Raw genomic sequence first — 56979 nt, forward strand, 5'->3', positions numbered from 1 at the left:
CTGACCGGCGCCCGCGGGGGGGGCGGGGCGGGGGGGCGCCCCCCCGCCCCCGCCGGCATGAACCGGCATGAACCGGCATGAAGCGGTGTGCCGGCGCGGTCTTCGCACTGCCGGGCACGGTGGTGGCCGCACCCGGCGCGCCGCGCGCCGCCGAGCGCGCGCGGACGACCGCCACCCCGCGCCACCCACTCGGGTGGCGAACCTGTCGCCGCCCGCCCACGGGCCTTACGGTGGACGGGTGCTGCTGAGCTTCCGGGTCTCGAATCACCGCTCGATCAGGGAGGAGCAGCAACTGCTCCTGGCCCGGGTCGGCGACGCGGACGACGTCGATGCGGGTGTTGCCGGTGCGGGCGTTTCCGATGAGAGCGATGCCGGTGCGGGCGGCTCCGAAGAGGGCCGCGATGCCGGTGGCAAGCCCGTCCCCGTCGCGGTCCTCTTCGGCGCGAACGCGGCCGGCAAGTCCAACGTCGTCGACGCCCTGCACTTCATGGCGAACCTGGTGCGCACCTCCCACCGCGACGCCGAGCCGGGCGCCGGCCTCGTACGGTCCCCGTTCCTGCTCGACCAGGAGAGCGCCGCGGCCGCGTCCTGGTACGTGGTGGACCTCGTCCTCGACGGCGTGCGCCACACCTACGGCTTCGGCCTCGACGACGAGCGGATCCGCGACGAGTGGCTGTACCGCTACCACGGCGGCGAGCGGCGGACGGTGTTCCAGCGCTCGGGCGACGACATCCGCTTCGGCGACGGGGAGCCCCGGCCCGAACTCGACCTCGTCCGCAGCATCACCGAGCCGAACGCCCTGTTCCTGACCGTCGCGGCGCGGTCCCGGCAGGCCGGCGTCCAGCCGGTCTACGCCTGGTTCATGAACGTCCGCTTCCGGGCGGGCGGGGCGCACGGTTCACCCGATCCGGGAAGCCTGCTGCGGCTGCAGGATCCGCAGCGGGCCGCGTCCATCGTCGCCCTGCTGCGCGCCGCCGACCTCGGCATCGAGGACATGGGCGTCGAGGACTTCGACGCGGCCGACGCGAGCGAACGGCTCTCCCTACGCGGCTTCGCCGACCGGCTCATGCGCGAGCTGCGCCGCACCGAGCTCTCCACCTGCCTGTTCACGACCACGACCGCCCGTGTCTGGGTCCAGCAGAAGGGCCGCGGCGGTAGCAGCACCCGCCTCGGCCTGGAGGACCAGTCCCAGGGCACCCGCATGCTCTTCGACTACGCGGGCCCCGTCCTCGACACCCTGGAACAGGGCGGCATCCTCATCGTCGACGAGGTCGACGCGAGCCTGCACCCGCGCATCACGGCACACCTGATCAGACTCTTCCAGGAACCCGCGACGAACCCGCACGCCGCCCAACTCCTCCTGACCACCCACGACGTGAGCCTGCTGGGACGCTGCGGCGGCGAGGAGGTCCTGCGGCGCGACCAGATCTGGTTCGTGGAGAAGGACCGGCACGGCGAGAGCGCACTGTACCCCCTCTCCGACTTCGAACCGCGCGACGGCGAGAACCGCGAGCGGCGCTACCTCGGCGGCAGCTATGGTGCCGTCCCGGTCCTCAGTGACGAGCGGTTCGAGGCCGCCCTGGCGGCCAGGGGGAGGGCAGCGGCGGATGGCGAGGACGCCGAAGAGTAACGGGCGCTGTGCGCCCGGCCCGTCCTTCGAGTCGAACGTCCTCCGCTTACCGGGCGGCCGTCGTGCCCGGGACCGCCTGCTCGTCGTCTGCGGCGCGAAGGCCACCGAGAAGGACTACCTCCTCGGGCTCGTCGACCACGTCGCCAACCCCGCCGTCACCGTCCGCATCAGGACGAAGCCCTGCGCCCCCGAGCAGCTCATCACCTACGCGGCGCGTGAGCGCGAGCGCATCGGCGACGACTTCGACCAGGTGTGGTGCGTCTTCGACGTCGACCACTTCAAGGTGGGCTGCGCGGTCGACGCCGCCCGCCGCATGGGCATCCGGGTCGCGGTCTCGAACCCGTGCTTCGAACTCTGGCTGATCCTCCACTTCAGCGGGCACACGGCCCCGGTGCGCACGTACCGCGAGCTGCTGCCGTACCTCAAGCGCCACGTCCCGGCGTACGAGAAGGCCCGCCTCGACTTCCGCGACTTCGAGGACGGCTGGCCGGAAGCGGGCCGCCGCGCGCGCCGCCTCGCGACGGAGGGCCGCGAGCACGTGACGAACCCGTCGACGGGGGTGTGGGCGCTGGTGTCGCGCATCGCGACGCGGTAGGAACGGGCCCGCGGGCCCACCCCGCGGTAGGAGCGGGCCCGCGGGTCCACCGGTGCTACTCCGCGCCCTCGTCGCGCGCAGTACGGCTGCTTCATGTTCGAGGTGCGGCGCCCGTAGCCGGCGACCGGGCGGCGGTCAGGGCTTGTCCTCGCCCTTGTCCGCGGCCAGCCGTTGGGCGAGCGCTTCGCCGAGGGTCTGCCAGTCGTGCCGGCTGTGCTTCTCCGCCGTGGACTCCATGAGGCCTCCGACGCCGAAGACCTTGCACTCGACGGTGGTCTCGGCGATGAGCCGGCTGCCGCCGTCCGGAACCTCCTCGACCCGTACCCGCCCCTCCTCCTTGATCTTGTCGGCCATGGTCGACGGGATCCGGCGCCAGGTCCAGGAGAGCTGCTTCTCGTCGAACCGGCTCTCCTCGGTCTGCCGGAAGCCGGAACCGAGGAGCTTCTGCACGGGCGCGGGCGCGTTCATGGGCGGGATCAGGGCGACCTCGCGTATGAGGTCGCCCTCCGGGGCGGTGCGGCGGGCGGTGACCGACCACTGCACGTACTGCAGCCGGTTCCGGTACAGGTCTTCGAGGAAGGCGTCGTCCGTGAGCAGTGCCCAGACGTCGGACGCGGGGCCGTTGATGTTCAACTGCACAGTGAACTGGGGCATGTTGACACGGTATGCGCGTTCCGCGGGCGGCGTGGGAAGTTGCCGCAATGCTTAGGAGAACATGTCGAAGACGGAGCCGCCGGCTTCGGCGAGGCCGTCCGACAGCGGCTTCGCGCCCGTGCCGAACGCGGCGGTCAGGACGTAGCCGATGGCCGCGTCGCGGGGGAGCACCTTCGCCCGCGGCTTCCACGTGGCCCGCCCGGGGTGACCGTGGCCCGGGGACGTGAAGTCGCCGAGGACCGTGCCGTCCAGGCTGAGGCGGCTGAAGGTTTCACCGCGGGGCACGAGCCGGTACGCACGGCCTTCGTACGCCGCCTCCACCGCGTACGACCGGCGCGTGAACCGGCCCTTCCCCAGGGACAGCCCGGCGGGGGCGCCGCCGACCGTGAGCGCGAGGGCGGCGGCGTCCCGGGTGCCGATGGGGACGGAGGTTCTGGGCGCGGTCTTGAGCACACGGCGCAGGACCGCCTGCGGAAGGCCGGGGCCGGCGACCTCGGCGACCCCTTCGTCGCCGTCCACGCGGATGCGGACCGCGCCGAAGGCCGGATCCTCGACCGTGGTGGCGATGACGATGCTGAGCGCCATGCGGGTCAGACCAGCCCGAGGGCCTTCGTGACCGTGATCTCGACGAGGACCCGGTCGGGGTTGGGGGCGGGCATCCGGCCGTAGCGCTCGGCGTAACGGTTGACCGCGTCGGCGATGGCCTCGGCCTCCGTACGCACGACCGCCCGGCCCTCCAGCGTGGCCCACTTCCGCTCGCCCACCTGGCAGACGGCGACGCGCGCACCGTCCGGGCCGGCGGCCAGGATGTTGGCGATCTTGCGGCTGTTCTTGTTGGTGATGACGCGCGCGATCCCGGCCTCGGGATCGAAGGTCACCCCCACGGGCACGAGGTGCGGGCTGCCGTCGGGGCGGGTGGTGGTGAGGGTGCAGATGTGCCGCTCCCGCCAGAACTCGACGTAGGCGGGGTCCAGGTTGCGCAGATCGTGGGCCATGCGGGAAGCGTAACCGTGGCGCCCTCAGTCGAGTTCGGTGCGAAATGCCCAGTGCCGCCCGCCGCCCCGTCGCGGAGGCGCCGCGCCCCCGGAAGCCCGACGATGGACTCGGTCCCGCCGGCCGGTGCGGTGATCACGTTCGGCCTGCGGGGTGGCCAATCCAAGGTTGAGTGGAATAGGCTCAACTTATCGCACGTTGCTCTAGGCAGGATGGGTCCGCCGGGACGAGGGTCCGGCGGGGACAAGGAGGAGAACGCCGTCGTGGATGCCGAGCTGACCAACAGGAGCCGGGAGGCGCTGAGCGGGGCCAGTGAGCGGGCCGTGTCGGCCGGGCATGCCGATATGACGCCCGCGCACCTGCTGCTGTCGCTGCTCGCCGGGCAGGACAACGAGAACATCATGGATCTGCTGGCCGCCGTGGAGGCCGACGCCGCCGCGCTGCGGTCCGGCGCCGAGCGGCAGCTGGCGGGCGAGCCCAGCGTGCAGGGGTCGACGGTCGCGCCGCCGCAGCCCAGCCGCGAGCTGCTCGCCGTGATCGCCGACGCGTCGCAGCGGGCCCGCGAGCTCGGCGACACCTACATTTCCACCGAGCACCTGCTGATCGGCCTCGCCGCGAAGGGCGGCCGCACGGGTGAGCTGCTGCAGCAGCAGGGCGCTTCCGCGCCCCGGCTGCTGGAGGCGTTCGAGACCGCGAGGGGCGGGCAGCGAGTGACCACTGCCGATCCGGAGGGCACGTACAAGGCCCTGGAGAAGTTCGGCGCGGACCTGACCGCGGCCGCCCGCGAGGGCCGGCTCGACCCCGTCATCGGGCGGGACACCGAGATCCGGCGCGTCGTGCAGGTCCTGTCGCGGCGGACCAAGAACAACCCGGTCCTCATCGGCGAGCCGGGCGTCGGCAAGACCGCCGTCGTGGAGGGGCTCGCGCAGCGGATAGTGAAGGGCGACGTCCCCGAGTCGCTGCGCAACAAGCGCCTCGTCTCGCTCGACCTGGGTGCGATGGTCGCCGGCGCGAAGTACCGCGGTGAGTTCGAGGAGCGGCTGAAGACCGTCCTGGCCGAGATCAAGGCCAGCGAGGGCCAGATCATCACCTTCATCGACGAGCTGCACACCGTCGTGGGCGCGGGCGCCGGCGGCGACTCCGCCATGGACGCGGGCAACATGCTCAAGCCCATGCTCGCGCGCGGCGAGCTGCGCATGGTCGGCGCCACCACCCTCGACGAGTACCGCGAGCGGATCGAGAAGGACCCCGCCCTGGAGCGCCGCTTCCAGCAGGTCGTGGTCGCCGAGCCGACCGTCGAGGACACGATCGCGATCCTCCGCGGCCTCAAGGGCCGCTACGAGGCCCACCACAAGGTCCAGATCGCCGACAGCGCCCTCGTCGCCGCGGCCACCCTCTCCGACCGCTACATCACCTCCCGCTTCCTCCCCGACAAGGCCATCGACCTCGTCGACGAGTCCGCGTCCCGGCTGCGCATGGAGATCGACTCCTCGCCCGTCGAGATCGACGAGCTGCAGCGCGCCGTCGACCGGCTGAAGATGGAGGAGCTCGCCCTGTCCCGGGAGTCGGACGAGGCCAGCAAGCAGCGCCTGGAGAAGCTGCGCCGCGACCTCGCCGACAAGGAGGAGGAGCTGCGCGGCCTGACCGCCCGCTGGGAGCGCGAGAAGCAGTCCCTCAACCGGGTGGGTGAGCTCAAGGAGCGCCTCGACGAGCTGCGCGGGCAGGCCGAGCGCGCCCAGCGCGACGGCGACTTCGACACCGCGTCCAAGCTGCTCTACGGGGAGATCCCCGGCCTGGAGCGCGAGCTGGAGGCGGCGGCCGAGGCCGAGGCGGAGGCCGAGCAGGACGCCGCGGCGAAGGACCTCATGGTCAAGGAGGAGGTCGGCCCGGACGACATCGCCGACGTCGTCGCCTCCTGGACCGGCATCCCGGCCGGCCGCCTGCTGGAGGGCGAGACGCGCAAGCTGCTGCGCATGGAGGACGAGATCGGCAAGCGGCTGATCGGCCAGACGGAGGCCGTGCGGGCCGTCTCCGACGCCGTGCGCCGCTCGCGGGCCGGCATCGCCGACCCCGACCGGCCGACCGGCTCGTTCCTCTTCCTCGGCCCGACCGGCGTCGGCAAGACCGAGCTGGCCAAGGCCCTCGCCGACTTCCTCTTCGACGACGAGCGGGCCATGGTCCGCATCGACATGAGCGAGTACAGCGAGAAGCACGCCGTGGCCCGCCTGGTCGGCGCGCCGCCCGGCTACGTCGGCTACGAGGAGGGCGGCCAGCTGACGGAGGCCGTGCGCCGGCGCCCGTACAGCGTCGTCCTGCTGGACGAGGTCGAGAAGGCGCACCACGAGGCCTTCGACATCCTGCTGCAGGTGCTCGACGACGGCCGCCTCACCGACGGCCAGGGCCGGACCGTGGACTTCCGCAACACCATCCTGATCCTCACCTCCAACCTGGGATCCACCTATCTGGTGGACCCGCTCCTCAAGGAGGAGCAGAAGAAGGAGAAGGTCCTGGAGACGGTGCGGGCCTCCTTCCGTCCCGAGTTCCTCAACCGGCTCGACGACATCGTCGTCTTCCACCCCCTCGGCACGGAGCAGCTGGAAGAGATCGCCCGCATCCAGCTCGGCCACCTGCAGCGCCGCCTCTCCGACCGCCGGCTCACGCTCGACGTGTCCGCGGCGGCGCTCCACTGGCTGGCCACGCTCGGCCAGGAGCCGGCGGAGTCCGTGGACGGCGCCGCGCCCGACCTGGCCTACGGTGCCCGCCCGCTGCGCCGGCTGGTCCAGACGGCCATCGGCGACCAGCTCGCGAAGGCGATCATCGGCGGTGAGATCCGCGACGGCGACACCATCCGCGTGGACCGCGCGCCCGGGCAGGGCGCGGGGCTTTCGGTGACGAGGGGCGAGCCCGCGGCGGCGGTCTGACCTCCCCCGGCTACCGCCGGGTATCCCCGGTCGCCGCGGGCGCGGCCGGGGAGGGGTTGCGGCACGGGGGCGGGTGTGAGGGAGGATGGCGGGAGACCGTACGAAGGGAATTAAACGGTGAGCATCGACCCGTCCTCGATCCCGAACTTCGGGGGACAGCCCGAACCGCAGCCTGGGGCGGGCCCGACCGGCCCCGTCATCCCCGACCAGGACCTGGTCAAGCAGCTCCTGGAGCAGATGGAGCTGAAGTACGTCGTGGACGACGAGGGTGACCTCGCCGCCCCGTGGGAGCAGTTCCGCACGTACTTCATGTTCCGCGGCGAGGAGGAGCAGCAGGTCTTCTCCGTGCGGACGTTCTACGACCGCCCGCACGCCATCGACGAGAAGGCCCGCCTGCTGGAGGCCATCGACGACTGGAACCGCCGCACGCTGTGGCCGAAGGTCTACACCCACACGAATGACGACGGCACGGTCCGCCTGATCGGCGAGGCCCAGATGCTGATCGGCGTCGGGGTGTCCCTGGAGCACTTCGTCTCCAGCACGGTCAGCTGGGTGCGGGCCTCGATCGAGTTCGACAAGTGGCTCGTCGAGCAGCTGGGCCTGGAGGCGGACGCGGAGTCGGGCGACGACGAAAAGCCGGACGAGGAGGCGTAGCCGCCTCCCGCTTTCCGGGTGCGCCCTGCCGGCCGTTGCCGGCTGGGCAACGCCGGGCAGCGCCGCTGTGGCCGGTCGCCGTTGCGGCGGGAGGGAGAGGCGCGGCCTCTCCGCACCGCTCTGCCGCCGGGCAGAACACTCCCGCCGCCGCGGCGCGCCACCCCCCACCGGGGCATCCGGCAGTGCCGGCCCGGGCCGGCACCCACGACGCGCCGCCCTCACATCGGCATGCGCGCCACCGTCAGCAAATACGTGCCGTAGAAGAACGACATCCCGGCCATCGCCGCGACCGTCGTCAGGACGGTGCGCGGCCGCGCCCGGGCCAGCGCCAGCGCCGCCGGCACCAGCAGCGGGAACGCCGGCAGCAGGAACCGCGGCTTCGAGGCGAAGTAGCTCGATCCGCCGACCGCGATGACGACGAGCACGACCGCGTACACCAGCAGCGGAAGCGGCGGCCGCGGCCGCTCCAGGGCCAGCAGGGCCAGCGAGACGAACGCGACGGCGATGATCGCGACCGTCACGTAGTACGCCATCGCGTCCCGTCCGACGATCAGGTGCCGTACGAACCGCAGCGCGTCCTTGCCGAAGTCGAAGCGCGAGCCCCACAGCCGCTGCACCTCGAAGTAGCCGAACAGGCCGCCGCCGGAGCGGAACCCGGCCCAGACGACGTAGCCGGCCCAGCCCAGCGGGGCGAGGGCGGCGCCCGCCCACACCCGCCAGTTCGTACGGGCCCGGCGGTCGCGCCACAGCAGGAGCGCGCAGGAGCAGACGACGGCCGCGGCGACGGCGATCGCGTTCGGCCGAGAGAGCCCGGCGAGCAGGGAGAGCGCTCCGGCCCACAGCGGGCGGCCGGTGAGCAGCGCGTACAGGGCCCACACCGCGAGGGCGGTCATCAGCGGCTCGGTGTAGGCCATGGACTCCACGATCGCGTGCGGCAGCAGCCCCCACAGCACGACGAGCAGCGTCGCGGCCCTGCGCCCGTACAGCTGCCCGTACAGCCGCTCCCCGAGCGCGTAGATGCCCCACGCGGCGGCACCGGCGGACAGCCAGGCGACGACGAGGCCGGAGCTGACGACGGTCAGCGGCGTGACGGTGGCGACGGCGCGCACCAGGCCGGGGAAGAGCGGGAAGAACGCCAGGTCGTTGAAGACGACGCCGCGCGTGGTCGGCGAGGGCAGCACCAGCCCGTAGCCGTGGCGGGCGACCCCGGCGTACCAGATGCCGTCCCAGGAGTGGCCGAGCAGCGTGCGCGGGTGGCGGCCGATCCACCAGGCCCAGGCGGCCATCGTCGCCATGCCGGTCAGCCGGGCCGCCGCGTAGAACGCGAGGGCGGGGGCCGCCCGGCGCAGGGCTTCCCGCGCGCGCTCGACGCGGCGCACGCGGGCGTTGCCGGACGCGGGGCGCGGCTCGGGCGCCCGGACGGGCACGGCGGTGTCGGCTGACACGGGGGGACCTCCGGCTTCCTCGGCCTCTCGGCCTCGGCCTCCGGGCCTGTCCGGCGGCGGTGACGGCGCCGTCGACTGCACCTTCGGCCTTGCGGCACCTCCGACCTTGCGGCGCCCGCCTCGCGCGCGCGAGCGGGAGCGCCCGTAAGCGGTGCGCCTTCCACCCGCTCGGCGGGCACCGCGGAGTGTCGGCGCGGCGGGCGGCCGGCCGTGTGCTGTGCCTGCGCGCACCTGGCTGCCTAGGGTGAGGCAGCCTCAGAAACCGACACGGAAGTGGGATCGCATGAACAAGGAGTGGAGCCCCGCCGCGCGCGTGCGGGGCCTCGGCACCTCGGTCTTCACGGAGATGACGGAGCTCGCCCGCCGCACGGGCGCGGTCAACCTCGGCCAGGGCGTGCCGGAACTGGCCGCTCCGCCCGGGCTGCTGAAGGAGGTCTCGGCGGCGGTCCTCGCGGGCAGCAACCAGTACCCGCCCGCCGTCGGCTTCCCCGCGCTGCGCGAGGCGGTCGCCGCGCACCAGTCCCGGCGCTACGGGCTGGAGTACGACCCGCAGGACGAGGTGCTGGTGACGACGGGCGCGACCGAGGCCCTCGCCTCCGCGCTGCTCGCGCTGTGCGACCCGGGCGACGAGGTGCTGGCCTTCGACCCCTGCTACGACGCCTATCCGGCCGGCGCCCGCTTCGCCGGTGCGCGCGTGGTCGGCGTGCCGCTCGCCGAGGACGGCGACGCCTTCGTGCTGGACGCGGACGCGCTGCGGGCCGCGGTCACCCCGCGCACCCGGGTGCTGATGCTCAACACCCCGCACAACCCGACGGGCAAGGTCTTCACGGCGCGGGAGCTCGCCGAGATCGCCGCGGTGTGCGGGGAGCACGGCCTGACGGTGGTGACGGACGAGGTGTACGAGCACCTCGTCTACGACGGCGGGCACCACGCGACGATCGCGGCGCTGGAGGGCATGCGGGACCGTACGCTGACCATCTCGTCGGCCGGCAAGACGTTCAACGTGACCGGCTGGAAGGTCGGCTGGGTGTGCGGGCCCGCGGAGCTCGTGCGGGCCGTCGGCGCCGCGAAGCAGTTCCTCACGTACGCCTCGGGCACGCCGTACCAGGAGGCGCTCGCGCGGATGCTGGACGGCGTGGAGGAGTGGGCGGCGGAGCTGCGGAGCACGCTGCAGCGCAATCGCGACCTGCTGAGCCGGGGGCTCGCGAGCGCCGGGCTGCGCCCCTATCGCGCGGAGGCGGGGTATTTCCTCCAGGCGGACGTCCGCGCGTGGGGGTACACGGACGGCGTGCGATTCTGCCGTGAACTCCCTTCGCGCGCCGGGGTGGTGGCCATTCCGACATCCGCCTTCAATCTGCGCCCCGATGCGCCGCCCTATCTCGTGCGTTTCTCGTTCTGCAAGCGTGAAGAGTCCGTGATTTCGGCGGTGGAGAAGCTGCTGAACGCCGCCTGACGGGGATTTGCGGCCGTCCCGCGCTTGATCGCATATGCATCCGGCGGGTTCCCCGGCCCGCCGGCCGCTCAATCGGCCGCCCGTCGGGCCCGCCGCCGGTCCGCAAAGATTCTGAACAGTTGAACTGTTCGGCCCTCGCGTGGATGGAAAGCACGATGAGATGGGTAAAAACGCTGTGGGCGCTGCTCATTCATGATTTCCTCTCATTAAGGCTCCGGGGAATCCCGTAATCGCTGTCCTCGATCGCTGTCCTCGGACGTCCTCGGACCCACGGAAACAGCTCATATGTGGGCATGAGCCGGCGCACTCGAAGACCTCTGTTCCTCACCCGAAGACTCTGGTCCTCCCCGGCGGGCCGGCCCACCCTCCACTGCGTGCTTGCGGAGCCGACCCATGCTCACCACCCTCAAGACCACCTACACCGACACCCGCGCCGCGGACCTCGCCTGGTGCCTGGGCAAGGACCCGCTGCCGGCGCTTGCCGTCCTCGACCTCCAGCTCGCCGGCTCCCAGGTCCAGCTGCGCCTCCTCGGCGCCTCCCACCAGGTGCTGCTGGAGGAGGGCGACGGCGTCTGTTCGGAGACCGTCGCCTGCCTGCCGGGCAGCGCCACCCCGCTGCCGCTGGGCGTCGCCAAGCGCATCGGCGCCTGGGAGTACGAGTTCGCGGCCCGGATAGAAACGCTCTCGCACGGCTCCTTCGCGGGCCGCGCGCAGGAGCTCCTCGCCCTGGTCGCCGAGCACCCCTACGGCCTGGCGGGCACCTTCCCGGGCAGCCCGCACGCCTTCACCGCACTCCTCGCCCAGCGCTGCGACGGCCAGATCAGCTGGCGCACCTGGCACGCCTATCCCCAGGAGGGGCGGCTGGTCGCCACCCGCACGAGAGTGGGGGCACGGACGGCGGCCGCCCTCTCGTAATAAACCCTTGTGGGTGACAAAGGGTTGCCGTTTCGTAACGTAGCGTTCCCAACATGATCTACCGCCCGGTACCGGCGCGGCTGCCCGTACCGGCCGGGCTCGGCCGCCTCGTGGTGCTGACCACCGTCTTCATCTGCGCCGCCTGCGGGCTGGTGTACGAGCTGGAGCTGGTCGCCCTGGCCTCCTACCTCATCGGGGACTCCGTCACCCAGGCGTCCGTGGTGCTGTCCGTCATGGTCTTCGCGATGGGCATCGGCTCGCTGCTCGCCAAGCAGCTGCGCGGGCGCGCCGCCCTGGGGTTCGCCGCGGTCGAGGCCTTACTCGCGCTCATAGGCGGCTCGTCGGCCATGGCGCTCTACGCCTGCTTCGCCTGGTTCGGCCAGGCGCGGCCGGCCCTGGTCGGCTTCTCCCTGGCCATCGGCGTGCTGATCGGCGCCGAAGTGCCCCTGCTGATGACGCTCATCCAGCGCATCCGCCGCCAGGACGCGGGCGGCGCCGTCGCCGACCTCTTCGCCGCCGACTACGTCGGCGCCCTCGTCGGCGGCCTCGCCTTCCCCTTCCTCCTCCTGCCCGTGCTCGGCCAGCTGACGGGCGCCCTGCTGACCGGCGCGGTCAACGCGGTCGCCGGCGGCGCGCTCGTCCTGTGGCTCTTCCGCGGCGACCTCTCCGTCCGCACCCGCCGGCTCCTCATAGCCGCCAACGGCCTCGTCCTCGCCCTCCTCGCCACCTGCTCCGCCCTCAGCGGGCCCTTCGAACGGGCCGCGCGCCACGCCGTCTACGGCGACGACGTCCGTGTGGCCGTCCAGTCCGACGTCCAGGAGGTCGTCCTCACGGGCGGCGGCGGGAGCGGCAAGCCCCTCTCCCTCTTCCTCGACGGCCGGCTGCGCGTCAACGGCGACGACGAGTACCGGTACCACGAAGCCCTGGTCCACCCCGCGATGGACGGCCCGCACCGCCGGGTCCTCGTCCTCGGCGGCGGCGACGGCCTCGCCGTCCGCGAACTGCTGCGCTACGGCGACGTCTCCTCGGTGACCGTCGTCGAAGTCGACGCGGCCGTCCTGCGCCTGGCCCGCACGGACCCCGATCTGGCCGCCCTCAACCACGGGGCCTTCCGCGATCCGCGCGTGCGGCTGGTGACGGCCGACCCCTTCGAGTGGCTGCGCTCCCGCTCCTCCGCCGAGGCCCCGTTCGACGTGGTGATCTCCGACCTCCCCGACCCCGGCATCACCACGAGCACCAAGCTCTATTCGCAGGAGTTCTACGGGCTGGTGGAGCGGCGGCTGGCCCCGGGCGGGCGGCTGGCCGTCCACGCGGGCACGCTCGGCGCCCGCCCGCACGTGTTCTGGACGGTCGACGCCACCGTCCGCTCGCTCGGCCTCTACTCCATGCCGTACCGCGTGGACGGCGGCGGCTTCTCCGGCGGCCCGGACCGGGTCCCCGTGCACAGCGGCCGCGGCGACGACTGGAGCTTCCTGCTCGTCTCCCGGGAACGGCTGCCGCTGGGGCTGCCCCGGGCGCGGCCCTGTCTGCTGTCCCTGACCGGCGGCCGGCTCGCGGCGGCCGGGCGGGAGGCCGAGGACAGCCGGGAGCCGGGACTGTTGCCGTCGACGCTGATGCATCCGCGCTATGCGGAGTAGCCGCTGTGCGGAGTGACGGCTATGCGGAGTGACCGCTCTTGTCCGTGGTGTTCCCCTCGTGCATGCGCGCGCGGAAAGCGCCCGGTGAGCACCCCTCCCGGTGCTGGAAGAACTTGGAGAAGTTCGCCGCGTCGTCGAAGCCGACCCGGCCCGCGATCCGGGCCGCGGACAGCCCGCTGTGCGCGAGCAGCCGCTTGGCCTCCAGCATCACCCGCCGGTCGATGAACTCCTTGGCGCCCACCCCCGCCGCGGCCGTCGTCGCGCGCGAGAGCGTCCGCGAGGAGAAGCCGAGCGCGCGGGCGTAGTCCGCGACCCGGTGGCTCGTGGCGAACTCCCGCTCGACCGCGGCCCGGAAGCGCAGGAAGGCGTCGCCCGGGGCGGGCACCCTGCTGCCGACGGGCGCCGTGAGGTGCGCGAGCCGCAGCACCAGTACCGACAGCAGGTGGCGCAGGACGTCGGCGTGCACGTCGGCCGGCAGGCCCGCGCCCGTACGGAAGTCGGCCTCCAGGTGGCCCACCGCGCAGAACACGGCCTCCCGGTCCTGGCCGACCGGCTGCCACACCACCGGCCGGAAGGGGTCGTCGGCCACGGCGGCCACGGGGCTGCCGGACGGCAGGAAACCCGGCTGGACGAGGACGACCGTGCCCTCGATCGCCTCCGGGTCGCCGAACTGCTGCACCTGTCCCGGGCGCACCCACAGCACCGAGCCCTCGTCGAGCCAGTGGCCGGTGAAGTCGACGGTGTGGGCGGAGGCGCCGGAGCGGACGGCGACGATCTGGTGGAAGTCCAGCCGCTGCGGGCTGACCAGCAGGCCCTCCGGGGCGCGGGCGCGCAGCTCCGCCACCGGCATCACCTCGACGCCGGCGGGTGTGCCCGCCGGGGCCCGGTAGGCGAGATCGATGATGCCGCCGCCATCCGGATCCGCCGCGTCGTGTCGCTTTTTCACCATGGTGAGACGCGAGTCTACCTGTTTATGGTCGGAAAACGCCTTTAGCGTGGTCGTAACGCACAAGACAGTGCGGTTCAGCGCACAAGACGGTGCGATCCAGGGAAATCCAGGGACGGACATGGCACGGCAGAAAGAAACCGCGCGGTACAAACTCACTTACGCCTTCGACGCCTACTGCGGCTGGTGCTACGGCTACGGACCCACCATCCGGGAATTCGCGGAGGTGAATGCCGAGCGCATTGAACTCGCGGTGCTCAGCGGCGGGCTGTTCACCGGCTCGCGGGCGCAGCCGGTGTCCGCCTATCCCTACATCCCCCGGTCGGACGCCCGGATCGGCGAGCTGACCGGCGCGGTCTTCGGCCCCGGCTACGCCAGGGCGTTCGCCGACGGCACGGCCGTCCTCGATTCGGCCGCCGCCGCAACGGCCCTCGCCGCGCTGCGCGAGCAGGCCCCCGAGCGGACACTGGAGTTCGCGGGTGCACTGCAGCGCGCCTGGTACGTGGACGGGCGGAGCCTGTCCGACCCGGAGACGGTGCGGGCGGTCGCCTCCGGGCTCGGCGGCGTGGACGCCGACGCGGCCGTCGCGGCCTTCGCCGACCCGGCCACGCGGCGCGCGGCGGAGGCGGAGTTCCGCGAGGTCCGGCGGCTGGGCGTCGAGAGCTTCCCGACGCTGCTGCTGCACACGCCCGGCGGGCTGCGGCGGCTCGGCGGCCCGACGACCAGCGCACGCGGGCTCACCCGCGCCCTCGACCAGCACTGACCACTCCAGTGGTCACCCCACTTCCCACTGATCACCCCACGTCGGCACTTCCTGCTGATCACCCCACTTCAGCAGGCTTTGCACCACACTTCTGAGGAGAAGAACCCCATGGCGAAGATCGCCCTCTTCGGCGCCAACGGCACCATCGGCAGCCGCGTCCTGCGCGAGGCCCTGAACCGCGGCCACCAGGTCACGGCCGTCGTCCGCGACCCCAAGAAGCTCACCGAGACCCACGAGAACCTGACGGTCGTCACCGGCGACGTCCTCGACCCCAAGTCCGTCGAGGCCGTGGCCGCGGGCCAGGACGTCGTGGTCAGCGCGGTCGGCGGCGGCGACGGCCCCGGCCACATCGCGACCATCAAGCCCGCGGCCGAGTCGCTGGTGGCCGGCGTGCGCGCGCTCGGCGAGCAGGCCCCGCGCCTGATCACGGTCGGCGGCGCCGGCTCGCTGCGCACGCCGGACGGCAAGCAGGTCTGGGACGCGGAGGGGCTCCCCGAGTTCCTGCTGCAGATCATGCACGCGCACGGCGACGCCCTCGACTACTACCGCACGGTCACCGACGTGCGCTGGACCAACCTCAGCCCCGCCGGCCTCATCGAGCCGGGCGAGCGCACGGGTACGTACCGCACCGCCCTGGACGACCTCGTCGTGGACGGCAACGGCAAGTCCCGGATCTCCGCCGAGGACTACGCCGTGGCCCTCGTCGACGAGATCGAGGAGGCCAACCACATCGGCGAGCGCTTCACGGTCGGCGACTGACGCCCGCCCGGCTCCGGCTCCGGCCCCGGCTCCGGCCCCGCGGCCGGGGCCGGGGGAGGTTCCGGGGGCCGGGTCCCGGTGCGGGATCCACGAAAATCCGTCCGGAGAGGCCCTGGTGAGGGGCCCGGTGGGTAGGCTCGGCTGCTATGGAGCATGAGGTGTTCGTCCCGTTTCCCGTCGAGGCCGTGCGCCGGGTCCTCGCGGACCCGGCGCGGGTGGCCCGGTGCGTCCCCGGACTGCAGCAGGACAGCGCCGACGCCTCGGGCGAGGCCGTCGCCGGGCGGCTGCGGCTGCGCATAGGCGGCTCGACCATCACCTACCGCGGCCGGCTGCGCCTGACCGAGCGGGAGGGGGCGTACGAACTCTCCGGCGAGGGCACCGAGGTGCGGGGCACCGGCACGGTGACGCTGTCCCTGCGCGGGCTGCTGACGGAGGCGCCCGGCGGCGCGCGGCTCACCTGCGCCGGGACGGTGGCCACCGGCGGCCGGCTGGCGGAGTTCGACGAGAAGACCACGGAGGCCACCGCCCGCCGCCTGCTGGACCGTTTCGCCGCCGCACTGGTGGAGGAGCTGCGGGAGGACGCCGAGGAGGAGGCCGGGGACGGCCCCCGCCTGGAGGGCGGCAGCGTCTTCGACACGGCCGTCCCGCCCTCCTCCCTCGACCCGTCGGCCGACGACCTCGCGGACGACCTGGCCGACGACGACCTCGACGAGGACGACGTGGACGACGAGCCGCCGGCCGAGGCCGCGCACGCCCGCCGCACGATGATCGGCCGCAGCGCCGAGGAGGTCGACCACGCGCCGCCCCGCGGCCGCTACGCCCCCGTCCCGGCCCCCGAGGCCGGCTCGGCGACGGCGACCGCCCTGCGCTGGGCGGCGCCCGCCGCGGCCGTCGCGCTCGCGTCGGCGGTCGTGGTGGGACGCGTGCTGCGCCGCCGCCGCTGAGGGATGCCCGCGGCGGCGGCCCCATACCCATAGGGTCGTAACCGTGACGAATGACGTACGCACAGATGACGTGAGCGGCGGGCCCGTTGAGCCCGGACAGCCCGCACAGAACGACCGGCTGGTGCACCTCGCGGCCGGGGACGCCGAGCTCACCGTGGACCCCGGGCACGGCTGCCGCCTGACCAGCCTGCGCATCGGCGGGACCGAACTCCTGCGCCAGGGCGACAAGTACGGCTGCTTCCCCATGGTGCCCTGGTGCGGCCGCATCGAGCTCGGGCAGTTCCGCAACGGCGGCGAGCGGCACCAGATGCCCGTCAACCACCCGCCGCACGCCATCCACGGCACCGGCCGGGACACGGCGTGGCGCACGGTCCGGGCGGACGACTCCTCCGCCGCGTTCACCTACGAGCTCGGCGACCCGTGGCCGTACCCCGGCCGCGTCACCCAGCTGGTCGAACTGGCCCCGGACGCCCTCACGCTCACCATGGGCGTGGAGGCGGCGAGCGACTCCTTCCCGGCGCAGGCCGGCTGGCACCCCTGGTTCCTGCGGAACCTCGGCACCGGCGAGGACGTACGGCTCGGCTTCACGCCCGGCTGGCAGGAGGAGCGCGGTGACGACCACATCCCGACCGGCCGCCGCATCGACCCCCTGCCCGGCCCCTGGGACGACTGCTTCGGCATGCCCGACGGCGTCGACGTCACCCTGACCTGGCCCGGCGCCCTGGAGCTGAAGGTGGCCAGCCGCGCCGAGTGGGTCGTGATCTACGACGAGCAGGAAGCGGCCGTCTGCGTCGAGCCGCAGTCCGGCCCGCCCAACGGCCTGAACACCCTGCCCCGCCTCGTCACGCCGATCGACCCGCTGGAGATCTCCACGACGTGGACGTGGCGGACGCCGGCCTGAGCGCGCGGGCCCCGGCCCGGCGGACAGCGGTCTGACAGCGGCGCCGCCCCGGCGGGCGCTGGCCTAAGCTCATGGGCATGAGCACGCGTGACGCCCTGCTGCAGCAGATCAAGGACAAGGCCGTGGTCCACGGCAAGGTGACCCTCTCCTCCGGCAAGGAGGCCGACTACTACATCGACCTGCGCCGGATCACCCTGGACGCCGAGGCCGCGCCGCTGGTCGGCCAGGTCATGCTGGACGCCACGGCCGACCTGGACTTCGACGCCGTGGGCGGCCTGACCCTCGGCGCCGACCCCGTCGCCACGTCGATGCTGCACGCCGCCGCCGCGCGCGGCCGCAAGCTGGATGCCTTCGTCGTCCGCAAGGCGCAGAAGACCCACGGCATGCAGCGCCGCATCGAGGGTCCGGACATCAAGGGCCGCCGCGTCCTGGTCGTCGAGGACACCTCGACCACCGGCGGCTCCCCGCTGACCGCCGTCGAGGCGGCGCGCGAGGCGGGCGCGGAGGTCGTCGCGGTGGCGACGATCGTCGACCGCGGGGCCGCTTCCGCGATCGAGGGCAAGGGCCTGCGCTATGTCACGGGCTACTCGCTGGGGGACCTGGGTCTGTCCTGACCTGCTCTTTCGATGAGTGCGTCGCCGCAGGGGGCGTGGTTTCACGTGAAACCACGCCCCCTGCGCACACCTCGGCTCATATGAGCATGGCGGACCTCATGTGGAGTAATTCGGGGAGTCTGGGAGTATGGGGGCGACGATGACCGTCGCCCCCTAGGTCAGGGCCCCGTACCACTACGCCCGTACCCGCACATCACAAGGAGCGGACAGATGCCCATCGCAACCCCCGAGGTCTACAACGAGATGCTCGACCGGGCGAAGGCAGGCAAGTTCGCCTACCCGGCCATCAACGTCACCTCGACGCAGACCCTCCACGCTGCGCTGCGCGGCTTCGCCGAGGCGGAGAGCGACGGCATCATCCAGATCTCCACCGGTGGTGCGGAGTTCCTGGGCGGTCAGTACAGCAAGGACATGGTCTCGGGTGCGGTCGCGCTCGCCGAGTTCGCGCACGTCGTCGCCAAGAAGTACCCGGTGAACATCGCGCTGCACACCGACCACTGCCCGAAGGACAAGCTGGACGGCTACGTCCGCCCGCTGCTCGCGATCTCCCAGGAGCGCGTCGCCGCCGGTCAGAACCCGCTCTTCCAGTCCCACATGTGGGACGGCTCCGCCGAGAAGCTCGACGAGAACCTCGCCATCGCGAAGGAGCTCCTCGCCGAGGCCGTGAAGGCGAAGATCATCCTCGAGGTCGAGATCACCCCGACCGGCGGCGAGGAGGACGGCGTCTCCCACGAGATCAACGACGACCTCTACACCACCGTCTCGGACGTCGAGCGCACCGCCGAGGCGCTGGGCCTGGGCGAGAAGGGCCGCTACCTGCTGGCCGCCTCCTTCGGCAACGTCCACGGCGTCTACAAGCCGGGCAACGTCGTGCTCCGCCCCGAGCTCCTCCGCGACCTGCAGGACGGCATCGCCGCCAAGCACGGCAAGGCCGACCCGTTCGACTTCGTCTTCCACGGCGGCTCCGGCTCCACGGAGGAGGAGATCCGCACCGCGCTGGAGAACGGCGTCGTGAAGATGAACCTCGACACCGACACCCAGTACGCCTTCACCCGTCCGGTGGCGGCCCACATGTTCAAGAACTACGACGGCGTCCTGAAGGTCGACGGCGAGGTCGGCGACAAGAAGACCTACGACCCGCGCACCTGGGGCAAGCTGGCCGAGGCGAGCATGGCCGAGCGCGTCACCAAGGCGTGTGCGGACCTGCGCTCCACGGGCACGAAGCTGAAGTAGGCGCGAAGCCGAAGTAGGCGCGAAGCCGAAGTAAGGGCCGTACGGCTCAGGAAGGGGCCCGGTGCCGCGCGCGAGCGGCACCGGGCCCCTTCGCGTGGCCGCGCGCGCCCGGCCGGGGGATGATCGCGCCATGAGCGACTCCGCACCGGAACCCGCGCCCGGGCCCGGCCCCGAGCCGCCCCCGCCGGCGCGGGCAGCGGGAACGGAGCGGGCGCCCGCCGCCGGCGGGCCCGCGGTGCGCATGGGCACCGCCACGGGGCGCGCGGTGCTGCTGACCGCCGTGCTGGGCTCGGGCATGGCGATGCTCGACAGCACCGTCGTCAACGTCGCCCTGCCGCACATCGGCCGGGACCTCAACGCCGACCTGGCGGTCCTGCAGTGGACCGTCAACGCGTACATGCTCACCCTCGCGGGCCTGATCCTGCTGGGCGGCGCGCTCGGCGACCGCTACGGCCGGCTGCGGGTCTTCGTGATCGGCGTGGTGTGGTTCGCGCTCGCCTCGCTGCTGTGCGGGATCGCCCCGAACGCCGGGGTGCTCATCGCCGCCCGCGCCCTCCAGGGCATCGGCGGGGCCCTTCTCACGCCCGGCTCGCTCGCCCTCATCCAGGCCGTCTTCCGCGAGGAGGACCGGGCCGCCGCCGTCGGCGCCTGGTCCGGCCTGGGCGGGGTGGCCACGGCGGTCGGGCCGTTCGTGGGCGGCTGGCTGGTGGACGGCCCCGGCTGGCGCTGGGTGTTCCTGATCAACCTGCCGCTGGCGGCGGTGTGCGTCCCGGTGGCCCTGAAGTACGTACCGGAGACGCGCGACCCCGGCGCGGGAGGGCGGTTCGACGTCCTCGGCGCGGCCCTGGGCGCGCTCGCCCTGGGCGCCGTGACGTACGCCCTGATCGCCGCCCCCGACAAGGGCGTCTCGCCGTGGGTGATCGGCCCCGCCGTCGCGGGCGTCCTGCTGGGCATCGCCTTCTGCCGGGTGGAGGCCCGCAGACCCGCCCCGATGCTGCCGCTGCAGATCTTCTCCAACCGCCTGTTCTCGTCGATCAACGCGGTGACGGTGTGCGTCTACGCGGCCTTCAGCGGCTTCTTCTTCCTCTCGGTGCTGCAGCTGCAGGTCGTGGTGGGCTGGTCGGCCCTGGAGGCCGGCACGGCCCTGCTGCCCACGACGGTGCTGATGCTGCTGCTGTCGGCCCGCTCCGGGGAGATCGCCCAGCGGATCGGCCCGCGCCTGCCCCTCACGATCGGGCCGCTGCTGTGCGCCGCGGGCATGCTGCTGATGGTCCGCGTCGGCACCGGCGCCTCGTACTGGGCGGATGTGCTGCCCGCGCTCGTGGTCCTGGGCCTGGGCATGACGGCGCTGGTCGCCCCGCTCACCGCGACCGTCCTCGCCTCCGTGGACGTGGCCCGCGCCGGCCTGGCCAGCGGCATCAACAACGCGGCCGCCCGCGCCGCCGGCCTGGTCGCGGTGGCCGCGCTGCCGCTGCTGGTCGGCATGGGCCCGGACGCCTACCGCGACCCCGCGGCGTTCTCGCGGGCCTTCCGCAGCGCGATGTACTGGTGCGCGGGCTCCCTGGTGCTGGGGGCGGTCCTGGCCTGGTTCACGGTCGGGGTGACGTGCCTGCGCGCCCGCAAGCCCACGGGCGAGGAGCCCAGCCACCCGGAGACCACGTACCACTGCGGCATGGCGTCCCCGCCCCTGGACCCGGGCGACGCCTGAGCCCCCGCGCGCCGGGTACCCGCCCTGCCCGGAATTGCCGGGTCCGCCCTGCCGGGAATCGGTGACGGGCGGCTCCGGCACCTGCCCAGGCAGCGGGACGACAGGGCAAACTGGAGCTCATGTCCATTCACGAGAACCTGCTCGGGGGACCGCCCCCGACCCACCTGCCCGACGACCCGGAGCCGCGCGAGCTGCTCGCCTCCGGAGCGGCCCCCTCCGAGGTCGCCGCGAAGTACCCCGCCTCGTCGCTCGCCTGGGCCCAGCTCGCCGACGAGGCGTTCGAGGGCGGCCGGGTCGTCGAGTCCTACGCCTACGCCCGCACCGGCTACCACCGCGGCCTCGACGCGCTGCGCCGCAGCGGCTGGAAGGGCCACGGCCCGGTGCCCTTCGAGCACGAGCCGAACCGCGGCTTCCTGCGCGCCCTGCACGCCCTCGCGCGCGCCGCGCAGGCGATCGGCGAGCAGGAGGAGTACGAGCGCTGCACCGCCTTCCTGCGCGACAGCTCGCCCACGGCGGCCAGCACCCTGGGCTGACCTGTGGCGTACGGCCGGAACGCCCTGCCCCGCGCGGGGCGTTCCGGCTGTCCGGCGGGTTTTCCACAGCCCTTGCCGTGACCCTCGCCCGGCCCGCATGATCGCGGCATGGCCCGGCGATCCCGGGAGCGACGGCAGGGGAGACGACGTGACTTCTTCCGACCCACAGGCTTTTTCCGACGCACAGGCTTCCGCCGACTCGCAAGACGCGGCAGCCAACCTTCACTTCACCGGCACCACCCCGTACGAGGACTATGTGCGGGCCTCCGTGCTCAGCAGCCTCCAGGAGCCGCTCTCCGAGGATCCCGGGGAGATGTCCTTCCTCGTCACCACGCAGGTGATGGAGCTCTGGTTCAGAGTCATCGTGCACGAATGGGAGACCGCCGCGCGCGCCCTGCGCGAGGACGACCTGCCGGTGGCGATGGCCGCCCTCAAGCGGTCCACCTACGAGTTGCAGTCCCTCAACGCCAGCTGGGAGCCGCTGGCGCACCTCACCCCGGCCCAGTTCAACGCCTTCCGCTCCGCCCTGGGGGACGCGTCCGGCTTCCAGTCGGCCATGCACCGGCGGCTGGAGTTCCTCCTCGGCGACAAGTCCGCGGCCATGCTGGTGCCGCACCAGGGCGCGCCGCAGATCCACGCCGAGCTGGAGAAGGCGCTGTACGCACCGAGTCTGTACGACGAGGTGCTGCGCCATCTCGCGCGCCGCGGCCATGAGATACCCGCGGCCGTCCTCGGCCGTGACGTCTCCGAGCGGTACGCGGCGGACCCGGCGGTCGAGGCGGTCTGGGAGCGGATATACGCCGGGGACCAGGGCAGCGAGGAGTGCCGGCTGGGAGAGGCGCTGACGGAGGTCGCGGAGCTCGTCTGGCGCTGGCGCAACGACCACCTGGTGGCCACGCGCCGGGCCATGGGCGCGAAGGTGGGCACCGGCGGCTCGCCGGGGGTGGCCTGGCTGGAGAAGCGGGCCACGAAGAACGTGTTCCCCGAGCTGTGGACGGCGCGCAGCCGTGTCTGAGGCGGCCCTGGCCAAGGAGGCCGCGGCGCTCGACGCCACCGACGGACTGGCCGCCAAGCGCGCCGAGTTCGACCTGGACGACGGAGTCGTCTACCTCGACGGGAACTCCCTCGGGGCCCTGCCGCGGGGCGTCGCCGGACGGCTCTGCGAGGTCGTCGGGCACGAGTGGGGGCGGTTGCGCATCCGCTCCTGGGAGGAATCCGGCTGGTGGACGGCGCCGGAGCGCATCGGCGACCGCATCGGCGGCCTGATCGGGGCGGCCCCGGGCCAGGTCGTCGTGGGTGACTCCACGAGCGTCAACGTCTTCAAGGCGGTGGTGGCGGCGATTCGCCTGGCGGACACCGCATCCCGGGACGAAGTGCTCGTGGACGCCGCCACCTTCCCCACCGACGGCTACATCGCCCGCTCCGCCGCCCGCATGACCGGCTGCCGGATCCGCGCCGTCGCCGCGGCCGACATGGCCCGCGAAGCCGGACCCCGCACGGCCGTCGCCCTCGTCAACCACGTCGACTACCGCACGGGCCGCCTCCACGACCTCCCCGGTATCACCGCGGCCGTCCGCGCGGCCGGCGCCCGCACCGTGTGGGACGTGTGCCACAGTGCAGGCGCGCTCCCCGTCCACCTCGACGCCGACGGGGCGGACTTCGCGGTCGGCTGCACGTACAAGTACCTGAACGGCGGCCCCGGTGCGCCCGCCTTCCTCTACGTGCGCCGCGCCCTGCAGGACCGCTTCGACTCACCGCTCCCCGGCTGGAACTCCCACGCCGACCCCTTCGCCATGGACCCCGCCTATGCCCCCGCCGGCGGCGCGGTCCGCGGCCGCGTCGGCACCCCGGAGATCCTCTCCCTCCTCGCCCTCGACGCCGCGCTCGGCGTCTGGGACGGCGTGGACCTCGCGGCCGTCCGCGCCAAGAGCCTCGCCCTCACGGACTTCTTCCTGCGCTGTGCCGCCGCGTACGTGCCGGAAGGCCGCGTCGCGTCCGTGACGCCGGAGGCGCACGCGGAGCGGGGAAGCCAGATATCCCTGCGGTACGGCCCCGGGGCCGGTGAGGTCATGGCGGAGCTCGTCCGCCGCGGCGTCGTCGGGGACCACCGCCGCCCCGATGTCCTCCGGTTCGGTTTCACGCCGCTCTACACGCGCTTCGCGGACGCGGAACGGGCCGCGCGCGTGCTCGGCGAGGTCATCGGAGCGATGGAGGAGGGGCGGTGACGGCCGAGGAGGACGCCCTGTTCGGCCTGCCCTACGCGCCGCCCGACGCGACCGTGCCCTACGGCCCGCACCCCAGCCAGGTCGTCGACCTTCACTTCCCGGCCGGGCCGCCGGCCGGGATACGGGTGACGTTGCTGCACGGCGGGTTCTGGCGCGAGGCGTACGACCGCCGCCACCTCGCGCCCCTCGCGGCGGCACTGGCCGCGCGAGGCATCGAGGTGGCGCTGGCGGAGTACCGCCGCGTCGGCGCGGGCGGCGGCGGGGGCTGGCCGCAGACGTACGAGGACGCCGTCCGCGCCTCAGCGGTCCGCAGCAGCGGCCCGGCCGCCCGGCACGTGCTGGTGGGCCACTCGGCGGGCGGGCACCTCGCGCTGTGCGCGGCGAGCGGGACCGCCGGTGTGGACGCCGTGATCGCCGTGGCCCCCGTCGCCGACCTCGCCCGGGCGCGGCGGCTGGGGCTGAGCGGGGGAGCGGTGGAGGAGTTCCTGGGCGGCGGGCACCACCCGGAGGCGGATCCCGCCCTCCGCGGCCCCGCCCGCGTTCCGGTCACGATCCTCCACGGCTCAGCCGACCCGGACGTCCCCCTGGAGCTGTCCCGGTCCTACGCGGCGGCCGCGGGGAGCAACGTGACGCTGCGGGTCCTCCCGGGCGCCGGCCACTACGCCGCGGTCACGCCGGGCACGGCGGCGTACGAGGCCCTGCCGGCCGCGCTGGGACGCCCCTCGGCCTCCCCCTGTCCGTCTTAAGGAGGACGCCCGGAGATCCCCATTCATGGGGACGCCCCACGCATTCCGGTTGCCTACGGTTGATGGTGTGACCGACACCTATGAGACCGGCCGGCGCAACGAGCTGCGCATGGCGAAGAGCGCCCTCGCCAGGCTCCGCGAGGACCTCTTCACCGACGCCTTCGCGTTCCGGCCGCTGCTGCCGCTCCCCACCGAGCACGGGTGGGTGAGCCGGCTGCCGTCGCGCACCCGCCGGTACGCACGGTGGTTCCCGCACGCCCTCCTCACCCTGTTCTCGTGCTTCGTCATGCTGGAGACCCTCTCCCGCGTGGGCGGCATCTTCGGGCCCGGAGCCTCCCTGTTCATCGGGGCGACGCTGCTCATGACGATGTTCCGGCCGGTCGGCGCCTGGTGGCTGTCGCTCGCCGGGCTCCTGTTCTCGGGGGTGTTCCTCGGCGGTTACGGAGCGGTCGGCGACTCTCCGGCGAACTTCGCCACGCACCTGATCGTGGTGCTGCTGGTGGCCCTGCGCACCCGCACGCGCGTGGCGGTCGAGATGCTGGTGCTCACCGTCGCGTCCGCCGTCTTCCTGACGTTCTTCCTCCGGGCCCTCCGCCCGTACGGCTCGGCCTACCTGGACGGCGCGTTCTTCGAGATGCTCGTCCTGTTCACGGTCGTGATGGTCGCGGTGCTCTCCGTGCGCGGGCTGCGCGAGTCCAAGCAGCAGGTCGCCGTGCAGACGGCCGTCACCGAGGTCGAGCGCTCCCGCCGCACCGTGCTGGAGGAGCGCACGACCATCGCCCGGGAGCTGCACGACGTCGTCGCGCACCACATGTCGGTCGTCGCCATCCAGGCGGAGGCCGCCCCGTACCGCGTCCAGGACACCCCGCCCGAGCTCGCGGCCGCGTTCCTGACGATCCGGGAGAACGCCGTGGCGGCGCTGACGGAGCTGCGCAGGATCCTGGGCGTCGTGCGGTCGGAGAACCCCGACGCGTTCGCCGACCCGGAGGCCCCGCAGCCCACCCTGGAGGCCCTTCCCGCGCTGCTCGGCAACATCCGCTCGGCCGGGCTGGCCGTCGAGCACGTGACGACGGGCGCCGTGCGGCCGCTGCCGCAGGGCGTGGAGCTGTCGGCGTACCGGATCGTTCAGGAGGCGCTCAGCAACGTCCTGCGGCACGCGCCGGGCGCCGAGGCCCGCGTCGAGGTCAGCTACGTCCTGGGCGGGCTCGGCCTGCGGGTGGTCAACGGCGCGCCGAACCGGCTGGCGAAGCCCTCGCCCGGCGCCGGCCACGGCGTCCTCGGCATGCGCGAGCGCGTGGCGATGCTCGGCGGCGCGATGACGGCCGAGGCGACGGCGGACGGCGGCTACGAGGTCGCCGCGTTCCTCCCCGTGGAGCCGGGCGAGGCCGCCGCATGACCATTCGCGTGATGATCGTTGACGATCAGATGATGGTCCGCGAGGGCTTCTCCGTCCTGCTGAACGCCATGCCCGACATCGAGGTCGTGGGCGAGGCGGTCGACGGCAGGGAGGCTGTGGAAAAGGTCGCCGCTCTGCGCCCCGACGTCGTCCTGATGGACATCCGGATGCCCGTGCTCAACGGCCTGGAGGCCACCCGGGAGATCGTCGCCGCCGACGCGGACGCGAAGGTGCTGGTCCTGACGACCTTCGACCTGGACGAGTACGTCTACCAGGCGCTGCGGGCCGGAGCGAGCGGCTTCCTGCTCAAGGACGCCTCGGCGCGGCAGCTCGCGGACGGCGTGCGCGTGGTCGCCGCCGGCGAGGCGCTGCTGGCGCCGACGGTCACCAAGCGCCTCATCCAGGAGTTCTCCCGGCTGGGCGCGCCCAAGCCGCCCACGCAGGAGCGCGTCGGTGAGCTGACCGAGCGGGAGACGGAGGTGCTGGTGCTGGTCGCGCAGGGCCGCTCCAACTCGGAGATCGCCGCGCACCTCGTGGTCGCCGAGTCCACGGTCAAGACGCACGTCAGCCGCATCCTGGTGAAGCTCGGCCTGCGCGACCGGACGCAGGCGGCGGTCTTCGCGTACGAGGCGGGTCTCGTCACGCCCGGCGGCTGAGGGGCGGGGGTGCCTTGCGGCGGGCACGCGCCTACGCCGACTCGCCGCCGCAGTGGAAGAAAGCCCCCGCCGCAACGGCGGATCGCCCCCGTGGCGCGGGTCCGGTGGAATGACCGGCCACCGGGCCGTGCGCGGTCCGCCGCCCGGCTCACCGCCGCGGCAAGGAGAACCCGCCGCAACGGCGGCTCGCTCCCGTGGTGCGGGTCCGGCGGAATGACCGCCCACCACGGCACCCGCGTCCGAATGCCCCGCCGGGACGGCTACCGCGGCAGCGTGAGCCGCCACCCTCCCGGCACGGCCGTCCACGTGCGCCGTCGCACCGGCCCCGCGAGCACGTTGTCCGCGCGGTAGCGGAAGGCGGACCCGGAGACGGTGACGCGCCGGGCGCGCGAGCGCAGGGGGTGGCCGGCCTCGTGGGTGTGGACGGCGAGCTCCGCGAGGCCGCCGTCCGCGGCGGTCAGGGAGACGCGGGTGACCGGCCGGTCGAGGTCGGTGACCAGCTCTCCGTCGGCCTCGACCCGCAGCCGGGTGCAGCCCGGCACGGGAACGCGGCCCGCGGCCGCGGGACCGGTCAGCAGGGTGAGCGCGGAGCGGGCCGTGCGCGCGGCCGGGGACCACCACGGCTGGTGACCTTCGCCACTCCCGCCGCCGGGCACCCCTTCCGCGGTCGCGCAACCCGGGCCGGAGCCCGCACCGGCGGGATCCACGGCCTCCGCACCGCCCTCATCCGCCTCCGCGGACCCGTTCGGCCCAGCAGGCCCCGCCGGTCCCACCGGCGCGTCCGGCCCGCCGCCGGTCCCGTCGCCGCCGCCCGGGATCCACAGCCCGCCGAGGACCACACCGCCGCTGTCGTCCACAAGCAGGTCCAGAGGGCGCTCCATGCCGTCCAGGACGGCCCGGGCGGCCGCGACGGGCCCCAGGGGCACCCCCAGCGTCCGGGCCAGGGAGACGGCCGGCAGGGGCCCCACGGGCACGACGGACACCGGCACGTCCGCCAGCTCGCGGCGGCGGTGCAGGACGGTCACCACGTGCAGCAGGGCGCGGTCGTCGCCGATGACCACGGGCCGCCGCCGGCCGCGCCGGGCCAGGGCGCGCTCGACCTCCTCGGGCCCTTCCGGCAGACAGATCTTGGTCGCTGCGCCGCCGCGGAGCACGTCCCTCGCGATCCGTACGGACTCGCCGTCCACGCGGCGGGCGACCGGGTCGATGACCACGAGCAGAGCCTGCTCGCCAGGGTCTGGAGCCGACACCTCGGTCCTTCCTCAGGTGCTGTTTTTCCCGGGGCACGACCCCCGGACCCCCGGTCGCGACCCGGGGCCCTGGGTCTTTCTGTTCGTCCCCCGAGCGAAATATTCGGTAATCTCTCGGTGCAAGAGCCCCTGTCGCTGTTGCGCCAGGGGCTTCGTCTATCCGGGGCACCGGTTCGACGGCTCTAGCGGTGGTGTACGCCCTGAGCAAGCGGGGTGACACCACCACGCACGTTGGACATGCCCCGCCCGGAAGGGGTGTACGCCTGTGCCCGCACTTGTGCTGCTCGGTGCTCAGTGGGGTGACGAGGGCAAGGGAAAGGCCACCGACCTCCTCGGTGGATCCGTGGACTATGTGGTGCGCTACCAAGGTGGCAACAACGCCGGCCACACGGTGGTCGTCGGCGACCAGAAATACGCGCTGCACCTCCTCCCTTCCGGGATCCTCTCGCCGGGGTGCACCCCGGTCATCGGCAACGGTGTGGTCGTCGACCCGGCGGTCCTGCTCTCCGAGCTGAGCGGGCTGAACGAGCGCGGCGTCGACACGTCCAAGCTGCTGCTCAGCGGTAACGCTCACCTGATCACGCCGTACCACACGACGGTCGACAAGGTGACGGAACGCTTCCTCGGCAAGCGGAAGATCGGCACCACCGGCCGCGGCATCGGCCCGACCTACGCGGACAAGATCAACCGCGTGGGCATCCGCGTCCAGGACCTCTACGACGAGTCGATCCTGACGCAGAAGGTCGAGGCTGCCCTCGACTTCAAGAACCAGATCCTGGCGAAGCTCTACAACCGCCGCGCGATCGACGCCGCCCAGATCGTCGACGAGATGCTGGGCTACGCCGAGCAGATCAAGCCGTTCGTCGCGGACACCACGCTGATCCTGAACAACGCCATCGACGAGGGCAAGGTCGTCCTCTTCGAGGGCGGCCAGGGCACGCTGCTCGACGTCGACCACGGCACGTACCCCTTCGTCACCTCCTCGAACCCGACCGCGGGCGGTGCCTGCACGGGTACGGGCGTGGGCCCGACGAAGATCAACCGCGTGATCGGCATCCTCAAGGCCTACACCACGCGCGTCGGCGCCGGTCCGTTCCCGACCGAGCTGTTCGACAAGGACGGCGAGGCGCTGCGCACTATCGGCGGCGAGCGCGGTGTGACCACCGGCCGTGACCGCCGCTGCGGCTGGTTCGACGCGGTCATCGCCCGCTACGCCACCCGCGTCAACGGCCTGACGGACTTCTTCCTCACCAAGCTCGACGTGCTCACCGGCTGGGAGCAGATCCCGGTCTGCGTCGCGTACGAGATCGACGGCAAGCGGGTCGAGGAGCTGCCCTACAGCCAGAGCGACTTCCACCACGCGAAGCCGGTCTACGAGATGCTGCCGGGCTGGAGCGAGGACATCTCCAAGGCGAAGACCTTCTCGGACCTGCCGAAGAACGCGCAGGCGTACGTGAAGGCGCTGGAGGAGATGTCGGGCGCGCCGATCTCCGCGATCGGCGTGGGCCCTGGCCGCGACGAGACGATCGAGATCAACTCGTTCCTTTCGTAGGCGCGCGGCGCGCGGGCGCACCGCGCGCAGGCACGCTGCGGATGCACGGCGCCCCGGTGGCTTTCGGCCACCGGGGCGCCGTCGCGTTCAGGCGATCTTCGGGTATCAGCCGGTTTTCCGGTAGACCAGCGAGGCGTCTTTCGTGCCGGAGTCGACGAAGTCGCGCCGCATCCGGCCGTCCGGGAGCAGGACGAGGTCCGAGGCGGAGCCGGGCTGGCAGGCCGAGGCGGGGTTCGCGTGGGTGACCCGGGACGGGCCGAGGTGCAGCGGGGTGCCCGTGGTGCCGCCGCCGGTCGCCGTGGTCTGCCACTGGCAGGTGTACGGGGTGCCGTCGTCGAGGACGCCGCTCCCGTCGATCGTGACGGCGGCGTTCGTGCCCCGCGCGATGGTGATGGACCGGGTGTTGGAGCGGGTGCCGCCGCCGAAGCCGGACTGCCAGGTGCCGGCGAACGCCTGGGGCCCGGTGGTGTCACTGTCGCTGCCGGTGCTCGGGCTCGTGGCGGGCGCGGGCGTGGACCCGGTGGCCGGCGAGGAGGACGGGGCCGTCGTGCCGGGGGAGGCGGCCTGCGAGGAGGAGCTCGCCGGACCGGAAGCGTGGTCCTTCGCGCCGTTCTGCTTGAGCAGGAAGACCGTTCCTCCTCCCGCGATCAGCCCGGCGGCCACCACGGCGGCGAGGATGACCGGTGTCCGCGAACGGCGCGGCGCGGGAGGCCCGTAGGGCACGTAGCCGGTGACGTACGTGCTGCCCGAGTCGTGCGGGCCGGGGGCGTGGCCGTAGGGGCTCTGCTGCGGATATCCGTAAGGGGCCGGGGCAGGTGCGTGCGGCGGCAGGGGCTGCGCCGGCGGCGGTGTGCTTCCCGCGGTGACGGTCGGCGGGTCCTGCCGCACGGGCGGCAGCGGCTGCGGCTGCGCCGGGGGCAGGGGCGCCGCCGCCGGGGATATCGCCGTCGGCGCGTGCCCGTCACCCGCCGGAGCGGGGTCCGTTACGGGCTCCTCCACGTCGAGCAACTGGACGGCGTGCCGCCCGAGCTGGGCGACGAGGCCGGCCGGCAGCCAGGGCTCCGCGGAGCGCAGGTCGCCGAGCACCTCCTCGACGCCGGTGACCTCCAGGACCTGCGCGGGCGTCGGCCGTTCCTGCGGGTCCTTGGCGAGGAACGACGTGATGAGCGGGCGCAGTCCGGCCGGCACCCCGGTCAGGTCCGGCTGCTCCTCCGCGATCCGGTACATGAGGGCGTGCACGCCGCTGTCGGCCGTGCCGAACGGCATCCGGCCGGAGGCCGCGTAGGCCAGCACCGAGCCGAGGCAGAAGACGTCGCTGGCGGGTGTGACCGCGCCGCCGCGCACCTGCTCGGGCGACATGAAGCCGGGGGAGCCGACGGCCGCGCCGGTGCGGGTGAGTCCATCGCCGTCGGTGACGGTCTCCAGGGCGCGGGCGATGCCGAAGTCGATGACGCGCGGGCCGTCGAGGGTGACGAGCACGTTGGACGGCTTGAGGTCGCGGTGGACGATGCCCGCGGCGTGGACGGCCTGCAGGGCGCGCGCGAGCCCGGCGCCGAGGATGCGCACGGAGCGCTCGGGCAGCGGCCCGAAGTCCCGGTCGACGACCTGCCGCAGGGAGGGGCCGGCGATGTAGCCGGTGGCGACCCAGGGGACTTCGGCCTCGGTGTCCGCGTCGAGGACGGGCGCGGTCCACTCGCCGCCGACCTGACGGGCGCTGCGCACCTCCTGGCGGAAGCGCCGCCGGAACTCCTCCTGGCCGGCCAGCTCGCGGTGGACGAGCTTGACGGCCACCGTGCGGCCCCGGTCGGAGCGGGCCAGGAAGACGCGGCCCATGCCGCCGGCTCCGAGCCGCCCGAGCAGCCGGTACGCGCCGAGTGTGCGTGGATCGTCCGGCCTCAGACTGTCCATGGGTCAGGTCCTCCGTGTCCCCCGTGTTTTCCTTGCGGAGAATAGCGGGAGCACAAAGAACCGGGACCCCGCACTCGGAAAGTACGTGGCCCCGGTCCGGACCGCTGGTGATCCCGGCACGGGCCGGGAGCGGGTCAGGCGGGAATGATGTTCTCCGCCTGGGGGCCCTTCTGTCCCTGGGTGACGTCGAAGGTGACCTTCTGGCCCTCCTGAAGTTCCCGGAACCCCTGGGTAGCGATGTTGGAGTAGTGGGCGAAGACGTCGGCGCCGCCGCCGTCCTGGGCGATGAAGCCGAATCCCTTTTCGGAGTTGAACCACTTCACGATGCCGGTAGCCAAGATGATCTCCTCGATGGCGGCGGTGCCGGAATTCCGGGCACCTAAAAAGCGCAGCAGCCAAACAAGCAGCGCCTGAAGGTCGCAGACCTTCAGGCGCGCATATGACCGGGTCCATAACTGCAACGGAAAGTGACCGTAGCATGCGACTCGTCCCGTTCGCGGAATTTGTGAATTTCGCCGGTCGACGCGGCGTGCCGCGCGGCCCGGCAGTGTGTCGCCGGGCGCGGCAAGAGCCGTACACAGTGCCGGTGTCGGGCCGCTCCGGGCCTGCCTACGCTGGCCGTTGCCCGTCCCAGAGCCCAGCCCGAGCACCAGGGAGCCGACCGTGAGCACCCCGCACCCCGCCGCCGACCCCGCCGCCGGCGCCGCCGTCAAGGCCACCGACCGAGCACACGTCTTCCACTCCTGGTCCGCGCAGGGCCTCATCGACCCGCTGGCCGTCGCGGGCGCCGAGGGCTCCTGGTTCTGGGACTACGACGGCAACCGCTACCTCGACTTCTCCTCCCAGCTCGTCAACACCAACATCGGCCACCAGCACCCCAAGGTCGTCGCCGCGATCCAGGAGCAGGCGGCGCGGCTGTGCACGATCGCGCCGGGCTTCGCGGTGGACGTGCGCTCCGAGGCCGCGCGGCTGATCGCCGAGCGCACCCCCGGCGACCTCGACAAGATCTTCTTCACCAACGGCGGTGCGGAGGCGGTCGAGAACGCGGTGCGGATGGCCCGCCTGCACACGGGCCGGCCCAAGGTCCTGAGCGCCTACCGCTCGTACCACGGCGCGACCGCCGCGGCCATCAACCTCACCGGCGACCCGCGCCGCTGGCCCTCCGACACCGCCTCCGCGGGCGTGGTGCACTTCTGGGCGCCGTTCCTCTACCGCTCGCCCTTCCACTCGGACGGCGAACAGCAGGAGTGCGAGCGGGCGCTGCGGCACCTGGAGGACACGATCGCCTTCGAGGGCCCGGCCACGATCGCCGCGATCGTCCTGGAGACGGTCCCCGGCACGGCCGGGATCATGGTGCCGCCGCCCGGCTACCTGCCCGGCGTGCGGGAGATCTGCGACCGGCACGGCATCGTGTTCGTCCTCGACGAGGTCATGGCGGGCTTCGGCCGTACGGGCCGCTGGTTCGCCGCCGACCACTTCGGCGTCGTCCCCGACCTGCTGACCTTCGCCAAGGGCGTCAACTCCGGCTACGTGCCGCTCGGCGGCGTCGCGCTCTCCGCGGAGATCGCCGCCCCCATCGACCAACGTCCCAACCCCCGCGGGCTCACCTACTCCGGGCACCCCCTGGCCTGCGCCTCCGCCGTGGCGACGATCAACGCCATGGCCGAGGAGGGCATCGTGGAGAACGCCGCCCGGATCGGCGAGCAGGTCCTCGGCCCCGGCCTGCGCGAGCTCGCCGAGCGGCACCCGAGCGTCGGCGAGGTGCGCGGCCTGGGCGCCTTCTGGGCCGTGGAGCTGGTCCGCGACCGGGCCACGCGCGAGCCGCTGGTGCCCTACGCGGCGGCGGGCGAGGCGATGACGGCGTTCACCGCCGCCTGCAAGCAGAACGGCCTGTGGCCGTTCGTGAACATGAACCGCACCCACGTGGTGCCGCCGTGCACGATCACGGAGGAAGAGGCCAAGGAGGGCCTGGTGATCCTCGACGCGGCCCTGGCGGTGGCCGACGCGTACACCGTGTGACGCCACCCACTCCCCCCGCCGCGGCCGGGGGCACCTCCCGGCGGTAGCCGGGGGAGCAACCGCCGCAAAGGTGACCGGCGGCGCCGAACCACCCGAGCCCACTCGTAAGGGCGCAACCCCGCATGGGGTACCGTGCCCCGTTCCTGTGCGCACGGCCATATTGCCCAAGACGGCCCTCGCATATCGTTTGCGAGGGCCGCCCGCAGAATGGCGCGCGGCTGGGGAAGGGGAGACGGAGACAGATGCCGGGCAGCGAGGCTGTCAGACGCACGACGCTGCGCGAGCAGATCGCCGATGCCTTGCGCGACGAGGTCATAGCGGGGCGGCTCCCCGCGGGCCGCCCGTTCACGGTCAAGGAGATCGCCGAGCAGTACGGCGTCTCGGCCACACCCGTGCGCGAGGCGCTGCTCGACCTGTGCGCGCAAGGTCTGCTCGACGTGGAGATGCACAAGGGCTACCGCGTGCGCGAATTCACGTACGCCGACTTCCGGGACATGGTCGAGGCCCGCTCGCTGATCGTCGAGGGCATCTTCCGCCGCTCCCCGGACCGCGCGCTGCGCAGCGTCACCCCGGCCGCGCTGGCCTCCGTCCGGCGCCGGGCCGAGGAGGCCGCGCGGGCCGCCGCCGCGGGCGACCTGGACATCCTCATCGGCTACGACCTCCGCTTCTGGCGCGAGCTCGCCGCGATCGTGGGCAACCCGTACATATCCGACTTCCTCAATACGGTCCGGGTGCAGGGCTGGGTCTTCACCGTCCCGCTGCTGCGCCGCATGCCCACCCTCCGGGGCCGCCTGTGGGACGGCCACAGCGAACTCGTCGAGGCCGTGGCCCAGCAGAACGCGGCCGAGACGGAGCGGATCATCACCGCGTACAACCAGCACTCCCTGGCGCTGATCGAGGCCTCCCGCCCGGTATGACAACCGGCCCGGCGGCACTACTCTGGCCCGACCATCGCATCACGTTGTGTCGTCGCGAACGAGAGCGAGTTCACGTGGCCTGTGACCTCTGGCTGGTCCCCCTCGTCGACGTGCTGTGTCACAGCCCCGACAACCCCTTCGCCGAGGAGATCGCCGCGTACGACAAGGCGCTCGGCGAGGCCGGGCTGCCGCCCGTGCCGGTCTTCGGGTACATGCCGGGGCTCTCCGGCGACGTGGCGCCCGTCGCGGGCTTCGACTACGACGCGCTGCACTTCCTGCGCCGCGCCCACATGCTCAACCTGTGCGGCCTCGCCGTCACCCCCGTGGACGAACTGGGCGGGGACTACGAGCAGTTGCTGGAGATGTTCGAGACCACGGCGCAGCAGTCCCACCTGGTGTGGCACTACGACCACGCCGGCGCGTACGTCCCGGTGGACTTCGCGCACCCGCTGACCAATGACGAACTCCTGGAGGGTGGCGGCCCCTTGGGGTCCAGCCAGGGCCTGCTGCGCGAACTGCACGCGGTGGCACCGGTGCTGGGCATAGATCCCGACAACCCTCCCGCCGCGCCCGCCGCTCCGGAGCGGCCCACGGGGCTGGAGGAGCGGGCCGCGCCCGGGCCGGAGGACGACAGCCCCTTCGCGCGGGAGCGGCACGTCTGGCTGGGGCTGCACGCCGCGGCGACGCGCAGTCTGGGCCAGGGGTCGATGATCGTCTTCAGCTGAGGGCGCCTGCGCCGTCCGTCCGGCGCCGTCCGTGCTGCTCGTCCGGGCGGACCGGGGCGGACCGGGAAGGACCGGCGCGGGGACTCCGTCAGCGCGGGGACTCCGGCGGACGCTGCCGCGGCATGTTCGGCCGGGTGCCGGGGGGCAGCGGGAAGCGCGGCAGCGGGCCGCCGCCCTCCCCCCGGGGGCCCCACGACACCAGCGACTGCGTGAGCAGCGGCGTCGGCCCCGCGCGGAACTCCACCATCCAGTCGGCCGTCTCCGCCCGGACGAGCTCGGAGACGTCCTCGGAGAAGCGGCGCAGGACGCTCAGGCAGCGCTCGGCCGCCTCGCTGGCCGTGCCCTCCGTCGGGCCGAGCACCTCGCGGACGCACTCCGACGCCCAGTCGAACTGCAGCGCCTCCAGCCGCCGCTGCACGGCCTGCGCCGTGGCGACGGCCCGCATCCACCCGGACGTCAGGCCGAAGTAGCGGTCGCAGGCGACGCAGGCGACCGACCCGAGCAGCACCAGGAACCCCCACGCGCAGCCGGTGCGGACGACGTTCGTCAGCTGCAGCAGCGGCAGGGCCGAGCCCACCACCGCGCAGGCCGCGGCGCCGATGCGCAGCGCGCGCGCCCACCTGCGTTTCCAGGCGCGGTCCGCCAGATACCAGTCGACCAGATACAGCGCGCCGTTCTCCACCCAGCGGTACAGCTCATCGAGACGCTCCGCGGGTTCCCCCCAGTCGCCGAGCGGGAAGGTGCGGCCGCGCAAATCGCCGCGGTGCCTCCCACTCTGCTCGCGGGGGAGCCCCTCGGGCTGCATCTCCGGCTGGCTCACCCGTGCACTCCCTCTGCCGCATGCGGATCGCGAGCCACCTTCCTACCGCCGAACGGTCGGTCTTGGGGACAAGATCGCTGCTTTTCCGCCCGTAAGCGCTGAGGAATCCGGTATAAGCCGCGGATCGACATCACCCGAACGAGTGGGTCACGGGGGCGGGGGTACGGTCGCGCTGTTGCCGCAGGCGTAACGCCCGGCCGTACGGGGCCGACGCAGTGACGTTTCTGCGCCGTGTTCGCGTCTTGTCGTACGGATCGTCGTACGGCCCCTGGAAAGCGATCAGTCGACGAGGCAATAGGGTGACCGGTGTGAAGGTCCTCGTCATCGGCGGCGGCGCCCGCGAACACGCCCTGTGCCGCTCACTCTCCCTCGATCCCGACGTCACCGCGCTGCACTGCGCCCCCGGCAATGCCGGGATCGCCGAGGTCGCCGAGGTGCACCAGGTGGACGCCCTCGACGGCGCGGCGGTCGCCGACCTCGCCGCGTCCCTGGGCGCGGACCTGGTGGTCGTCGGCCCCGAGGCCCCGCTGGTCGCAGGTGTCTCCGACGTCCTGCGCGAGCGGGGCTTCGCCGTCTTCGGCCCCTCGGCGCGGGCCGCGGAGCTGGAGGGCTCCAAGGCGTTCGCCAAGGACGTCATGGCGGCGGCCGGCGTGCCCACGGCCCGCGCCTACGTGTGCACCACGCCCGCGGAGATCGACGCCGCGCTCGACGCCTTCGGCGCGCCGTACGTCGTCAAGGACGACGGCCTGGCCGCCGGCAAGGGCGTCGTCGTCACCGGTGACCTGGGCGTCGCCCGCGAGCACGCGCTGGCCTGCGGCCGCGTCGTGATCGAGGAGTTCCTGGACGGCCCCGAGGTCTCCCTCTTCGCCGTCACCGACGGCGAGACCGTCGTCCCCCTCCAGCCCGCCCAGGACTTCAAGCGCGCCCTCGACGGCGACGAGGGGCCGAACACGGGCGGCATGGGCGCGTACTCCCCGCTGCCCTGGGCCGACCCCAAGCTGGTCGACGAGGTCCTGCAGACGGTCCTGCAGCCCACCGTGGACGAGCTGCGGCGCCGCGGCACGCCCTTCTCCGGCCTGCTCTACGCCGGTCTCGCGATCACCTCGCGCGGCGTCCGCGTGATCGAGTTCAACGCCCGCTTCGGCGACCCCGAGACGCAGGTCGTCCTCGCCCGCCTGAAGACGCCCCTGGCCGGGCTGCTGCACGCCGCGGCCACCGGGACGCTCGCGTCCGTGCCGCCGCTGCGGTGGAGCGACGGCGCCGCCGTCACGGTCGTCGTCGCCTCGCACAACTACCCGGGGACGCCGCGCACGGGCGATGTCATCGAGGGCCTGGAGGAGGCCGGGGCGACCGGCGACGCGTACGTCCTCCACGCGGGCACGGCCCGGGACGCGGAGGGCCGCGTGGTCAGCGCCGGCGGCCGCGTCCTGTCGGTGACGGCCACGGGCCCGTCCCTGCGGGACGCCCGCACGCACGCGTACGAGGCGCTGTCCCACGTCCGCCTGGCCGGCTCCCACCACCGCACGGACATCGCTGCGCGGGCGGCGGAGGGCTCGTAGAGTCACCGGGCGCTGGATCCCCTTGCCTGCGGCAAGGGGATGCGCGCCTGCGGCGACAGCGGCTCGCCGGGTCGAGAGGTCTCAGGCCTCTCCGTCCCGCCGCAATGGCGCGCAACCCCCACCGGAGGTGACCGGCGGTGCCCGACGGTCCTCGGTCGGGCACGGCACCGCCGGTCAGGCGAGGGGGCCGGCCACCGCCGCGGCGGATTGCTTGCCCGCGGCAAGGGGCGCACCCCCGTACCGGCCAGTGGGCTCACGCCCCCTATACGTCGAGCCCGCCCGGCCAGGGCCCCGGCTTTGACCAAAGCCATTCCATCGAGTGACCGGTTGGCTAACTAGCTGACGCGCGCCCCACCCCCAACTAGGGTGCGGCGCAAGCGCGGTGCCGGGCAGAGGCCGGTGCCACGGTGCCGGAATCAGGCAACTGGCCCACCGGCATTGCGATGTCAGAGGCCGGTGCCACAGTGGGGGGAAAGGCAACGCCCCCGGCGTTGCGTCCGCTGTCGCACTCCTCGGTCCGCGTTCCGACGGAGCACAAACTGGCAACAGGGGGTGATCGGTCTCGTGGCAGGTCCGGAAACAGGCGTGCTCGTCGCACGCGCCCAAGCCCTCGCGGTGCTGCGCATCCGCAGCGCCGCGCTGGCCGTCGCCCTGCTGCCCGCGGCAGCCGCCGCCGTGCTGGCGGCGGGCATCGCCATGGGGCGCATCCCGGACGGCGGCGCCTGGTCCGCCGCCCGCTGGGCGTTCACCGGCGCCGCGGTCCTCGCCCTGGCCCTCGCGGCCACGGTCGCCGCCGTGGTCGTCCGGGCCAGACCGGCCCTGAGCCCCACGGTCCCCATCCCCGAGGAGAAGGCGCCCGACCTCTACCGCCTCGTCCGCGACCTCGCGGAGCGGCTGGAGGTCCCGGCCCCGTCGGCGATGGCCCTCACCCCCGACTGCGACAGCTGGCTGGAGGACCGCACCCACCCGGCCCACGGCTCGCCGCACGGCGCCGCGAACGGCCCCCCGCGCACCCTGCGCCCGCGCCGCCGCTCCACGGCGGCGCCGGTGCTGGTGATCGGATCGCCGTTCCTGTGGTGGATGCGCGTCGCCGAGCTGCGCGCCCTGCTGGCGCCGGTCGTCGCGGGCACGGGTCCCTCGGCCCACCCCGACATAGCCGCCGCCCGCCGCTTCGTCCGCGGGCTGGACGCCGCCGTGGCGGTCTCGGCGGGCCGGCCCGCCCTGGCGTTCGTCGGCGGCGTGGCCCGGCTGCTGCTGCACTCCTGCCGGGGGCACGCGGCCGAGATGGAGCGGGGGGTCGCGGCGGCCGCCTCCGAGCGCGCCCAGAGCGTGGACTACGGCCTGCGGATCGTCGCCCAGGAGCAGGTCGGCCTGGCCTACGCCGGCTGGGACCGGCTGCTCAACAGGGTCGCGCTGCCCGCCTGGCGCATGGGCCGCTGGCCCTCCCGCCTCGACGCGGGCGTCGTCTCCGCGCTCACCGAGCTCTCCCGCCGCGACCGCCTCGCGGAGGGTTTCGCCTCCCGGCTGGGCGAGCGCCCGGCCTGCGATCTGCTGGAGGAGCCCGGCGCGATCGACGAGGCCGCGTCCCTGCTGGCCGCCCGGCTCTTCCACGGCGGCCCGCCCGACACGGGCCCGGACTGGCTGCCGGTGGCCTGGAGCCAGTATCCGGAGGAGGTCGTGGACCGCAAGTGGCGGCTGGAAGCCGCCCGCCTGCACCGCGTCCTCGACGTCGTGGACGCCCTGCCGGCCCTCACCCCCGTCCCCGCGGCCCCGGCGGGCCTGGCCGCCGCCCCGACCGTGGCCCGCGTCCTGGAGCGGCTGGCGGGCCCCGCCGTGGACGGGGTCGCGGAGGAGCTGGGCGCCCGGCTCGGTGCCGAGGTGGCCCGGGAGGCGGCCCAGGAGGCGCTCACGGCGCAGCAGAGGGCCTTCGGCGCGGCGGCCACGGCCGAGCCCTGGGTGGACGGCCTCGCGCCCCTCTTCCCCCTCCAGCCGCCCCGCAGCGGCCGCGAGCTGCTCGCCGACCACGTCACGGCCATGGTCTGCTGTGCCGCCGTGGACACCGCCGGCGCCGCCCCGGGCCTGGACTGGCTGGACGGCCCGGCCCTGCTGGTCGGCGGCGCCCGCCGCCCCGACCTGGCCCGCACGGTCCTCAGCCTGATCGAGGACGGCGACGACGCGCCGCTGCGCGCCTGGCTCGGCGAGGTAGGGGTCCGCCCCGAGAAGCCCGTCCGCCTGGTGTGAGCCCCGGTGACCCCCGTGACACTCGGTGATCCTTCGCCCTGTCACTTACCGGGGAATTTCACGACGAGCGGTGACGAGGCGGGCGCAGTATGTGATGTGCTGGGGGCTGCTGTGCGCCAGTGACTGCAGGGAGCCGCGCCCGGGCACCGGGATCCGGGCGGGGGAAAGCAGCGGAAATCAGCAGGCGCCGGGGGACAGGGGAGGGAGCACGCATGGGGATGGACCAGATCCGCCGCTGGGAGTCGGGGGCACTCGCACACGCCGTGTCCGACCCCTTCGGTCAGGGCCCGCTGCCCTGGCTGCGCGGCAGCGAGCACTATTTCGACGACACGGGCCAGATCATCCCGTGGTACGTGAACCCCGTCCCGGACCGGGGCGGCGGGGAAGCGGGAGCGGGCCGGGGCAGAGCCGGCGGGGGCCGCGGCGCCGGCCGTGTCCCCGCCCCCCGCAGCGGCGGCCCGCGCACCGCGGACGACGTCCACCTCCAGATCAAGGGCTTCGCGTCCAACAGCGCTGTCGCCCCCGGCGAGGCCATAGATTTCCGCATCACCGTGGATCCGCCGCAGCAGTTCGGCGTGGACGTCTACCGCATCGGCCACTACGCGGGCGACGGCGCCTCCAAGATCACCACGAGTCCGCGGCTGTCCGGCATCGTCCAGCCCGCGCCCCTCACCGTCGACCGCACGGTCTCCTGCCACCACTGGTGGCTCTCGTGGCGCCTGCAGATCCCCAGCTACTGGAGCCTCGGCGCCTACGTGGCCGTCCTGACCACCGCCGACGGCTACCGCAGCCACATCCCCTTCCTCGTCCGCGACACCCACCCGGCGGACCTGCTGCTCGTCCTGCCCGACATCACCTGGCAGGCCTACAACCTCTACCCCGAGGACGGCCGCACGGGCGCGAGCCTCTACCACGCCTGGGACGAGCACGGCCGGCTGCTCGGCGAGGAGGGCGCGGCCACCACCGTCTCCTTCGACCGCCCCTTCGCCGGTGCGGGCCTGCCGCTGCACGTGGGCCACGCGTACGACTTCATCCGCTGGGCCGAGCGCTACGGCTACGACATCGCCTACGCCGACACCCGCGACCTCCACGCGGGCCGCGTCGACCCCTCCCGCTACCGCGGCCTGGTCTTCCCCGGCCACGACGAGTACTGGTCGCCGGCCATGCGCCGGGCCGCCGAGCTCGCCCGCGACTCCGGCACCTCGCTGGTCTTCCTCTCCGCCAACACCATGTACTGGCAGGTCGAGCTCGCCCCCTCGCCGGCCGGCCCCGACCACCTCATGACCTGCCGGAAGCACCGCGGCCCCGGCCGCTCCGCGCTCTGGCGCGACATCACACCGGCCGAGCAGCAGCTCCTGGGCATCCAGTACGCGGGGCGCGTCCCCGAGCCCGCCCCCATGGTCGTCCGCAACGCCGACCACTGGCTGTGGGACGCCACCGGCGCCGGCGAGGGCGACGAGCTCCCCGGCCTCGTCGCCGGCGAGGCCGACCGCTACTACCCCCGGACGGCCCTGCCCGAGCACACCCGCCGCATCCTGCTGGCCCACTCGCCGTACCTCGACAGCGAGGGCAGCAAGCGCCACCAGGAGACGTCCCTCTACCGCGCCCCCAGCGGCGCCCTGGTCTTCGCCGCGGGCACCTTCGCCTGGTCACCGGCCCTGGACCGGCCGGGACACACCGACACCCGGATCCAGCGGGCGACGGCCAACCTCCTGGACCGGATCTGCAAGCGCTGCTGACCCTCGCCCGACCCTCCTCCGCCGGGTCCCGGCCCGTACGGCAGAATCGTGGTGCTTGGACAAACCACCAGGAGGACGCGTGTCCGGATTCGTAGAGAAGCCCGAGCCGATCGAGGTGCCCGGTCTGGTGCATCTGCACACCGGCAAGGTCCGCGACCTCTACCGCGACGCGGACGGCAATCTGGTCATGGTCGCCTCCGACCGCATGTCCGCCTACGACTGGGTGCTGCCCACCGAGATCCCCGACAAGGGCCGGGTCCTCACCCAGCTGTCCCTGTGGTGGTTCGACCGCCTGACCGACCTCGTCCCCCACCACGTCATCTCCACGGACCTGCCCGCCGGCGCCCCCGCCGACTGGGAGGGCCGCACGCTCATCTGCCGCGCGCTCGACATGGTGCCGGTGGAGTGCGTGGCCCGCGGCTATCTGACCGGCTCCGGGCTCGCCGAGTACCGGCAGACGCGCACGGTGTGCGGCCTCGCCCTCCCCGAGGGCCTCACCGACGGCTCCGAGCTGCCGTCCCCGATCTTCACGCCCGCCACGAAGGCCGAGGTCGGCGAGCACGACGAGAACGTCAGCTACGAGGAGGTGGCGCGGCAGGTCGGCGCCGAGACGGCGGCCCTGCTGCGGCAGACGACGCTCGCCGTCTACGGGCGGGCCCGCGACATCGCCCGCGACCGGGGCATCGTCCTCGCCGACACCAAATTCGAGTTCGGCTTCGCGGGCGGCGAGCTCGTCCTCGCGGACGAGGTGCTCACCCCCGACTCCTCCCGCTTCTGGCCGGCGGACCAGTGGCAGCCGGGGCGGGCGCAGCCGTCCTTCGACAAGCAGTTCGTCCGCGACTGGCTGACCTCCCCGGCCTCGGGCTGGGACCGCCACGGCCACCAGCCGCCGCCGGTGCTCCCGCAGGAGATCGTGGACCGCACCCGCGCGAAGTACATCGAGGCGTACGAACGCCTGACGGGCCTGAGCTGGGCCTGACGCCCTGCCGGGCCGGGGCCGGGGCCGGCGGAACGAAGGGCCGGTGCCGGATCCGGCCCGGGCACACCACTCCGCCGCGACGGCGCTCAGCCACCCGCAACGCATCCGGCGGTGCCGGACCTCGCCCGGCCCCTGGCAGCCGTACGCGGCGGCGGCCGCGCCGCGAACGTAAGAGCTCTCTAAGAGAGCCCTGACAAGCTGGGGGCACCCCGAACCGCTGGGGCCCCGACCGCTGGGGGCACCCCGAACGCCGCAGAACCCCGCCGGAGGCGACATGGCCGAGACGTCCGTCCTCGTCGTCGACGACGACCCCGACGTCCGGGCGGCCGTCGCCGACGCCCTGACCATCGAGGGCTACGACGTCCGGGAGGCGGCCGACGGCCTGGCGGCCCTCTCCTCCGTCGCGGCCGCGCCGCCCGGCGCCGTCGTCCTCGACCTGGCCATGCCCGTCCTCGACGGCCTCGCGGTCTGCCGGAGGCTGCGCGCCCTGGGCGACCGCACGCCCGTGCTCGTCCTCACCGCCCGCGACGCCGTCGCCGACCGCGTCGCGGGCCTGGACGCCGGAGCCGACGACTACCTGGTCAAACCGTTCGCCCTGGACGAGCTCCTGGCCCGCCTCAGGGCCCTCCTGCGCCGCGCCGCCCCCACGGAACCGGCCGCCGGGCAGGACGCCGGCACCCTCTCCTTCGCGGACCTCACCGTCGACCCGGCCACCCGCACCGGCGACCGCGCCGGCACCCACCTCGAGTTCACGCGCACCGAATTCGCCCTGCTGGACGTCCTGATGCGCCACGCGGGCCAGGTGCTGCCCCGCGAGGTCATCCAGGAACGCGTGTGGGGCACCGACTTCGGCCCGGACTCCAACTCCCTCGCCGTCTACATCGGTTACCTGCGGCGCAAACTGGAGGCCGGCGGCGCCCCCCGCCTCGTCCACACCGTGCACGGCATCGGCTACCGCCTGGCGGAGCAGTGAGCGCAGGGGACGCGGGGGACGCGGGACGCGCCGGGAGAACGACGGCCCTGCGCAGGAGGATCCTCGGCCGGAGGCCGCTCCGCGCCCGGCTCGCCCTCGTGACGTCCGTGGCCGTCGCTGTCGTCGCCCTCGGCGTCCTGGCCGCCGCCTACGTCGTCATCCGCTACGAACTGGGCCGCCAGCTCGACCTCCAGCTCAAGCAGCAGGCCACCCTCATCGCCCAGCAGAGCCGCAGCGAACCGACGGGCCCCCTGTACGGAGAGTGCACCTGGCTCGCCGCCCCGGCCTGCGCACAGACCGTCCGGGCCGATCCGGCCGCCCCGCACCAGGACGGCCTCGTGCTGCCCGTGACCGGCGCCACCCGCCGCGTCGCGGCCGGCACGCTCGGCGAGCACTACAGCGACATCACCGTCGACGGCCACGCCATGCGGATGCTGACCACCCCGGTCAAGGGCCACCGCGCCCTGCAGGTCGCCGTCCGCTCCGACACCGTCGACAAGGGCGTGCGCCAGGCGGGCCTCCTGCTCGGCGCGGTCGGCGGCGCGGGCGTGCTCCTCGCCGCCGGCCTCGGCTACTTCGCGTCCCGTACGTCCCTGCGCCCCGTGACCCGGCTCACGGCCACCGCCGAACACATCGCCGCCACCCGCGACCCCGCCCACCGCATCGAGCTCGCCCCTTACGAGGCCCGCCGGGACGACGAGATCACCAGCCTCGCCACCAGCTTCAACACCATGCTCGGCGAACTGGAGGAGGCCGTCGCCGCCCAGCGCCGCCTCGTCGCCGACGCCTCCCACGAGCTGCGCACTCCGCTGACCGCGCTGCGCACCAACGCCGAGCTCCTCGCCCGCGCCGAACGCCTCACCCCGGCCCAGCGCGAGCGGGCCGCCGGCGCGCTCGGCCGCCAGCTCCGCGAGGTCACCGGTCTGGTCAACGACCTCATCGAGCTGGCCCGCGACGAGGAACCGCAGCAGTTCCTGGAGGACGTGCGCCTCGACCGGCTGGCGGAGCGCTGCGTCGCCGACGCGCGCGGCCACTGGCCCGGCACGGTCTTCACGGCGGATCTGACAGGCCCGGAGGGCGTCACCGTCCCGGGCGTCCCGGCCCGCCTCGCCCGGCTGCTGTCCAACCTGCTCGACAACGCCGCCAAGTTCAGCCCGCCCGGCGGCGTCGTCGAGGTGCGCCTGGCCCGTACGGCCGGCGGGGCGCTCGACCTGACCGTCCGCGACCACGGCCCCGGCATCTCCGCCGAGGACCTGCCCTACGTCTTCGACCGCTTCTACCGCTCCCGCCAGGCCCGGGCCCTGCCCGGCTCGGGCCTGGGCCTGGCCATGGCCCGCCAGATCGCCCGCGCCCACGGCGCCGAGCTGACCGCGGAACAGGCGCCGGCGGGCGGCGCCCTCTTCCGCCTCCGCTTCCCCGGAACCCCGGGGTGAGCGGGGGAGACCCGGCCCGGGGAACGCCGAAGGCCCCGGTCGTGATGACCGGGGCCTTCGTAACTGGAGCGGACGACGAGACTCGAACTCGCGACATCCACCTTGGCAAGGTGGTGCTCTACCAACTGAGCTACGTCCGCATGCCCCGCGGGTTTCCCTGCGGTGCGAGAACAACTATAGCCAACCTTGAGAGCGTGCAATGCGCGCGGCGGCGTGCCGGTTGTCCGCGCCCAGCTTCGTGGCGGCCGAGGAGAGGTAATTGCGGACCGTCCCGGGCGTCAGCGAGGCCCGCTCCGCGATCTCCGCGACGGGCGCCCCGCCCTCCGCCAGTTCGAGCAGCTCGGCCTCTCGCGCGCTCAGCGGGGAGTCGCCCGCACTGATCGCGTCGGCCGCCAACTCCGGGTCCACATAACGGCTTCCGCGGTGCACGGTCCGGATGATCTCGGCGAGCTTCTGCGCCGAAACGGTCTTCGGCACGAACCCCCGCACCCCCGCCTCCAGCGCCCGCTTCAGGTGCCCGGGGCGGCCGTGACCCGTCACGATCATGGTCCGGCACGCCGGCAACTCGGCCCGCAGGGTTGTGGCCACCATCACACCGTCGGCCCCTGGCATTTGAAGATCCAGCACGGCGACGTCCGGCCGGTGCGTCCGGGCCATCGCGAGCGCCTCCGGGCCCGACGCCGCCTCGGCGACCACCTGAAGATCATCCTCCAGGCCCAGCAGCGCGGCCAGCGCGCCCCGGATCAAATGCTCGTCATCCGCGAGCATGACCCGGATCGGCGTGATGTTGACGCCGCCCATGTCCGTACGCGCACCGGTGCTCATGCCGTCCCCCCGTTCACCGGAACCAGATCCGCCCCCTGAACCGCCTTGCCCGGCAGGGCTGCGCCGTCCGTACCGTCCGCATCCGCCGGCAGCACCCCCTCCAGCGGCACCTCCGCCGTCAGCCGGAACGTCGCGTTCGCCCGGTGCTCGTAGGTCAGCGTGCCACCCAGCACCGTGAGCCGCTCCCGCAGGCCCGCCAGCCCGGAGCCGCTCGCGGAACCCGGATCCCGCTCCGGCTCCCGCACGCCGTTGTTCTCCATGACCAGAACGGCCGTCGTCCCCGCCACGACCCGCAGCCGCACGGCACACCGCCCGGCGTCCGCGTGCCGCAGCACATTGGTGGTCCCCTCCCGGACGACCCACGCCAGGACCGACTGCACCGCCGGCGGCAGGGCCTTGCCCACCGTGTCGTCGATGCGGCACTCGATGTCCGCGGCGGACAGCACGCCCCGCGCCCCCACCAGCTCGGTGTGCAGGTCCGCCTCGCGATACCCGCGCACGACCTCCCGGACCTCGCGCTGGGAGTCCTGGGCCATCCGCTGGACCTCGGTCATCTGCTCCACCGCGGCGGGCGAGCCCCGGCGGGCCAGCTGGACGGCCAGCTCGCTCTTGAGCGCGATCACCGCGAGGTTCCGCCCGAGGACATCGTGCAGATCCCGGCCGAACCGCAGCCGCTCCTCCGCGACCGCCAGCCGCGCCTGCGCCTCCCGCGCCGTCTCCAGCTCCCACATGACGTGCAGCATCCAGCCCGACATCCGCACGACGTACACGACCCAGAGCGTGAGGACGAGCACCGCTGCCGTCAGGGCGACCGCGGCCTGCCAGTCGGCGCCGACCGCCAGCACGCCGAGCCCCAGCGCCAGTGCCACGACGACGCACGGGATCACGAACCTGCGGACCCTGCGGACCAGCAGGGTGTGCGGGCCGAAGACCGACAAGCTGCCGTTCCACAGGAACAGGCCGATCGTGGAGCCGTACTGCTGGCCGTACGCACGGAACGACATCGCCATGCAGACGACCGCCGCGGCGAACAGCACCCACTGCACGGCCACCAGCAGCCAGGGCGCGGGCTTTTTCCAGAGGTAGTGATCGAGGGAGCGGCGGAAGACGGATATGCCCACGAGGCCCTGGAAGGTGAAGATTCCGCCCAGCGCCAGCATCCACGGCCGGCCGAGGCCGGAGTCGGCGAGCACATTGACCGTGCCGGCTCCGGGGAGGAAGAAGGGCAGCGCATAGAGCGTCCACCGCATATAGCTGTCGACCTTGGCGACCCTGCTGCGGCCCCGCCACTCCTGCACCCGTGTCCACAGGCCCATGGGTCCCGCCCCCTTGCACGTCCTCGTCACTGCTTCACGGCCGCGGCCTACGCCCGTCGCCCCAGGGCTACCGCCGCGGATCCCACCGGAACCACCGCTTGGCGCCGTACGCGGCCACTATTGTCCAGGCAATGCCCGTGAGGACCGCGCCCCCGGCTTCATGAGCGCTCATCCCGCCCAGCCAGCCGCCGCGCACCAACTGGATCACCGGTGTCAGCGGCAGCACCGAGCAGATGTCCGCCATGGTGTCCGGCATGGCCTCCAGCGGCACCATGAGCCCCGAGCCCGCCACGGATATCAGCATCAGCGGCGAGGTCACCAACTGGGAGCCCTGCACCGTCTTCGCCCAGCTCGCGGTCACCGCGGCCAGGGCTATGGACATCGCCAGCCCGAGCAGGAGCCCGATCGCCATCAGATCGGGGCGGGCGACCGCCCGCAGGTCCAGCCAGAGCACGCCCGCCACGACCAGCAGGACGCACTGCGCCAGCGCCACGACCACCGCCGGCAGCGCCGTGCCGGTCAGGATCTCGGCATCGTTGGTCTCGCCGGTCCGCAGCCGCTTGAGGACCAGCTCCTCACGGCGCGCCACATAGGCACTGACCAGGTGCTGGTAGACGGCGAAGAGCAGGATGTAGCCGAAGGCGCCGGTCAGGGCGACCTCGTTGACCGACATCCCGGCCTCGCCGAGGTCGACCTCACCGATGGCGCGCCGCATGGCCCAGACCATCATCACCGGCATCAGCAGGGCCACGTAGAGCCCCATCTTGTTCCGCCCGAGCAGGATGAACTCCGCCCGGCCCAGCGCCGTCATCCGCGGCACCGATATCGACACGGCCTTCGCCATCACGCGTTCCTTCCCGCGACAGAATCCACACCAAGGCCAGCACCGGGACCCGCCCCCGCCCCCGCGGGCTCAGCGGCCGGGCCCGCGCCCGCTATGGCCAGGAACGCCTCCTCCAGCGAGGCGGTCCGGGCGTCGAGGCCCTCCAGCTCGACGTCCTTGTCCCGGGCCCAGAGCAGCAGCCCGGTCAGCGTCCGCTGCAGCTCGCGGGTCTGCAGCTCTATGCGCCCGCGGTCCTCCTCGTGCCGCACGACGCCCAGCTCGGCGAGCGGCGGGAGATCGCCCACAAACCAGCCCACCGGCATCGCGAAGCGGATCCGCGCGGGATAGCTGCCGATCACCTCCTCCGGCCTCCCGGACGTGACGATCCGCCCCTCGCGCATGATCGCCAGACGGTCGGCGAGGGCCTCCGCCTCTTCCAGATAGTGCGTGGTGAGCAGCACCGTGGTGCCCTCGGCGCGCAGCCGGCGCACCAGCTCCCAGGTGTTGCGCCGGGCCTCGGGGTCGAGACCGGTCGTCGGCTCGTCGAGGAAGAGGACCTCGGGGCGGCCGAGGAGCGCGAGTGCGAGATCGAGGCGGCGGCGCTCGCCGCCGGAGAGCTGCTTGATGCGGACGTCCTTGCGGCGGAGCATGTCGACCAGCTCCAGGGCCTCCGCCACGGGCCGGGCCCCGGTGGTGCAGCCGGCCCACATGCGGACCGTCTCCGCGACGGTCAGGTCCGTGGGGAAGCCGCCCTCCTGGAGCATCACCCCGATCCGGGGCCGCACGGCGCTCCGCTCCGCATACGGGTCGTGCCCCAGCACCCGCACCTTGCCCGCGGTCGGCTTCGCGAGCCCCTCCAGCAGCTCGACCGTGGAGGTCTTCCCCGCGCCGTTCGTGCCGAGCAGGGCGAACAACTCGCCTCGCGCCACGGTGAAGGAGATGTCCCGCACCGCTTCGAAGCCTTCGTCTCCGGCCGGGCCGTAGCGGCGGCGCAGCCCCGAGACGTCGATCACACTGTCCCCGATGTCCATGTCCCAAGCCTCCCGCCGGATCCGGGCGGGGGTCAGTGCGGCCTGTCATGACTTCGGATGACGAATGTCATCAGCGCCGGAGCCCGGGGGACACCGGGGCGGGAACGCCGAAGGCCCCGGTCGTGATGACCGGGGCCTTCGTAACTGGAGCGGACGACGAGACTCGAACTCGCGACATCCACCTTGGCAAGGTGGTGCTCTACCAACTGAGCTACGTCCGCATGCATCCGACCGGCTTCACCGGGCGGCGCGTGCATCACTCTACCTGATCCACTTCCGTGGCCGGTAACCGTGATGAGAGCGGGTGACAGGAATCGCACACTGCGCCTCCCCCTTGGAAAGGGGGTGCTCTACTACTGAGCTACACCCGCATGGATCGCCGGTCCGGCCCACAGAAGTGGACCGGCAAGCGATCAGAGCGGGTGACAGGAATCGCACACTGCGCCTCCCTCTTGGAAAGAGGGCGCTCTACTACTGAGCTACACCCGCATGATCCGTCCCGGCCGGTCACGGATGTGACCGGAGGACGTTCAGAGCGGGTGACAGGAATCGCACACTGCGCCTCCCCCTTGGAAAGGGGGCGCTCTACTACTGAGCTACACCCGCGTGACCTGGGGTTTTGCCCGGTTTCCCGGCCTCGCCCCTCGGCGTGATCCAGACTCTAGCTGATCATCCGGGGTGCTTGGCAAATCGGCCCGGCCGGCGACCCCGGGAGCGGCCCCGAGGGAGCCCGGCCCCGGCCCGGCGGAGTCCGGGCGGGCGGCTCGGCGACGGCTCGGCGCGCGGCTCAGTCGGCGGAGTTGAAGGCCTCGTACACGCGCTTGGGGATGCGGCCGCGCGGCGGCACGTCCATGCCGTGCGAGCGGGCCCAGGCGCGGACGGCCGCGGGGTCGGGGGCGACGGAGGTGCGGCGGTAGGCCTTGCCGGAGCGGGACTGCTTGCGACCCGCCTCCAGGTAAGGCGTGAGGACCGCTCGCAGTTTCTTCGCATTGGCAGTGTTCAGGTCGATCTCGTACGACTTGCCGTCGAGGCCGAAGGTAACCGTCTCCGCGGCTTCCCCGCCGTCGATGTCGTCGGAGAGTGTGACCACTACGCGCTGTGCCACGAATATCGGTCCTTTCGGCGGGCATCTCCGCGGTGAACTGCGCAGATGCACTGGTTCCGGATGTTCCGGATCCGTTCCTGGTCAATGGTTATTCATTTGTACAACGAGACGCATTGCAAAGTGAAGCCCAGTTAATTCTGTCCGGGCGCCTCTTCGCAATCAGGACCGTACGTTTTTCCCGGGATTTTTCCAGGGCGTCCTGGGCGTCGATGCGTAAACGTGACAGGAGGCCCAGCATATCTATGCGCGTAGATTTTTCGGGACTGTACTCTGGCCGTACCGCTTCAGCTCACGCACCACACACCGGGAGTGCCAGTGGCACGCGTCGTAGTCGACGTCATGCTCAAGCCGGAGATCCTCGACCCGCAGGGCCAGGCGGTGCAGCGCGCGCTGCCTCGCCTGGGTTTCGAGGGGATCGCCGACGTCCGTCAGGGCAAGCGCTTTGAACTCGAGGTGGAGGGACCGGTCGACGACGCCGCCCTCGCCCGAATCCACGAGATGGCGGAAACGTTTCTCGCCAACACCGTGATCGAGAACTTCACCGTGCGGGTCGACTCGTGACTGCACGCGTAGGAGTCATCACCTTCCCCGGCACCCTGGACGACCGCGACACCCAGCGCGCCGTCCGGATCGCCGGGCTGGAGCCCGTGCCGCTCTGGCACCGCGACAAGGACCTCAAGCAGGTGGACGCCGTGGTCCTGCCCGGCGGTTTCTCCTACGGCGACTATCTGCGGGCGGGCGCCATCTCCCGCTTCTCGCCGGTCATGGAGACCGTCATCGAGCAGGCCAGGGGCGGCATGCCCGTCCTCGGCATCTGCAACGGCTTCCAGGTGCTCACCGAGACCCACCTGCTGCCCGGCGCGATGCTGCGCAACAACCACCTGCACTTCATCTGCCGCGACCAGAAGCTCCGCGTCGAGAACGCGGACACCGCCTGGACGTCCGACTACGAGGCGGGCCAGGAGATCTCCGTCCCGCTGAAGAACATCGACGGCCGCTACGTGGCCGACGAGCGCACCCTCGACGAGCTCGAGGCCGAGGGCCGCGTCGCCTTCCGCTACCTGGACGGCAACCCCAACGGCTCGCTCCGCGACATCGCGGGCATCACCAACGCCGCCGGCAACGTCGTCGGCCTGATGCCGCACCCCGAGCACGCCGTCGAGCCGGGCGTCGGCACGGGTCGCACGGACGGGCTCGGATTCTTCACCTCGATCCTGAGGAAGCTGGTCACCTCATGACCCTCGACACCGTCAAGCACGCCAACGAGACCCCCGAGGTCGACCAGCCCTGGGCCGAACTCGGCCTCAAGCAGGACGAGTACGAGCGCATCCGCTCCATCCTCGGCCGCCGTCCCACCGGCGCCGAGCTCGCGATGTACTCGGTCATGTGGTCCGAGCACTGCTCGTACAAGAGCAGCAAGGTCCACCTCCGCCAGTTCGGCGAGAAGGCCCCCGAGAACGACGCCCTCCTCGTCGGCATCGGCGAGAACGCCGGCGTCGTCGACGTCGGCCAGGGCTACGCGGTCACCTTCAAGGTCGAGTCGCACAACCACCCCTCGTACATCGAGCCCTACCAGGGCGCGGCCACCGGCGTCGGCGGCATCGTCCGCGACATCCTCGCGATGGGCGCCCGCCCGGTCGCCGTCATGGACCCGCTGCGCTTCGGCGCCGCCGACCACCCCGACACCAAGCGCGTCCTGCCGGGCGTCGTCGCGGGCATCGGCGGCTACGGCAACTGCCTGGGCCTGCCCAACATCGGCGGCGAGGTCGTCTTCGACGCCTGCTACCAGGGCAACCCGCTGGTCAACGCGCTCTGCGTGGGCGTGATGAAGCACGAGGACATCCACCTCGCCAAGGCCTCGGGCGCCGGCAACAAGGTCATCCTCTACGGTGCCCGCACCGGCGGCGACGGCATCGGCGGCGTCTCGGTGCTGGCCTCGGAGACCTTCGACGACAGCAAGCCCGCCAAGCGCCCCGCCGTCCAGGTCGGCGACCCCTTCCAGGAGAAGCTCCTCATCGAGTGCACCCTGGAGATCTTCCGCGAGGACCTGGTCGACGGCATCCAGGACCTCGGCGGCGCCGGTCTGTCCTGCGCCACCAGCGAGCTGGCCAGCGCCGGCTCCGGCGGCATGCGCGTCGAGCTGGACCGCGTGCCGCTGCGCGACGCGACGCTCTCGCCCGAGGAGATCCTCATGAGCGAGTCGCAGGAGCGCATGTGCGCGATCGTCGAGCCCGGCAAGGTCGACCGCTTCCTGGAGATCTGCGAGAAGTGGGACGTCATCGCCACCGTCATCGGTGAGGTGACCGACGGCGAGCGGCTGGAGATCTTCTGGCACGGCGAGCAGATCGTGGACGTGCCGCCGCGCACCGTCGCCCACGAGGGCCCGGTCTACGAGCGCCCGTACGCCCGCCCGGAGTGGCAGGACGCCCTCCAGGCCGACGACGCGAACAAGCTGGCCCGGCCGGCGACCGCCGAGGAGCTGCGCGAGCAGGTCCTGAAGGTGATCTCCTCGCCGAACCAGGCGTCCAAGTCCTGGATTACCGACCAGTACGACCGGTTCGTGCAGGGCAACACCGTCCTCGCGCAGCCGGAGGACTCCGGCATGGTCCGCATCGACGAGGACACCAACCTCGGTGTCGCCGTCGCCACGGACGGCAACGGGCGCTACGCCAAGCTGGACCCGTACACGGGTGCGCAGCTCGCGCTCGCCGAGTCCTACCGCAACGTGTCCGCCTCCGGCGCCCGGCCGCTGGCCATCTCGAACTGCCTGAACTTCGGCTCCCCCGAGGACCCCGCGGTCATGTGGCAGTTCGCGGAGGCCACGCGCGGCCTGGCCGACGGCTGCCTCGCCCTGGGCACCCCGGTCACCGGCGGCAACGTCTCGCTCTACAACCAGACCGGCGAGACCGCCATCCACCCGACCCCCGTGGTCGCGGTGCTCGGCGTCATCGACGACGTCGACCGCCGTACGCCGATCGCCTTCTCCGACGAGGGCCACCTGCTCTACCTGCTGGGTGACACCAAGGAGGAGCTGGGCGGCTCGGCCTGGTCCCAGGTCGTCCACGACCACCTCGGCGGTCTGCCGCCGGCCGTGGACCTGGACCGCGAGAAGCTGCTGGGCGAGATCCTGATCTCCGCCTCGCGCGACGGCATGGTCGACGCCGCGCACGACCTCTCCGACGGCGGTCTGATCCAGGCCCTCGCGGAGTCGTGCCTGCGCGGCGGCAAGGGCGCACGGATCGTCGTGCCGATCGGCACCGACCCCTTCGTCTTCCTCTTCTCCGAGTCCGCCGGCCGTGCGGTCGTCGCGGTCCCGCGGAGCGAGGAGCTGCGGTTCACCGACATGTGCGGAGCGCGGGGCCTGCCCGCGGCCCGGATCGGTGTCGTCGACGGCGAAGCGATCGACGTGCAGGGCCAGTTCAGCATCCCGCTGGCCGAGCTGCGCGAGGCCCACGAGGCCACGATTCCGGCGCTCATCGCGTAGGTTCCGCCTGACGTCCGCGGTGGGGGGGGGGGGGGGGGGGGCCGCCCCCCCCCCCCCCCCCCCCCGCCACCGGGACAGCGCCTCATCGCACCATCCCGATCAGGGGCGGGGCACCCGCAGGCGTATCGCCAGCACCAGCGCCAGCAGCATCGCTCCGGCAGCACACGCGAACACCGTGTCGACCGAGGAGACGAACGCCCGTATCGCCTGGGTGTGCGCCTCGCCGCTGAGCGCGGCTATGCGGCTCGCCGATCCGCCGGGGCCCTTCGCCTCGTACGCCCTGGCCAGCACCGTGCCGAAGACGGAGGCGCCCAGCGCGCCGCCCAGGGACTGGAAGAAGCGGATCCCCGTGGTGGCCACGCCCAGTTGGCGGGGCGGTGCCGACTCCTGCGTGAGCTGGATCAGCTGGCCCAGCAGCTGGCCGAACCCCAGGCCGAGCAGCAGCAGCGCCGCGCCGACGACCCACAGGCCCGTGTCCGCGCTGAGGGTCGCGAGGATCCCCATGGCCGCTGCGCTGACGGCCGTGCCGGTGACGACGAAGGTCTTCTGCGGCCAGCCGCGCGCCGTCAGCCGGCCGGTGACGACGCCGATGACGGAGATGCCCGCGGCCATCGGGAGCAGGAACAGGCTCGCGTTCGTGGCGGCGATGCCGCGCACGAGCTGCAGATAGATGATCACGTAGATCATCGAGCCCATCAGAGCCGTCCCGATCAGCGCCTGCAGCGCGAACGAGACGCGCAGCACGGGGATCTTGAACAGCGACAGGGGCAGGACGGGCTCGGCCGCCGTCGCCTGCCGCCACAGGAACAGACCGAGCAGCAGCACGCTCGCGGCGATCAGCCCGAGGACGACGGGGGACCCCCACGCGTACTCCTTGCCGCCCCACTCGGTGACGAGCAGCACGGCCGTGGAGAAGGCCGCGGCGAGGCCGGCGCCGAGGAAGTCGATCCGGTGGCGCGTGCCGTGGTGCCGGGGGAGCTTGAGGACGGCGGCCGCGGCGGCGAGCACGGCGAGGCCGACGGGCAGGTTGACGTAGAACACCCAGCGCCAGTCGGCGTGATCGGCGAGGACGCCGCCCAGCACGGGCCCGAGCGCCATGCCCGCGCCCGCCACGAGGCCGCCGATTCCGGCGCCGCCCTTGCCGCCGCCGTCGCTCCCGTCCGCGGGCGCCGCCGCCTTGAGCTGCGCGATCACGACCATGGTCACGCTCATCAGCCCGCCGCCGCCGAGGCCCTGGATCGCACGGAACGCGATGAGCTGCTCCATGGACTGCGCGGCTCCGCACAGCGCCGATCCCACGAGGAAGGCGGCGACGGCGCTCAGGAACACCTTGCGGGCGCCGAGCGTGTCGCACAGCTTGCCGTAGAGCGGCAGGGCCGCGGTCGAGGCGAGGGCGAAGGCGCTGATCAGCCACGGCACGCGGTCGATGCCGTGTGCCGGGTCGAGGTCCCGGACGATCGGGACGGTGACGGCCGAGACGATGTTCTGGTCGAGGACGGCCAGGAGCATCGTCGTCAGGCAGACCACGAAGGCGATCTTGCGCTGCCCGGCGGTCATGCCGGGCCCGGCCGGCTGACCGGCCGACTCCGGAGCGGGTGCGTGGGCAGTCGCTCCCGCAGGCCCCCGATCAGGAGCCAACTGCCTCGCCGCTGTGGATGAATGCACCCTTCTTCCCCCTCCGGAGCCGGTTCGTGAACGCCGACGGAAGCGGCGCGCCCTCACCATGCCCCGACAACATGTACCGAGTCAATTCTTCTATCGGGTAAGTTTGTCGCCCCGGTCAAAATTTCATCCTGGTACAGTCGTGCCATGGCCGAAGAGCTGAGCCTGCGTGAGCGCAAGAAGATCCAGACCCGGCGCACCCTCTGGAAGACCGCGGCGGACCTGTTCCTGGAGCGCGGCTACGACCAGGTGTCGGTCGCCGAGATCGCCCTGGCCGCCCAGGTCTCGAAGATGACGGTCTTCAACTACATGTCCTCCAAGGAGGACCTGGTCCTCGGCCCCATGAAGGAGCACATCGGCGACGCCGCCCGCTCCGTGCGCGACCGGCGCCCCGGCGAGTCCGTCGTCGCCGCCTTCCGCAGGGCCTTCATGGCCGCGCTCCACGCCCACGACGCGTCCGTCGGCATGAGCGACCACCCCTACGTGCTCCGGATGCGCCGCCTGATCCAGGAGACGCCGGCCCTTCTCATCCGCGCCCACGAATACGTCCGCCAGTCCCAGATGCTCCTGGCCGAAGAGCTGGCCGCCTCCACGGAAGGGCCCGAAGCCGAGCTCGCCCCCGTGGTCGCGGCGCAGCTGATGAGCGTCCGCTACGCCGTGCACGAGTACAACCACCGGCGGTTGTTCGCGGGCGAGTCGGCGGATGACGTCCTTCCCGGCGCCGTCGCCCTCGCCGAGCGCGCCTTCGCCCTGGTCGAGCACGGGCTCGGGGACTTCGGCACGCTCCCGGCCGGGGCCGGCGCGACCCACGCCGTAGAGGCCCACGCCGCAGAGGCCGGCGCCGAATAGGGTCGGGGCCATGCCTCCCGCCCAGCGCAAGCCCCGTCCCCGCAGCTACGACCCCGCCAAGCTGCGCGCCGCCGTCACCGCGCAGCTCGCCCACGTACGGGACGCCGCCGCGAGCCTGGACGAGGCGCAGCTCGCGCTGCCCACCCGGTGCGGGGGCCGGACCGTCCGCGATCTGCTCGCGCGCATCGCCCTGGACGCGGACCTCGTGGCCCGCCTGATCGGGGAACCGGCCCCGCCCGCTCGGGAGATCACCGCCGTGGAGTGGCCGGTCAAGGCCGCATCCAGCGAGATCAGCGACATCGCCGAGATCGCCGAGATCGCCGCCAGCGACGCGGCCGCGCCCCCCGCCGCCCTCCTGGACGCCGCGGCGGACCGTTTCGCCGCGCTCGCCGCCGTCACCCCGCCCGACCGCCTGCTCGCCACTCCCGCGGGCGCCATGCGCCTGGACGACTTCCTGGTCACGCGCTGCGTGGAGCTGGCCGCCCGCACCGACGACCTCGCGGCGGCGCTGGGCACCGAGGTCCGCTACGACCGGCAGCTCCTGGCCCATGCCACCCGTCTGCTGGCCGACGCGCTCGCCGCCGAGGCCCCGGGCGGTTCCGTGGAGATCCGCATCCCGCCGTTCGCGGTCGTCCAGTGCGTGGCCGGCCCCCGGCACACCCGCGGCACGCCGCCCAACGTGGTCGAGACCGACCCGCTCACCTGGCTCCGCCTGGCCACCGGCCGTACGGACTGGGCCACCGCCCTGGAAGCCGCCGCTGTCAGCGCGAGCGGTGAGCGCGCCGACCTCTCCGCGCACCTCCCGCTGTCCGGGCGGCGGTGACCCGGCCCTGATCGCGTCTTGAACGCGTCCGGACCGCGCCCGGGCGGCTCCTTTCGGAGCCCCGTCCGGCCCGCCTCCGGACAGCCCTCTTTGTGGGAATGAACAAAGGACCTACGAAAGGCGATTCGCCATCCCTCAAAGGTGATTCACCGTGCGCGCCGAGTGGCTGTGCGTGGTGTGAGGCATCACCGGTCGTCCCCGGTTCGGATGAACCTCCTCCCTGCCATAGACTCAAGGTGTGCCTCGTGGTGACGGACGACTCAGCCACGACCTGCTCCCCGGTGAGAAGGGCCCCCAGGACGCTTGTGGCGTCTTCGGTGTCTGGGCTCCGGGTGAAGAGGTCGCCAAACTCACCTATTTCGGGCTGTATGCGCTGCAGCACCGTGGACAGGAGTCCGCGGGCATCGCAGTGAGCAACGGCTCCCAGATCCTCGTTTTCAAGGACATGGGACTGGTTTCCCAGGTCTTCGACGAAACCTCCCTCGGCTCCCTCCAGGGCCACATCGCGGTCGGTCACGCCCGCTACTCCACCACCGGAGCCTCGGTGTGGGAGAACGCCCAGCCGACCTTCCGGGCGACCGCGCACGGCTCGATCGCGCTGGGTCACAACGGCAACCTGGTCAAC

Annotated in this window: 51 protein-coding genes and 5 tRNA genes (1 of these 56 cut by a window edge); 36 read left to right on the top strand and 20 right to left on the bottom strand. The window is 72.9% G+C overall.

Translation table 11 applies throughout. The features are described 5' to 3' along the window. Window positions 1–238: 238 nt before the first annotated feature. Complete coding sequence (locus ACOTKD_RS26665) at window positions 239–1630, top strand: AAA family ATPase (protein ID WP_424891516.1); 1392 nt, start codon at window positions 239–241, stop codon at window positions 1628–1630. Beyond that, the gene (locus ACOTKD_RS26670; protein ID WP_424891517.1) at window positions 1608–2225 is read left to right on the top strand and encodes an RloB family protein; all 618 of its coding nucleotides are present in this window, start codon (window positions 1608–1610) and stop codon (window positions 2223–2225) included. The genes ACOTKD_RS26665 and ACOTKD_RS26670 overlap by 23 nt, the downstream gene beginning before the upstream one ends. Before the next feature lie 135 nt (window positions 2226–2360). On the opposite strand, the gene ACOTKD_RS26675 is transcribed toward ACOTKD_RS26670, so the two are convergent. The 3 genes from ACOTKD_RS26675 to ACOTKD_RS26685 are packed head-to-tail and all read right to left on the bottom strand — an operon-like array spanning window position 2361 to window position 3874. Further along, the gene (locus tag ACOTKD_RS26675; protein ID WP_424891518.1) at window positions 2361–2879 is read right to left on the bottom strand and encodes a DUF2505 family protein; all 519 of its coding nucleotides are present in this window, start codon (window positions 2877–2879) and stop codon (window positions 2361–2363) included. A 51-nt stretch (window positions 2880–2930) separates the two neighbouring features. Continuing rightward, a complete protein-coding gene (locus ACOTKD_RS26680; RefSeq protein ID WP_424891519.1) occupies window positions 2931–3464 on the bottom strand; it encodes a hypothetical protein in 534 nt (177 codons plus the stop codon). Between the two features lie 5 nt (window positions 3465–3469). Next, window positions 3470–3874 carry a pyridoxamine 5'-phosphate oxidase family protein gene (locus tag ACOTKD_RS26685; RefSeq protein ID WP_424891520.1) on the bottom strand — a complete coding sequence of 135 codons (405 nt, stop codon included), beginning with the start codon at window positions 3872–3874 and terminating at the stop codon, window positions 3470–3472. Between the two features lie 261 nt (window positions 3875–4135). On the opposite strand from ACOTKD_RS26685, the gene clpB reads away from it, so the two are divergent. Both clpB and ACOTKD_RS26695 read left to right on the top strand, forming a co-directional pair. Next, window positions 4136–6793, top strand: a complete 2658-nt coding sequence (clpB, locus tag ACOTKD_RS26690) for an ATP-dependent chaperone ClpB (protein WP_424891521.1) — start codon at window positions 4136–4138, stop codon at window positions 6791–6793. A gap of 117 nt (window positions 6794–6910) precedes the next feature. Next, window positions 6911–7447, top strand: coding sequence for a YbjN domain-containing protein (locus ACOTKD_RS26695; protein WP_424891522.1), 537 nt, complete (start codon window positions 6911–6913; stop codon window positions 7445–7447). A 218-nt stretch (window positions 7448–7665) separates the two neighbouring features. Here the strand turns inward: ACOTKD_RS26695 and ACOTKD_RS26700 are convergent, their stop codons facing one another. Beyond that, entirely contained in the window at window positions 7666–8892 is a 1227-nt protein-coding gene (locus tag ACOTKD_RS26700; protein ID WP_424891523.1) for a hypothetical protein, read from the bottom strand. Window positions 8893–9175: 283 nt separating this feature from the next. On the opposite strand from ACOTKD_RS26700, the gene ACOTKD_RS26705 reads away from it, so the two are divergent. The 3 genes from ACOTKD_RS26705 (at window position 9176) to ACOTKD_RS26715 (ending at window position 12897) form a co-directional block, all read left to right on the top strand. Beyond that, window positions 9176–10345: an aminotransferase class I/II-fold pyridoxal phosphate-dependent enzyme gene (locus ACOTKD_RS26705; RefSeq protein ID WP_424891524.1), complete on the top strand. Its 1170-nt coding sequence runs from the start codon at window positions 9176–9178 to the stop codon at window positions 10343–10345. Between the two features lie 393 nt (window positions 10346–10738). Beyond that, window positions 10739–11260, top strand: coding sequence for a DUF2617 family protein (locus ACOTKD_RS26710; protein ID WP_030367009.1), 522 nt, complete (start codon window positions 10739–10741; stop codon window positions 11258–11260). Between the two features lie 53 nt (window positions 11261–11313). Beyond that, the gene (locus ACOTKD_RS26715) at window positions 11314–12897 is read left to right on the top strand and encodes a polyamine aminopropyltransferase (RefSeq protein WP_424891525.1); all 1584 of its coding nucleotides are present in this window, start codon (window positions 11314–11316) and stop codon (window positions 12895–12897) included. 19 nt (window positions 12898–12916) lie between these two features. Here ACOTKD_RS26715 and ACOTKD_RS26720 read toward each other — a convergent pair whose 3' ends face one another. Continuing rightward, window positions 12917–13846: a helix-turn-helix domain-containing protein gene (locus ACOTKD_RS26720; protein ID WP_424891526.1), complete on the bottom strand. Its 930-nt coding sequence runs from the start codon at window positions 13844–13846 to the stop codon at window positions 12917–12919. 118 nt (window positions 13847–13964) lie between these two features. On the opposite strand from ACOTKD_RS26720, the gene ACOTKD_RS26725 reads away from it, so the two are divergent. The 13 genes from ACOTKD_RS26725 to ACOTKD_RS26785 all read left to right on the top strand — a co-directional run bounded on the left by ACOTKD_RS26725 (window position 13965) and on the right by ACOTKD_RS26785 (window position 26321). After that, window positions 13965–14606 (top strand): DsbA family protein, encoded by a 642-nt coding sequence (locus tag ACOTKD_RS26725; RefSeq protein WP_424891528.1) that lies wholly within the window; start codon window positions 13965–13967, stop codon window positions 14604–14606. A gap of 108 nt (window positions 14607–14714) precedes the next feature. After that, window positions 14715–15365: an NAD(P)-dependent oxidoreductase gene (locus tag ACOTKD_RS26730; protein ID WP_424891529.1), complete on the top strand. Its 651-nt coding sequence runs from the start codon at window positions 14715–14717 to the stop codon at window positions 15363–15365. A gap of 146 nt (window positions 15366–15511) precedes the next feature. Further along, entirely contained in the window at window positions 15512–16309 is a 798-nt protein-coding gene (locus ACOTKD_RS26735; protein ID WP_302862171.1) for an SRPBCC domain-containing protein, read from the top strand. A 121-nt stretch (window positions 16310–16430) separates the two neighbouring features. Further along, window positions 16431–17210: an aldose 1-epimerase gene (locus tag ACOTKD_RS26740; RefSeq protein WP_424891594.1), complete on the top strand. Its 780-nt coding sequence runs from the start codon at window positions 16431–16433 to the stop codon at window positions 17208–17210. Between the two features lie 71 nt (window positions 17211–17281). Then, window positions 17282–17824: an orotate phosphoribosyltransferase gene (gene pyrE / locus ACOTKD_RS26745; protein WP_424891530.1), complete on the top strand. Its 543-nt coding sequence runs from the start codon at window positions 17282–17284 to the stop codon at window positions 17822–17824. 210 nt (window positions 17825–18034) lie between these two features. Then, on the top strand, window positions 18035–19057 hold the full coding sequence (gene fbaA, locus ACOTKD_RS26750; protein ID WP_058047511.1) for a class II fructose-bisphosphate aldolase: 1023 nt from the start codon (window positions 18035–18037) through the stop codon (window positions 19055–19057). 241 nt (window positions 19058–19298) lie between these two features. Then, the gene (locus ACOTKD_RS26755; protein ID WP_424891595.1) at window positions 19299–20765 is read left to right on the top strand and encodes an MFS transporter; all 1467 of its coding nucleotides are present in this window, start codon (window positions 19299–19301) and stop codon (window positions 20763–20765) included. Window positions 20766–20884: 119 nt separating this feature from the next. Beyond that, a complete protein-coding gene (locus ACOTKD_RS26760; RefSeq protein ID WP_424891531.1) occupies window positions 20885–21298 on the top strand; it encodes a DUF3151 domain-containing protein in 414 nt (137 codons plus the stop codon). 97 nt (window positions 21299–21395) lie between these two features. Further along, window positions 21396–22313, top strand: coding sequence for a tryptophan 2,3-dioxygenase family protein (locus tag ACOTKD_RS26765; protein WP_424891532.1), 918 nt, complete (start codon window positions 21396–21398; stop codon window positions 22311–22313). Next, window positions 22306–23523: a kynureninase gene (gene kynU / locus ACOTKD_RS26770; RefSeq protein WP_424891533.1), complete on the top strand. Its 1218-nt coding sequence runs from the start codon at window positions 22306–22308 to the stop codon at window positions 23521–23523. The genes ACOTKD_RS26765 and kynU overlap by 8 nt, the downstream gene beginning before the upstream one ends. Next, window positions 23520–24269: an alpha/beta hydrolase gene (locus ACOTKD_RS26775; protein WP_424891534.1), complete on the top strand. Its 750-nt coding sequence runs from the start codon at window positions 23520–23522 to the stop codon at window positions 24267–24269. Before kynU ends, ACOTKD_RS26775 begins: the two co-directional genes overlap by 4 nt. A gap of 109 nt (window positions 24270–24378) precedes the next feature. After that, window positions 24379–25665 (top strand): sensor histidine kinase, encoded by a 1287-nt coding sequence (locus ACOTKD_RS26780; RefSeq protein WP_424891596.1) that lies wholly within the window; start codon window positions 24379–24381, stop codon window positions 25663–25665. Beyond that, on the top strand, window positions 25662–26321 hold the full coding sequence (locus ACOTKD_RS26785; protein WP_424891535.1) for a response regulator: 660 nt from the start codon (window positions 25662–25664) through the stop codon (window positions 26319–26321). The genes ACOTKD_RS26780 and ACOTKD_RS26785 overlap by 4 nt, the downstream gene beginning before the upstream one ends. A gap of 260 nt (window positions 26322–26581) precedes the next feature. On the opposite strand, the gene ACOTKD_RS26790 is transcribed toward ACOTKD_RS26785, so the two are convergent. Continuing rightward, a complete protein-coding gene (locus ACOTKD_RS26790; RefSeq protein ID WP_424891536.1) occupies window positions 26582–27571 on the bottom strand; it encodes a hypothetical protein in 990 nt (329 codons plus the stop codon). 265 nt (window positions 27572–27836) lie between these two features. Between ACOTKD_RS26790 and ACOTKD_RS26795 the strand changes: the two genes are divergently transcribed. Beyond that, complete coding sequence (locus ACOTKD_RS26795; protein ID WP_424891537.1) at window positions 27837–29123, top strand: adenylosuccinate synthase; 1287 nt, start codon at window positions 27837–27839, stop codon at window positions 29121–29123. A 105-nt stretch (window positions 29124–29228) separates the two neighbouring features. Here the strand turns inward: ACOTKD_RS26795 and ACOTKD_RS26800 are convergent, their stop codons facing one another. Both ACOTKD_RS26800 and ACOTKD_RS26805 read right to left on the bottom strand, forming a co-directional pair. Next, window positions 29229–31031, bottom strand: a complete 1803-nt coding sequence (locus ACOTKD_RS26800; RefSeq protein WP_424891538.1) for a serine/threonine-protein kinase — start codon at window positions 31029–31031, stop codon at window positions 29229–29231. A gap of 134 nt (window positions 31032–31165) precedes the next feature. Beyond that, entirely contained in the window at window positions 31166–31369 is a 204-nt protein-coding gene (locus ACOTKD_RS26805) for a cold-shock protein (protein WP_030367030.1), read from the bottom strand. A gap of 325 nt (window positions 31370–31694) precedes the next feature. Here ACOTKD_RS26805 and ACOTKD_RS26810 point away from each other — a divergent pair, with 325 nt between their 5' ends. The 3 genes from ACOTKD_RS26810 (at window position 31695) to ACOTKD_RS26820 (ending at window position 34692) form a co-directional block, all read left to right on the top strand. Beyond that, the gene (locus ACOTKD_RS26810) at window positions 31695–33050 is read left to right on the top strand and encodes an aspartate aminotransferase family protein (protein WP_424891539.1); all 1356 of its coding nucleotides are present in this window, start codon (window positions 31695–31697) and stop codon (window positions 33048–33050) included. A gap of 242 nt (window positions 33051–33292) precedes the next feature. Continuing rightward, window positions 33293–33967, top strand: a complete 675-nt coding sequence (locus ACOTKD_RS26815; RefSeq protein WP_424891540.1) for a GntR family transcriptional regulator — start codon at window positions 33293–33295, stop codon at window positions 33965–33967. Between the two features lie 74 nt (window positions 33968–34041). Then, window positions 34042–34692, top strand: coding sequence for a hypothetical protein (locus tag ACOTKD_RS26820; RefSeq protein ID WP_235481141.1), 651 nt, complete (start codon window positions 34042–34044; stop codon window positions 34690–34692). An 88-nt stretch (window positions 34693–34780) separates the two neighbouring features. Here ACOTKD_RS26820 and ACOTKD_RS26825 read toward each other — a convergent pair whose 3' ends face one another. Continuing rightward, window positions 34781–35512, bottom strand: coding sequence for an SLATT domain-containing protein (locus tag ACOTKD_RS26825; protein WP_030367034.1), 732 nt, complete (start codon window positions 35510–35512; stop codon window positions 34781–34783). A gap of 308 nt (window positions 35513–35820) precedes the next feature. Between ACOTKD_RS26825 and purD the strand changes: the two genes are divergently transcribed. The 6 genes from purD to ACOTKD_RS26855 all read left to right on the top strand — a co-directional run bounded on the left by purD (window position 35821) and on the right by ACOTKD_RS26855 (window position 44436). Next, a complete protein-coding gene (gene purD / locus ACOTKD_RS26830; RefSeq protein WP_424891597.1) occupies window positions 35821–37071 on the top strand; it encodes a phosphoribosylamine--glycine ligase in 1251 nt (416 codons plus the stop codon). A gap of 552 nt (window positions 37072–37623) precedes the next feature. After that, window positions 37624–39312 carry a hypothetical protein gene (locus tag ACOTKD_RS26835; RefSeq protein ID WP_424891541.1) on the top strand — a complete coding sequence of 563 codons (1689 nt, stop codon included), beginning with the start codon at window positions 37624–37626 and terminating at the stop codon, window positions 39310–39312. A 212-nt stretch (window positions 39313–39524) separates the two neighbouring features. Next, window positions 39525–41051 (top strand): N,N-dimethylformamidase beta subunit family domain-containing protein, encoded by a 1527-nt coding sequence (locus ACOTKD_RS26840; RefSeq protein WP_424891542.1) that lies wholly within the window; start codon window positions 39525–39527, stop codon window positions 41049–41051. 79 nt (window positions 41052–41130) lie between these two features. After that, window positions 41131–42030 (top strand): phosphoribosylaminoimidazolesuccinocarboxamide synthase, encoded by a 900-nt coding sequence (locus ACOTKD_RS26845; RefSeq protein ID WP_424891543.1) that lies wholly within the window; start codon window positions 41131–41133, stop codon window positions 42028–42030. A 274-nt stretch (window positions 42031–42304) separates the two neighbouring features. Beyond that, window positions 42305–43003, top strand: a complete 699-nt coding sequence (locus tag ACOTKD_RS26850) for a response regulator transcription factor (protein WP_424891544.1) — start codon at window positions 42305–42307, stop codon at window positions 43001–43003. Window positions 43004–43062: 59 nt separating this feature from the next. Further along, window positions 43063–44436 carry a sensor histidine kinase gene (locus ACOTKD_RS26855; protein WP_424891598.1) on the top strand — a complete coding sequence of 458 codons (1374 nt, stop codon included), beginning with the start codon at window positions 43063–43065 and terminating at the stop codon, window positions 44434–44436. Window positions 44437–44500: 64 nt separating this feature from the next. On the opposite strand, the gene ACOTKD_RS26860 is transcribed toward ACOTKD_RS26855, so the two are convergent. The 10 genes from ACOTKD_RS26860 to ACOTKD_RS26905 form a co-directional block, all read right to left on the bottom strand. Next, a tRNA-Gly gene (locus ACOTKD_RS26860) sits at window positions 44501–44576 on the bottom strand. Window positions 44577–44610: 34 nt separating this feature from the next. Next, window positions 44611–45237 carry a response regulator gene (locus tag ACOTKD_RS26865; RefSeq protein WP_424891545.1) on the bottom strand — a complete coding sequence of 209 codons (627 nt, stop codon included), beginning with the start codon at window positions 45235–45237 and terminating at the stop codon, window positions 44611–44613. A 20-nt stretch (window positions 45238–45257) separates the two neighbouring features. Then, window positions 45258–46577 carry a sensor histidine kinase gene (locus ACOTKD_RS26870; RefSeq protein WP_424891546.1) on the bottom strand — a complete coding sequence of 440 codons (1320 nt, stop codon included), beginning with the start codon at window positions 46575–46577 and terminating at the stop codon, window positions 45258–45260. 67 nt (window positions 46578–46644) lie between these two features. Next, a complete protein-coding gene (locus ACOTKD_RS26875) occupies window positions 46645–47421 on the bottom strand; it encodes an ABC transporter permease (RefSeq protein WP_424891547.1) in 777 nt (258 codons plus the stop codon). After that, window positions 47421–48431, bottom strand: coding sequence for an ABC transporter ATP-binding protein (locus tag ACOTKD_RS26880; protein ID WP_424891548.1), 1011 nt, complete (start codon window positions 48429–48431; stop codon window positions 47421–47423). Before ACOTKD_RS26880 ends, ACOTKD_RS26875 begins: the two co-directional genes overlap by 1 nt. A gap of 145 nt (window positions 48432–48576) precedes the next feature. Further along, window positions 48577–48652 (bottom strand) — tRNA-Gly (locus ACOTKD_RS26885). 78 nt (window positions 48653–48730) lie between these two features. Next, window positions 48731–48802: transfer RNA gene (locus ACOTKD_RS26890), tRNA-Gly, on the bottom strand. Window positions 48803–48848: 46 nt separating this feature from the next. Beyond that, a tRNA-Gly gene (locus tag ACOTKD_RS26895) sits at window positions 48849–48920 on the bottom strand. Window positions 48921–48965: 45 nt separating this feature from the next. Continuing rightward, window positions 48966–49037 (bottom strand) — tRNA-Gly (locus tag ACOTKD_RS26900). Between the two features lie 181 nt (window positions 49038–49218). Beyond that, window positions 49219–49536 (bottom strand): histone-like nucleoid-structuring protein Lsr2, encoded by a 318-nt coding sequence (locus ACOTKD_RS26905; protein ID WP_424891549.1) that lies wholly within the window; start codon window positions 49534–49536, stop codon window positions 49219–49221. Window positions 49537–49851: 315 nt separating this feature from the next. Between ACOTKD_RS26905 and purS the strand changes: the two genes are divergently transcribed. Genes purS through purL form a run of 3 tightly spaced genes read left to right on the top strand, consistent with a single transcriptional unit; the run spans window position 49852 to window position 53020 of the window. Beyond that, window positions 49852–50097, top strand: a complete 246-nt coding sequence (purS, locus tag ACOTKD_RS26910) for a phosphoribosylformylglycinamidine synthase subunit PurS (protein WP_030367046.1) — start codon at window positions 49852–49854, stop codon at window positions 50095–50097. Next, the gene (purQ, locus tag ACOTKD_RS26915; RefSeq protein ID WP_424891550.1) at window positions 50094–50774 is read left to right on the top strand and encodes a phosphoribosylformylglycinamidine synthase subunit PurQ; all 681 of its coding nucleotides are present in this window, start codon (window positions 50094–50096) and stop codon (window positions 50772–50774) included. The genes purS and purQ overlap by 4 nt, the downstream gene beginning before the upstream one ends. Next, window positions 50771–53020: a phosphoribosylformylglycinamidine synthase subunit PurL gene (gene purL / locus ACOTKD_RS26920; protein WP_424891552.1), complete on the top strand. Its 2250-nt coding sequence runs from the start codon at window positions 50771–50773 to the stop codon at window positions 53018–53020. The genes purQ and purL overlap by 4 nt, the downstream gene beginning before the upstream one ends. 99 nt (window positions 53021–53119) lie before the next feature. On the opposite strand, the gene ACOTKD_RS26925 is transcribed toward purL, so the two are convergent. Then, window positions 53120–54577 (bottom strand): MFS transporter, encoded by a 1458-nt coding sequence (locus ACOTKD_RS26925; RefSeq protein WP_424891554.1) that lies wholly within the window; start codon window positions 54575–54577, stop codon window positions 53120–53122. Between the two features lie 252 nt (window positions 54578–54829). On the opposite strand from ACOTKD_RS26925, the gene ACOTKD_RS26930 reads away from it, so the two are divergent. The 3 genes from ACOTKD_RS26930 to purF form a co-directional block, all read left to right on the top strand. After that, a complete protein-coding gene (locus ACOTKD_RS26930; protein ID WP_424891555.1) occupies window positions 54830–55531 on the top strand; it encodes a TetR/AcrR family transcriptional regulator in 702 nt (233 codons plus the stop codon). Window positions 55532–55541: 10 nt separating this feature from the next. After that, entirely contained in the window at window positions 55542–56354 is an 813-nt protein-coding gene (locus tag ACOTKD_RS26935; protein ID WP_424891556.1) for a sterol carrier family protein, read from the top strand. A gap of 238 nt (window positions 56355–56592) precedes the next feature. After that, on the top strand, window positions 56593–56979 hold the 5' end (the start) of the coding sequence (purF, locus tag ACOTKD_RS26940) for an amidophosphoribosyltransferase (RefSeq protein WP_424891557.1). It continues 1131 nt past the right edge of the window; 387 of the gene's 1518 nt are visible here — the first part of the coding sequence; its start codon is at window positions 56593–56595; the stop codon falls past the right edge of the window.

It is taken from the genome of Streptomyces sp. XH2, assembly GCF_049725035.1.
GTDB classification, from domain to species: domain Bacteria; phylum Actinomycetota; class Actinomycetes; order Streptomycetales; family Streptomycetaceae; genus Streptomyces; species Streptomyces roseoverticillatus.

Excerpts from the sequence above, each read along its gene's own strand:
- ACOTKD_RS26670 (WP_424891517.1), top strand. The coding sequence starts at position 1,608 with ATGGCGAGGACGCCGAAGAGTAACGGGCGCTGTGCGCCCGGCCCGTCC.
- ACOTKD_RS26675 (WP_424891518.1), bottom strand. The coding sequence starts at position 2,879 with ATGCCCCAGTTCACTGTGCAGTTGAACATCAACGGCCCCGCGTCCGAC.
- ACOTKD_RS26680 (WP_424891519.1), bottom strand. The coding sequence starts at position 3,464 with ATGGCGCTCAGCATCGTCATCGCCACCACGGTCGAGGATCCGGCCTTC.
- ACOTKD_RS26685 (WP_424891520.1), bottom strand. The coding sequence starts at position 3,874 with ATGGCCCACGATCTGCGCAACCTGGACCCCGCCTACGTCGAGTTCTGG.
- ACOTKD_RS26705 (WP_424891524.1), top strand. The coding sequence starts at position 9,176 with ATGAACAAGGAGTGGAGCCCCGCCGCGCGCGTGCGGGGCCTCGGCACC.
- ACOTKD_RS26710 (WP_030367009.1), top strand. The coding sequence starts at position 10,739 with ATGCTCACCACCCTCAAGACCACCTACACCGACACCCGCGCCGCGGAC.
- ACOTKD_RS26715 (WP_424891525.1), top strand. The coding sequence starts at position 11,314 with ATGATCTACCGCCCGGTACCGGCGCGGCTGCCCGTACCGGCCGGGCTC.
- ACOTKD_RS26720 (WP_424891526.1), bottom strand. The coding sequence starts at position 13,846 with ATGGTGAAAAAGCGACACGACGCGGCGGATCCGGATGGCGGCGGCATC.
- ACOTKD_RS26725 (WP_424891528.1), top strand. The coding sequence starts at position 13,965 with ATGGCACGGCAGAAAGAAACCGCGCGGTACAAACTCACTTACGCCTTC.
- ACOTKD_RS26730 (WP_424891529.1), top strand. The coding sequence starts at position 14,715 with ATGGCGAAGATCGCCCTCTTCGGCGCCAACGGCACCATCGGCAGCCGC.
- ACOTKD_RS26735 (WP_302862171.1), top strand. The coding sequence starts at position 15,512 with ATGGAGCATGAGGTGTTCGTCCCGTTTCCCGTCGAGGCCGTGCGCCGG.
- pyrE (WP_424891530.1), top strand. The coding sequence starts at position 17,282 with ATGGGCATGAGCACGCGTGACGCCCTGCTGCAGCAGATCAAGGACAAG.
- fbaA (WP_058047511.1), top strand. The coding sequence starts at position 18,035 with ATGCCCATCGCAACCCCCGAGGTCTACAACGAGATGCTCGACCGGGCG.
- ACOTKD_RS26755 (WP_424891595.1), top strand. The coding sequence starts at position 19,299 with ATGGGCACCGCCACGGGGCGCGCGGTGCTGCTGACCGCCGTGCTGGGC.
- ACOTKD_RS26760 (WP_424891531.1), top strand. The coding sequence starts at position 20,885 with ATGTCCATTCACGAGAACCTGCTCGGGGGACCGCCCCCGACCCACCTG.
- ACOTKD_RS26765 (WP_424891532.1), top strand. The coding sequence starts at position 21,396 with ATGATCGCGGCATGGCCCGGCGATCCCGGGAGCGACGGCAGGGGAGAC.
- ACOTKD_RS26780 (WP_424891596.1), top strand. The coding sequence starts at position 24,379 with ATGGCGAAGAGCGCCCTCGCCAGGCTCCGCGAGGACCTCTTCACCGAC.
- ACOTKD_RS26785 (WP_424891535.1), top strand. The coding sequence starts at position 25,662 with ATGACCATTCGCGTGATGATCGTTGACGATCAGATGATGGTCCGCGAG.
- ACOTKD_RS26800 (WP_424891538.1), bottom strand. The coding sequence starts at position 31,031 with ATGGACAGTCTGAGGCCGGACGATCCACGCACACTCGGCGCGTACCGG.
- ACOTKD_RS26815 (WP_424891540.1), top strand. The coding sequence starts at position 33,293 with ATGCCGGGCAGCGAGGCTGTCAGACGCACGACGCTGCGCGAGCAGATC.
- ACOTKD_RS26840 (WP_424891542.1), top strand. The coding sequence starts at position 39,525 with ATGGGGATGGACCAGATCCGCCGCTGGGAGTCGGGGGCACTCGCACAC.
- ACOTKD_RS26850 (WP_424891544.1), top strand. The coding sequence starts at position 42,305 with ATGGCCGAGACGTCCGTCCTCGTCGTCGACGACGACCCCGACGTCCGG.
- ACOTKD_RS26865 (WP_424891545.1), bottom strand. The coding sequence starts at position 45,237 with ATGGGCGGCGTCAACATCACGCCGATCCGGGTCATGCTCGCGGATGAC.
- ACOTKD_RS26870 (WP_424891546.1), bottom strand. The coding sequence starts at position 46,577 with ATGGGCCTGTGGACACGGGTGCAGGAGTGGCGGGGCCGCAGCAGGGTC.
- ACOTKD_RS26875 (WP_424891547.1), bottom strand. The coding sequence starts at position 47,421 with ATGGCGAAGGCCGTGTCGATATCGGTGCCGCGGATGACGGCGCTGGGC.
- ACOTKD_RS26880 (WP_424891548.1), bottom strand. The coding sequence starts at position 48,431 with ATGGACATCGGGGACAGTGTGATCGACGTCTCGGGGCTGCGCCGCCGC.
- purL (WP_424891552.1), top strand. The coding sequence starts at position 50,771 with ATGACCCTCGACACCGTCAAGCACGCCAACGAGACCCCCGAGGTCGAC.
- ACOTKD_RS26925 (WP_424891554.1), bottom strand. The coding sequence starts at position 54,577 with ATGACCGCCGGGCAGCGCAAGATCGCCTTCGTGGTCTGCCTGACGACG.
- ACOTKD_RS26930 (WP_424891555.1), top strand. The coding sequence starts at position 54,830 with ATGGCCGAAGAGCTGAGCCTGCGTGAGCGCAAGAAGATCCAGACCCGG.
- ACOTKD_RS26935 (WP_424891556.1), top strand. The coding sequence starts at position 55,542 with ATGCCTCCCGCCCAGCGCAAGCCCCGTCCCCGCAGCTACGACCCCGCC.